The following is a 57,671-nucleotide window of genomic DNA, read 5'->3' on the forward strand; positions in this document are numbered from 1 at the left end:
CACTTTGGCGTCGACTTTATACGCCTCTCCAAACTGCTAACCACGGCAGAGCTACTGGCTATTGCCGAGGCAACACACTGCCAGGATTTTGCCTACATCCATTTTGAAAACCCGAAGAAAAAGAAGTTTTACCACAATCATAACTCGCTGCTTCGCGCGATCCGCAATCTGTATCATCAAGAAAAGTTGGCTCGACCAACCATTGTCAGCCAGTTAGTGGCACGACAAGAGAGCCTGAAAGAGAGAGTCAAAAAAGCGAAAAAGTAGCACCCAAAGGCTGCGAGAATACAGCCCTACAAGGGTGACACGACTAAACCTTGATAAAGATTTTTTTCCGATAAAGCTGCCAAGCCAGCAGTGAAAACAGCAGAATATGTGCGACGGCGAATGCCAGTGACGCCAGATAAACATCGCCTATCGGTGTTACGAAAGCTTGATAGATAAAGTCATAGGCTGGCTGACCGGCAATACTGAACTTATAATAAGTCGCCGTCCAGGCCCACGAAACCACATACAAAATTAACGCGTTGGCGCCAAACCAGACAAAGCAACGCCCCCAGGCCTGCTTGCCATAAATATCGACAATAAGCACTAAAACCGCCAAGACCAGCACCGCCCAAGCGCCTGTTACCAGGACATAGCTTGCTGTCCACAGGCTTTTATTGATCGGTAACCACAGGCTAAGTACATACCCTGCCAGCATCAGCCCAAGCGCAGCCATTGTTAATGTCTTTACCGCTTGTTGACGGTTTTTTTCGGCACTGAGATAAGCCGTCGCCTCATACCCCAGCAACACCGTGACCACACAGGGAATGGTACTTAACAAACCCTCTGGGTCGAAGGCAATACCATCGATGGACCACATATGAGCAGCGCCGAGCAACTGGCGATCAATCACGCCGACAACATTGGCGGCCAGACCAAAGGGCTCGTCGACAGAGAATAGTAACAGTGTATATACAGCCAATATAACAATACTGATCAGTACACGCTGGCGCCGCCGACAACTGAGCACTATCAACCCAGCGATAAAGTAGGCGATACCAATACGCTGTAACACTCCCATCAGCCGCAGGTTTTCCCAACTGAAATTAGCTGCATAGAAATGCAACGCCAAACCGAGAAAAAATATTTTAAGACTGCGACTGCTTAAGCGCTGAAATTTTACCGGGTAAGCACTACGATCTCGACCCAGTGACAGGCTCATGGCAGAGCCGACAATAAATAGAAAAAACGGAAATATTAAATCTGTAGGCGTATAACCATGCCATTCGGCATGAGCCAATGGCGGATAGATATATTGCCAAGAGCCCGGGGTGTTCACCAAGATCATGGCGACAACCGTCATGCCCCGCATGATATCAATTGAAAGGTAACGCATAACTTTCTCTATTTAAGTTCTTTTGAAAAACATGATGAAACCCGGCAGGGCAACGGCGACCACCATGATCAGCGCAGCCATAGTATATAAACCCATCAGCAGATAGCCGGTGGTGAAAAGTACACCGTAAATAAACAACAACGACAGCAAAGTCATCATGAGTCCGTGTTGAATCTCAGGTTTCTTGGAGTTTATTTTGGTTTGAAAGCTTGCCAAACACTGCGGTTCACAGGCTGGAGTTAACAGCGTCACCAACACCCAAATAGCAGTGGAAAAAGCCACGGTTAATAATAATTTCTGCCAATCCAGCAGCGCCTCAAAAGGACCAAACTGTAGAATCATGGTAATCACAAACGAGGCGATCATCGCTGCTAATTCGCTGTAGGCATTAATACGCAACCAAAACCAGCGCATCATAAATAACAGACCGGTACCTGCACCGATAGACAATAGTATTTGAAAGGCCTGCATTGCGCTCTCTAAAAACAACGCAATAATGCCGGCGGCAATCATCAGCAACACACTACTGATTCGGCCGATCAGAACCTGCCGGTGGCTATTCGCCTCAGGGTTGACAAAACGTAGGTAGAAGTCATTCACCACATAGGATGCCCCCCAGTTTAAACTGGTTGATATTGTGGATATATAAGCGGCAACAATAGAAGCGACTACCAGCCCTAGAATACCGGCAGGCAAGAAGGACAGCATGGCTGAGTACGCTAAATCCTGCTGCACCAAATGCTCCGGCACATGGGGGAAGGCCACCCTTAAACTCTCCAGGTCAGGAAAGACCAATAACGATGCCATCGCCACCAAAATCCAAGGCCAGGGTCTGACGGCATAATGGCATAAATTGAAAAATGCCGAGGCAGCCACCGCATGACGTTCATTTTTGGCCGCCAGCATGCGTTGGGCAATATAACCACCGCCGCCAGGCTCGGATCCGGGGTACCAGACACTCCACCACTGCAAAACCAAGGGAATTAATAGCAGTGGCACATACTGATTAGGGTCGCTAAAATCCGGTAAAAAATGCCATTTTTCACTGAGTTCAGGGGCGCTGACCAATGCCTGAAGCCCCCCTACCTGCGGATGATTGACGGCAAAGTATGCAGCAATCATCGCCCCAGCCATGGCGAGAAAAAACAGCAGTGCATCGGTTAAGAGTACCGCCAAAAAGCCACCAACGGTTGAGAACACAACCGCAAATAAGCCAGCGATAACCACCACAACAATGGCATCGACCCCAAGCAACACCGTGCCGATCTTAATCGCGGCCAGCGTGACACTGGCCATAATCATCACATTGAAGAAGACACCGAGGTAGATTGCCCTAAAACCCCGCAGTAACTTTGCGATTTTACCGGAATAGCGCACCTCATAAAACTCAACATCGGTCACCACACCTAAGCGCCGCCATAACTTGGCGTAGATGAACGTGGTTAACAGACCGGTGATTAGAAAGCTCCACCACAGCCAGTTACCGGCAATACCGTACTGCCTTACCAGGCCGGTGACCAAGTTAGGCGTATCGGCTGCAAAGGTTGTTGCCACCATCGACAGCCCTAACAACCACCAGGGCATATTGCGACCGGCAAGGAAAAAGCCCTCTTTATCATCACTGTTTTTCTTGGCAGCATAAAAACCGCCAAACAATATGACAACCAACACCGCCGCCACGATTAACCAATCGATTATTATCATTCTTTCGCCTTTTTTCTTAGTCTTCTAAGCGATCCCACCAGAACTTTTTCAACAACAACGTACAGAAAGCAAAGACGGCGATACTGATAGTTAGGCTGCTGTAACTGCGGATGACGAGGAACATAGGAATAACGACCAGCGTCATCTGCCAGGCAATACCAACAAATATGTTAAACATATCGCGACCGAAATCATTGTTCTTTTTGAAGCTTGGATCTTCGGCTATCACCTTGTCATGGATTGGCCCCCAGAAACCCCAGGGGCGCGTCTGCTTATAGAAGTTTTTCAACACCTCTTCATCGTCGGGTGCGGTTAATAAACAGCCTAATAATGACCCGATTAAAGCGAAGGCGAATAGAATGGGGAATTGTTCGATGGCCAGTAACTCGAGGTCTAAGGCTGACATCAACCCTGGCATCAAGGCAACACCCAGCATGCCAGAGGCCATACCGAAGAAGAAACCATAGCCATTAAAGCGCCACCAGATCCACTTAAAGACGTTTGAGGCGACGTAACTGCCATAGAGCAGACCAACAATCCAGTCAGTACGTGCCTGAATATTGCCACCAACCAGGCCAAAGGCAATACCGATCAGCACAAGGGCACCGGTGACGTAGTAGCTCAAACGCACATAGCGCTTATCCGGCGCCGCATCATTAATATATTTACGATAGATATCGTTCACTACATAGGCAGAGCCGGCGTTAATAAAGGCGGCGAAGGTCGACATAAAGGCTGCTAACAAACCAGCCAACAACAAGCCCTTGAAGCCTGGGCCGACATATTCACTGATGGCAAAGGGAAGTACTCGTTCAAAATCGAGTCGGCCATCGGACATCACCAATTGGTCGGCATCCATATATACCAAGGCCAACACCGTAATACCGGCAATCATAAAATAGCGTGGGAAAGACAGTACCATTGGAGTTAGGCCAAACATCTTAGCCGCCTCACTGGGCGATTTAGTACCTAATATACGCTGCATATCATAGCTAGGAACGGGGCCGGCGAGGCTGGCAAATACCCCTTTAAAAAGCATCAACATGAACAAAAAACCGAACATTTCATAGCCATCATCACTGATACGCTGATCGGCCGCCGGCAGTTTATCACTCCAGTCGAGACCGATTTCCCAGCCAAACCATAGGCTATCCCAGCCCAGTGGTACCGCCGCTTGAATCTGGTCGGCGCTGGTAGAGAAAAAGGCGATAAAGCCGACAATAAGACAGGCTACTGTCATGATTAAGAATTGAATAACTTCGGTGCCAACGACACTATAAAAACCACCCTTGAGGGTATACAGCGTTGTCAGTGCGATAATAATAAGCGCATAACTATCTTCGTTACTGAGGGTAAAACCGGCGATGGTTACCGATAAGTCCCAGGGCAGAAACTCTGTTGAAAATTTGCCAATACCCTCGACAAAGTAAGCCATAAATGCAATCACAATAACGATGGCAAAGACGACCGTGGCGATGTGCGAAATCTTACCACCCAGGCCATCTCCAAAACGGAAGGTTATCCATTCGGCACCAGTGAGCACATTCGATCGGCGCATCCAAATAGCCAGGAAGACCATCATAAATATCTGATTCCACACCGGCCATAACCACGGTATCCAAGCACTTTTAATGCCGTAAACAAACAGCCAGGCTACGGCAATCATAGTACCAGAAACATCAAACATACCTGAAGCGTTAGACAAGCCGAGGTAGTACCAAGGAATATCATTGCCCGCTAAAAAATAACTTTGCATATTGCGGGTGGCGAGCTTTGATAACCACAGACCCACGCCTACGGTGATTAACAAAAACACCCCGATGATGACTAAATCAATTGTTGCCAGCTTCATAATTTGACCACTTTATTATTGTTTGCTGTGTATTGAATACGTGTATTTTTTTGTAACGCAAGACTGAATCAGTGAACCACGATTTCATCTATATGGATGGTCATCGGGATCTCACGCTTATCTTCAGCACTGAAATCGATATTGTCGTTCTCTGCCCGCACACGAATATAACGTGTTTTCAAAGCATCCCATGATAAGGTTGCGACCTTATCCAGCGCATCGATTTCCGCCTGGTCGAGCACGGCTATCGACTGCCACTGCTGCTGATCATCAGAAATTAATATTTCAATATTTGTTGGTTTATAAAGTCTGCGATGCGACCCCGCATCGAAGCCTAGCCGCGCTGTTGATATCAGTGTTGACTGTCCAAGATCGATGACTGCGTCCATACCCTTGCTATCAAAGCCGCCCCACTCGTGATACTGAAAAATGCGATCTGTCGACAGCATACCATTGACCAGCAACTGACCCTCTAGTGGGTTGCCTGTTACCTCAGGGTTATGTAAATAGCTGACCGGTTTTAACATCGCCTTGTGCGGTTCTACGGTAATGATCTCATGACCATAGTGCTTGGCCTCTTCCGGGTGACGAGCGTTTTTATCGACACCGGTGGCATGTAGCGTTGTCTTCTCTGATACGGTAATTGGTTGCTGATAACGTTTAAAGCCTGAGTCATCCGTCCAATAGTAGATATCATGATGCGGGCTATCGATCGATAACGACAGGGTAATCGTGCCGTCCATATTAGCCTGCATGCTGGCAGCCGGCTTAAATCGAGCCTGTGAAATATGATATTTTCGGTTCTCTAAACGCTGCAAAAATCGTGGCAGCCGACGACTAAAATCATCCCATGACTTGTTCTCTGCCTGGCTCCACATTGCCTCAGCCAAGGCCGTCATCCGCGGCAGTACCGCCAGTTCAACAGCCTCTTCAGTGGGTAAATATTCTGTCCAGACATTACCCTGACCGCCGAGGATAAAGCTCGCCTCTTCGTCAGTGAGCTCGGCCGGTGTCAGATCAAACTGATAGACCTTGCTCAGTGGGGTATAGCCGTGAATTGCCTGCGGGGTATCGAGAGAGGTCGACTGATAAAAATCAAAGTAGACATGGCTGACCGGGGTCATGATCACATCGTGCCCCGCCTTGGCTGCAGTGATGCCTCCGGCCATGCCCTGCCAGGACATAATAGTGGTAGAACGATCAACATCGCCTTCTAACACTTCATCCCAACCGATAATTTTTTTATCGTACTTTGCCGCTGTAATAGCTATTCGCTTAACAAAATAACCCTGAATCTGCCGTAGGTTTGCTAATTTTTCATCCTGCATTAACTGCTGACAAGCCGGGCAATCTCGCCAGTGATCGGTTTTTACTTCGTCACCGCCAATATGTAGATATTCACCGGGAAACAAGCCGGCAACCTCTTCCACAATAGTATCGACCATGGCCATGGTTGCCTCTGTCGGGCACAGCACATCAACAAAAATACCAAAGCGTGTCTGCACCTTATAATCTTTCTTGAGGCAACCAAACTCCGGGTATGCCTCGAGCAGCGCAGAGGTATGGCCCGGCAGATCTATCTCCGGCACCACCATAATATTTTTTTGCTCAGCATAGGCCACAACGTCTCGAATTTGCTGCTGGGTATAAAAGCCGCCGTGGGGGATGCCATCGTAGTGAGGATTGCGGTCAGAGGTGTGACCAACAACGGTTTGGTCACGAAAGCCACCGATACTGGTCAGCTTAGGGTAAGCCTTTATTTCAATTCGCCAGCCCTGATCATCGGTTAGGTGCCAGTGAAATACGTTCATCTTGTGCAGCGCCAATAAATCCAAATAACGTTTTATAAATTCAACATCATAGAAATGGCGACTGACATCCAGCATCATGCCGCGCCAGCGGTAACGGGGCTGATCGGTAAGGGAAAGAAACGGCACGGCGACAGTCTGTTCCGAGCTGTTTACCGACAATTGGCGCAGACTCTGATAGGCGTAATAAAAGCCTGCCGCTGTCGACGCCTTGATATAAGCACCGGATTCATTGACACGGATACTGTAGGCCTCTGCCGCCATCGATTGATCGATGGCCACGGCAATCATGTTATCGCTGACTGCATCGTGCTGACTTTGGCGCAGCAGTAAGCCATGCTTAACCAGCAGCCACTCTCGTACTTCCTGCGGCAGCACCGCCAGTACATCGGTATTCGCCACCAAGGCTGTCTGACTGTTGAAATGAAAAAAACCATCGCCGAGAGTGATGGTTGATGGTGCCGGTATCAATGTATTATTTGAGTGAGTCATCGCTATTGTCTTGGTCGGTAAATACACCAGCAACATCGCAAACATAAGAGTCACTATCAACTGACTAACGTGCTGAACTGGCGATTTTTCGGCCTTACCTCGTCTGTGTGTTTTCATCGTAAAAAAATTCGCTGAGTCAATATTATGATATACGATTGTGACAAATTTCCGCTTCTTTTTTCGCGAAATAAACACCGCCAAATTCTGGCTGAGCAGCAGGATCAACTATCTTATCCTGCACATCGGCAGACAACAGTGGTCTTATTTTTTCAGCCACACCGCCGATCAAGGCCAAGGACTGCGGATTTTTTTCCAGTAAACGCTTGGCCAGGGCATCGATATAAGCGACACCGTCTTCAATAATGGCGCGAGCAACAGGGTCACCAGCATCGGCAGCATTAAACACCGCCGGTGCCAACTTGGCATAAACCGATGATGGCTTGGCCGCCGCCATCTCTACCAGCGAGATAATCTTGCCGTTAAGGCCATAAAATTCGTCAACCAAATCGGTCAGCAAGGTTTGCGGGCCGAGGCGGTCATGCGCTAAAAGAACCGATTTAATCGCCTGCAAGCCAATCCAAGCACCGCTGCCTTTATCGCCATAGGGGAAACCATGGCCGCCGTACATCGAGTTTTCATCGTTGACCGAGACAAAGCCACAGGAGCCGGTGCCGACAATAATCACTGCCCCATCTTGACCGTTATGCGCACCCAAGCAAGCAATATGAAGATCAGTGGTTAGGTGCATGGCTTTGAATGGATGGGCCCAGTTGCTCATCATGTCGTAATACGAGGGGACATTAACGCCGGCCAAACCGACACCGGCTACCAACTCACCCATCATCTCTGGTTTCAGGTGTGCAGCGGCCAGAGCCTTTAGTGTGGCATCTTGAATAGAGTAAACTGTTTGGTCGAAGCCATGAACAGGGTTTGCCGGGCCTGAAACACCTTCGCCTAGCATTTGGTTATCGGCGGTTAAAATACGTGCGCGACACTTGCTGCCGCCGCCATCGATACCAAGAAATAGCGTCTTATTATTATCAAAGGGCTGTTCAGCCATTATCAATCCCTCAGTCAATACCATCTCTATAACCACTTATTTATCGTTTAGTGATTTTCATTATAGGGACTAAGCAAACAAATGACAACGCTGTCATTGTGTTTTTTTGAATAAAAAAAGGCGGGGGAAACCACAGCGATAAGATTGAGTACAACGAGAGAAATCACTACCCGCCAAGGGGTGTTGGAGAAAACACTGAAGTTTAGAGTCCACCCGAGGGCGGACTTGCCAGTTATACCAACCTGGCGTCAAACACAATCGAGGAAGACGGTACTCCTCCTCGACTGCGTAAGCCTTTAGAAGCGAGCGTTAACACCCATGGTGTAATACGCTTCGCCTTGGTAGGTCCAAGTCGGATAGTTGTTCTTAAACTCAGGCTCTACAGCAGCGCTGTTAGGCGAGACACCGGTTTGAACACTGTCCTCTTCCAATACGTTGACCGCATCGAAGGTAATACCGATATTTTCAGTGACCTGATAGCCGAAGCTAAGATCCAGGGTGCCGAAGTCATCGTGCATACGGTTGCCGTAGAAGCCACTTTCACGAATCATATACTCTGAGCGCCAGTTATAGGCAGCACGGGCAGAGAAATCATTCATTTCATAGTAACCAACAAGGTTCACAGTATTTTCAGAGCTATCCGAGAACACACCAACTTCATCGACGAAGTTTTCTTTGTCGACATTAGAATCGGCATAGGTGTAGTTAGCCAAGACACCGAAACCATTGTCGAAGGCATGCTGAATCTGTAATTCAAGACCGGCAATCGTACCGCCGTCGCCGTTAACCTTCTGCGTTACGTTCCAGCTATCAAGACCGGTCACCGGATCTGTTACGCCAATGGCAACATCATCGGTAATGGTATAAGTGGTAAAGTTAGTAATATCCTTATAGAACAAAGTAGCCGACATCAGATTACCTGAGCCGTAATACCATTCGATGGCCAGATCAGCCTGATTCGCCTTGAATGGGTCTAGAGCGACATCACCCAGTTGCGCAGAGCGGATAGCAGTGTAGTTACCATCGGCATCCTCGTCTGTATTACCGAGGTTCGACAAGTTTTCGCGGGCAAACAAATCATCGTAGTTTGGACGCGCCATTACCTGAGCAACAGAACCACGAAGAATCGTATCCTCAGTCAAGTCATAGGCAATGTTAAAGCTTGGCAAGAACTCAGAATAGCTGGCACTATCAGTACTCTTATCGAAGGAGCGACCGGTGTTAATGCCATCAGGATCAACATAATTAACGTCTGTACCGTAGTAATCAGAAGATACATCAGTCGTGACATAACGGACACCGAAGTTACCGCGGATACGATCCATCTCGAAGGTAGCCATTACGTAGGCTGCAAGGTTTTCTTCTTCAACCGTACCGTAAGCCTGGCGATTATCAACATAGCGCGCCTGGTTTTCAGTATCGTTAATCATTGCACTGAGATCACCAGCAGGAATCTCGAAGTCATCCATACCGGCTTTAGAGGTGCCACTGAACAGATAGTTTGGATCCGCCGCAACAACAGCATTATCAAAAACGCCATTCTGCTTCTCTGCAACAACCTCGTGATCAGACCAACGCAAACCAGTCTTAATCGCACTAACCGGGCCAAACTCTACATCAAACTCAACGTCAGCCTGGAAATAAGTTTCCTCATCACTGTTTGGACCCTTTGTCGCTGCCCAGCCCGCCGATGCTAGACCAGGGTCTACAAAATCGTTAGCGGTATAGTTAGGGTTCGCTAGGTCCATCTTGATCTGGTCGCCAGTAGAATCATAGGTACCGTATACCTGCGACACATCACCGATCAAACCGCCATAGTTAGCCGTACTATCTGTACCACCTTCGGCTTTGGTATGACCCGCACGAGCAGTGGCCAAGAAGCTATCACCCTCATAGGCAAAGTCAAAATCGAAGGTTTCCGAGGTCATCGACGCCTTACGAGCAAAGGTCTGAGCCCAGGCTGGGTTGGCGTTCGGGTTAGCGGCATCGGTTGTTTCCAACACACACTGACCACCGGCATTCACCTGATCACAGTTGGCCGGATCGGCGCTACGGAAGATAAACAAACTGTTGTTGGTGTTATCCGCCTTCATATCAAGATTGATATAGTGCGCACCTAACTGAATACGATCGGTTGGACGCCACTGAGCCGCCAGATCAAACGCCTGCTGCTCACGCTCCTGCTCAAATGAGTTAACCGAGACCGAATCATTCCACGCTGTGTACGCCTCGTTACCGCGACGAATATAGTTGGTATCGTTGCGAGAATAACCGGCCAAAATACCGAAAGTTTCAGCATCGTTCTTCCAGCTGTACAAACCAGACACTGCCGGATCTGTTTCTTCAGAGATAGTACCGTAAGTAGCTTCTGCCGATAAGAAAACAGTATTCGCATCCAGATCTAACGGCTTGCGTGTCTTAACGTTAATCGTACCACCGATACCACCTTCGACCAGATCGGCCTGTGAAGATTTATACACATCCATACCGGCAATCATTTCAGGCGGCAACAATGAGTAGTTAAAGCTACGGTCAATGGCCTGTTGATCATACCAGCCGGTAGATGCCACGTTTTGTCCGTTAAGCGTCGTCAATGTTAGCTGGTTAGAGGCACCACGAATAGACACCTGTTGACCTTGACCAAACTGGCGATTAACAGAAATACCTGGCACGCGTGCCAAGGCCTCTGCAACATCGCTGTCGGGGAATTTACCGATATCTTCGGCACTGACCGCATCAACAACAGCATCTGAATTACGCTTAGTCGCCACAGCATTGGCTAAACCACCGCGAATACCGGTAACAACAACCTCTTCCAAGGCTCCTGATTCTTCAGCCGCAGCCTCTGCACCTGTCTGCGCCATTACACCACTGGTCATAGACATGAGTGCGCACATGGCAACTGATTTTGATAACAATCCATGGCGGTTCACGATGCGAACCATACTTCTTATTTTATTAGACACGACAAGCCCCTGTTTTGTCTGATTTTTTTGTTTTAGGTAGCGGTGTCGCCTACCACTTTTGCAACCGAGATTGCGCCCTTAAAATGACACCGCTGTCATAAAAACTTAACAAATTTCTGACAGCGCTGTCAAACTTATCCGTAAAAATACCTAGAAGAAAAAATAAGCGACTGTTTTGCATGACTTTTTAAAAAACCGTATATCATGCTTTTATTATTTTTTTTTACTTTGATATAAAAAAAGGAGCCAAGGCTCCCTTACTCATTCACACACTAACACATTGACTAAAGCTCTGAGGATAGCTCACCGATACGCTTATCCTTATCCTGCCAGGTTTGATTCAACCACTGCTGAAATTGAACCCGGAACTGCTTGTCATTACCGTAATCCCCCTCACACAACCAAGCCGGTATTTCACGCTCAGTGATATCGACAATGACTCGGTCCACGCGTCCACACATTAAGTCGACAAACGTGGGAGTGTCGCCCTCGGGGTAGACCAGGGTCACATCGAGAATAGCGCTAAACTGCCCACCCATGGCCGACAACACAAAGGCCACGCCACCTGATTTTGGCTTTAATAAATGCTGATACGGGGATTGACTGGCCAGCTTTTTTTGCTCTGTACAACGGGTGCCCTCGACAAAGTTCATCACCGACACCGGTATTTTTTGAAACTTATCACAGGCCTGACGAGTCAATTCCATATCCTTACCCTTGAGGTGAGGGTTTTTCTTCAAAAAGTCTTTGCTGTAGCGGCGAACAAAGGGGTAATCCAGCGCCCACCATGCCATGCCAAGTAGCGGCACCCAAATAAGCTCGCGCTTCAAAAAAAATTTAAAAAAGGGAATTTTACGAGTAAAGGTTTGCAGCAAGGCCGGAATATCGACCCAGGACTGATGGTTCGCTAACACCAAATATGAGCGGTGTTGATCGACATTCTCCAGCCCCCGAATGTCCCACACCGTGGGCGTCGTCATGGCAAAGATTGCCTTATTGACCATCGACCAAGTTTCAGCAATCCAAGTCAACACACCGGTACAACCTTGCTGGAAAGGAGCAATGGGGACGACAACCTTGACCAGCGACACACACATCAGCGGCAAGACAAAACAAACGGTATTAATCGCCAAAAGAATAAAAGTAAGCCAGCCTGTGAGTAATGCCTTCATGAAACATCCAATTTATAGTCTGCGTGACCGACACTGCGGTCAATCGCTAATTCATCATTTTACAATTTTTTTTCATACATAAAAAAGCCACATTTAAGTGGCTTCTATCAACACGCGTCTGTTATCACACCCGTGTTAAGCGATTACGATCGGTATGATCATATTCCTTATCATAGATACTCAGCATCGTTGACTCGCTGTACACCAACTTATCACCTTCGACGGTAATATGGTGGGTAAACGCCGTGGTCTTGGCGTTTTGTTCCATAAATGGCTGCTGCAATATACCGAAGTCAAGCGCGCCAGCGGTGGCAGTGACATCGATCACCACATTGGCAGCATCATACTCGGTCACTTTACCGCCAGCTAATAATACCACACCGCGTGGAATAGACAGCGACTGCATGACGGTATCGGTATCGGGGTCCCACATTAAATAGCCGGTCTCATTGTGGAAAACCTCATCGTTAGACTTGCGACTAACAACTTGATGGTAACGCAACACTGACAGCGTTTGCTTCTTGGCATTGGTCACATCACCAATCGCCTCATAAGTAATTGTTTCGTAATAGAGGTTTTTCTCTTCGTCGTCACCGGGTTCGGGCGCCTTATCGACCCCTTTATCACCAGCCCAATTACCCACTAAAGCAGCCAAAGGCCCGTAGTTGACGCCATCAATAGTTGTTGCTTCGCTCATTACTCTCTCCCTTATTTAGCCCTTAACGGTGTCGCTTCGTACGCAACACTCTTAAACCCATTAGATAAGCCAATTATAGCCAGAATATAGTAAGTTATATTGTTCAAAAATCAAATTATTTGCACTTACTTACACAGCTTCTGCCACTGACAAATGCCGGCTTTCACCCCAACGTACAATCAGCAGAGCCGCAAGACAACAAATGCCCAACGAGGCCACAAAGGCCGTCAGAGTACCATCGAAGCTCTGCCCTACCCCGATGCCAATTGGTATCGAGATATAGGTACCCACAGAGCCAACGATACCGGCCCCGATACCAGCAATATGCCCCAGCGGCTGCATCGCAATTGCATTGACATTGCCGAATAACAAACCAATGGCAAAGAAACTGAATAAGAAATAGACCATTGCCATCCACAGCGGCGGGATTCCGTTAAACCACAGGCAGACCCCAAAGAAGCATAACGACAGCAACGTAATAAACAGCATGGCGCCGTGGGATAAAACCTTCATGCCAAAACGCATGACCAGCTTGGCGTTGGTTAATGAGGCCAGACCAACAGAGATTGCCAGTACGGCGAAATACAGCGGAAACTGTTCACCGAGCTGGTAGATATCTTGGAATATCTGTTGCGAGGAACTGAGATAACCTAAGAAGGCACCAGTAAAAAGGCCCGTGGCCACGGTATACGATAAAGCAATGGGATGACGAAGGATTTCAACGGTATGCTTCAGCATTAGTGGCAGAGACATCGGGTGTCGGTTTTCTACCGCCAAGGTCTCCGGCAGCCTGATGGCAAACCACAGACAGACCAATACGGCAATGGCAATATATACCGCAAAAATTAACCGCCAGCTGCCCAGTAATAGTATCAACTGGCCAATACTCGGTGCCACCACCGGCACCAAGATAAAAATGGTCATAATCAACGACATCACCCGAGCCATTTTAACCCCCTCGTACTGGTCGCGTACCAACGCAATAGTGAGTATCCGTGGGGCAGCAGCACCCAGGCCTTGGAGTACACGGGCGATCAACAGGGTATTGAAGTCGGTGGCCAGATAAGCCATCAGGCTGGCGCCAATAAAGACAATGAAACCAATATAGACCACCGGTTTTCGACCCCAACTATCCGACAGCGGCCCATAAATCAGCGTTCCCGTGGCCAAGCCAATAAAGAGGCTCGATATGATGAGTTGAGTATCGTTGCCGTTAACAACACCGAGATCATGCCCCATGGCTGGCAGCGCCGGTAACATCGCATCGATTGACATGGCAACAATCGAGATCATCCACGCCATGAGAATGACAAATTCGCCAAAGCCCATATGACGCTGTGAAGGGTTTGCCTGAGACATAAATACCGCCTTATACACCACCGAAGAGCACGACGGCAAAGATTCCAAAGCAGCATAGTATGGAGACTCGTCTCTAACTACAAGGGTAAGCCGGCGATATATTTTCGCCGCCAGACAATATCCTGCACAATATTCCCTTGCTGTCGGATCGTGCCCCGCAGACATTTTCTGTTACAGTAGATTTTTTACTGATTTAGAGGGTTTTATGGACAGAGCACGTTTATGGACGAGCAGTTTTCTTTCACTCAGTATTATCTGTCTATCCGCGGCATTAGCCTATTTCAGCTATACCGTCATAAGAACCTTAGAAGCAGCGCCTCAGCTCATCCATCAGGCGCAAGATGCCGCCAAGGTAATAGACCCGATACTGTCGGAAGTGACAACAGTCACCACGTTAATACCCCAAATCATCGAAGAGGTCGCCTTGGTACGCGCGCAAATTCCCCCTATATTGCAACAAGTGGAGGCCATACAGCGGCAAATCCCCGAGATTCTCACCGAGATCGAAAAAACCCGTGCCGTCATCCCCTCTATTCTCGCCGAGACTGAGCAGGTCCGATTGACCATCCCGCCGATACTGTCTGAAGTCGCCGGTGTTAGAAAACAAATCCCCAGCATGATTAATGAGTCGGCTGGTTATCGGGCCTTGATTCCTCATATATTGGCAGAGGTTGAAGCCACCCGCGAGATGGTACCGGTCACACTGAACAAGACCGAGTACTTGATTGCTGAGGCAAGAGTCGCTGGGCAAGAAGCCAGCGAGGGCGCAGTGACGGGTTTTTTCACCGGCATTATCAAGGCCCCATTTAAAATGGTCTCTGGCGCCAGTAGTAAAATGATGGCGATTTCTAAAAACCTCAACGACGAGGATGTCGCCCTGCTGACCGGCACGGTAGAAGACTTAATCAACCAGGGAAACATTGGCCAATCAAAGACCTGGAGCAACAAAAAGTCCGGCGTTTCAGGCACTACGACGCTGGCGCGTCAATACAAAAAAGATGGCAAGCAGTGCCGCGTGATCACTCTGACCGCCGCCAAAGCGAACAAACAGCTTGAGAACACCGAGCGTACCATCTGTGTCGATCAAACCGGAGAGTGGAAGATTATTGAAAGCTGACGACGATCCCCCGCAGCCTGACAGTAGTCTGCCAGCGCCCGGATTCACTGCCGGGGGCCAGCGCAAGCACTCAGTGCTCGACGGGATCTGCGATACCGGCATCATTCGACGGCAGGCTATCTCCGTCACCGGGCAACAACGCCTCAGCCGATGCATCAAGAGGGGTTTCGCCCCCCTGGGGCTCCACAGAAAAAGGCCGAGCCGGTTCAGCAGCCTCCTGACTATTGGTGAGCGCCTTATGATCAATCACTGGGCTGGGCTCACTGACATCCTCCTTTGGCGCCTGAATACCGACGTGGTAGGCAGCAAAACCTGGCTGCACCACCTGATTCAATGCCAGGCCTAAAATTCGGCCTCGGTGCTGCGAGCGTATTTGCGTGCTGACATTGGTAATCGGGTCGGTGACCACCCCCAACACCTGCCCCTTATTCACCCGCGAACCCAGCTTTACATTACTGAATAAAATGCCGCCCTGCTCAGCCCGCTCCCAAACAGAGGTATAGTAAACTGGCTCTGGATCACCCCACAAACTAAATTGTTTCAACATACCCAGCTTATTCAGCAGGGTGCGAATCGCCTTGACGCCATGATCAACGGCATCCTTGTCGAGCATCATCGGGCCTCCAGCCTCAAGAGTCACCGCAGGAATGCCAGCCTGCACGGCCGCATAACGCAACGTTCCCTTAGAACCCTCACCGTGCAACACCACGGTTGAGCCAAAGCCCTTGGTAAGTTCAACCACCTGTGGGTTGGTTAGATCCGCACGTAGTTGCGGTAGGTTGGTGCGATAAAAGGAGCCGGTATGTAGATCAACCACCGCATCGCAGTGCAGAATAACCTCGTGGAAAAAAGAGTGGGCAATACGATCCGCGGAACTGCCACTGGTATTGCCAGGGAAGTAGCGGTTCAAATCACGCCGGTCAGTCAGGTAACGTGTGCCCCGATGAAAACCTTGTAAATTAACAATTGGGACACCGACAACTGTGCCGTTCAATTTCTCAATATCGAGGGTGTACATGATTTGTCTTACCATCTCGATACCGTTTAACTCATCACCATGCACTGCCGCTGTCAGACATAAGGTTGGCCCCTTATGTTTGCCATTAACCACCAGCACGGGTGTCGGGCTATACAAGCCAGCAAAGCCTTGACTGGGCTGCCACATTAACCGAGTAGACGTCGCCGGCGGCACCTCCTTACCCAATAAAACAAAGGCTCGACCATCTTCCTCGCTAACCTGAGCAACACTCTCAACAACCGTCACTTCAGCGGCTTGTTCAGTCTCTGTAGCTGGCGATTGCGGTGCTTTTTTGCTGTCAGTAATCGATGCTGGCGCCGGACTCTCAACCGCCATAGGCTTGCCCAAATCGACACTTTCAGCCTGAGGCAACTGCTCAATCACCTGATCGCGCAATGCCTGTACCGTACTGGCCGGATAAGTTGTTTCCGTGGCCAGCTCGGTCGTGATTTCATTAGCAACAGTACTCATACCGGCGGAACCAGCAGTATCATCATTACTTTGCGGTTCAGCCTGGGGGATTTCAATCGCTATCGTACCGCTGGCATTCTCGACAATAATACTGGAAGGCTCAGTGTCACTGCTGCTTTTCTCAGCGGCGGGCATTTCGTTAGCCCTGACACTCAAGGTCAACAATGCCATGATAAAAAGTGGTGTTAGTTTTGCCTTGCCGGACAAAAACGACAAAAACATAGGGGCTCCCAATAACAATGCGTTGAATTGTTGTTCAGCCGCTTTATAAAGCAGCTAAACTTGCGCTGAAGACAGCAGTCCCCTGATTAAAATTAATCATCGGTTACCGATTACACTGCCACGCCGCTATGGGATAATAGCAAAATAAATGTGTGAATTTAGCGACAGAGAATCAACTTGCAACTATTTAACCTCGATTTTTATGGTAAACCACTGATGTTAGAAGCCTCAATGGCTGGCTGGCAACAGCTTAGTTGGGGCGATACGATTATCAGTCAAATCAAAACCCCCAGCGCTGCAACCAACAGCGGCACTATACATCACCGCTTTACCCTGCAACAATTTGGCCAGCAACACCATATCGCAGAAGACGGCCAACACCCCTCGCAGCAACTCGAATGTGAACTGCTGGTTGACTATCAGTGGCAACCGATACTGTTCAAATATCAGCTAAAGGTCGACGGCAACCCCGTTCAGCAGGGCGAGGTGGATCAGCAACAATTGGCGGTGATTCCAGCGCAGCCCCACAATATACCTCGGCCCAAAATGGGTATTATCGGCCTGGCCTCACTGGGATTTAAACTACTCAAGAGCGCCAAAATGATCAAGGTAGTCCTGGCTGGCGCCAGTTTGGCGGCTTACTCTTGGCTGTTTTCGCTGCAATTCGCCGTCGCTTTAATCGCCTGCTTAGTCTTCCATGAATACGGCCATATTCGCGCGATGAAATATTTTGGCATGAGGACTAAGGGCATCTACCTTGTCCCCTTTCTTGGTGGCCTCGCCGTCAGCGATGAGAAAATCAGCAGCCGCTGGCAAGATGTTACCATCTCATTAATGGGGCCTGTTTTTGGTCTCTTGATGGCATTTATCTGCCTGCTGGTTTATTGGCTAACAGATAACATTTTCTTTGCTGGCCTATCAGCTTTTAGCGCCCTGCTTAACCTGTTTAACCTGTTGCCAATACTGCCCCTGGATGGCGGTCATGTGTTGAAGAGCATCAGCTTTTCCATGCACAGCAAAATGGGGTTGGGACTTTGTATTGCCGCCGCCCTCATCGGTGTTTATATCAGCTACGCTCTTAGCCTCAGCTTACTTGGTTTTTTGCTGATTATCGGCACGTTTGAAATTCTCTCTGAGTGGAAACACCGTTATCACACCCACCTCATCCCCCTCGACCGCTATGGGCAAATATTTTCAGCACTGTGGTATTTTCTGACCGTTGCTGGCCTCGTCGCCATCATCCTCTATTTTGCTGGCAGCGGTGATGCTATTCTTGGTCTCCCCCTGCAAGTGTTGCAGAGCTAAATAATGGACAATTGGAGCCAGAATCGATGTCGACTGTTTTTCACCTAAACAACGAAAACATTTCCGTTAGGCGACCACATCGGCAACTGCCCAAAAACCCTCACTTTGCCCTTGTTGCCGAGGGTGGTGGTCAACGAGGAATTTTTACCGCCGGCATTCTCGATGCTTTTTTGGCCCGCGATTTCTCCCCCTTCGACACCCTCGTCGGCACCTCTGCCGGAGCCCAGAATGTCACCAGTTATTTTCTTAAGCAGGCGGGTTTCGCACGAAAAAGCATCTATGAACTCAGCACCCATAAGGAGTTTTTCAAGCCGCGAAACATTTTTAGCGACGACCACAGCATGGACTTAGATTGGTTTTTTGATAACGCCCAACAAGAGTCGAAGAATAGTTTAGGGCTGCCAATTAAACAGCTCAACAACATCCGGCCCGGCCAATTACTAATTGTCGCCTCCGATATCGACAACAAAGAAACTCTGACCTTATGCCCCACTGAACGCAATATATTCCACCTGCTTAAAGCGTCCAGTGCCATTCCATTTCTCTATAAAAGCGGCGTGAAGTATCAGGGCCGAACACTGGTTGATGGCGGTTTGACTGCCCCTATTCCCCTGCAGCAAGCCTTCGACCGGCACGCCAATATTGTGGTGGTTATCCGCACTGTGCCAAGCAATAAAGAAAGCGAATCGTTATGGAAGCAGAAGGCCAGTGATAGCATCAAAGATTTGCTGCCTGAGAATCTAGGCGATAGCTTTAGCAATGCCGTCAGTGAGCATCTACACCTACTGCCAAATATCATCAAAGAAAAAATCGACAGCGCCAAGATGATTAACCCGGTACAGGCGTTTTATGATCGCAACCCACAATACAAGGCGATGTATGATCTGATGAAATTGCACGACAGTCGTTACGACGAGACACTGGCTCTGATTAATCAACCACCAGAGGGTAAGATTGTCATTGAGATTGCCCCTGCCGAGGCATTAGACAGTCGATCTTTAGCCAGTTCGACCAAGGCGTTGGAACAGGATTATCAACTCGGATTAGAAACAGGGCATTATTTTCTCGACAACTTTGCCCATTTTTTTCGCTGAATCCACTCTCGATCAGGACAGGAAAAATAATTCACAGGCAATCAGGGCAACGATGACAACCAGCCCAAACCTGATCAAATTTGTCGACGATTTTTTAGTAATCATAAAACGACTAGTCCTCTCCGCTTCTGTGCTATCGCCAACATCGACGACTTCAGAAACCATTATTGTTATATCTTTAACGGTACAGAAGTCAGCATAGTGTATCTATATTGATTTAAAATTTACCGTTTCGTTAACTTAGCCACAGAGCAACCATGAAACCGCTACTTCGGTTCAAAATCACTCTACAAGAACCATTAACCGGTTAGTCAGTACTTATGCGACTAAAAATACCACTTTATGACAATATATTTAGACTGCTAAAAAGAAGTGAATAACAAAAGCAAATCGGGCTATTCTGTCTGTCATCCAGATGCAGCATCTGTAAAACAACACAATAATAACAACACAAGGAGTTAACCATGGGCCCGCAAAATAATCCCGGTGAAATCACCCAATGGCCAATGCTAAAAATCGCCTATCGTACCGATGCCGATAAAATTGCCGCTTTACTCCCCCCCGGTATCGAGCCGGGCGCAGAGCCAAACGTCTATATCACTATTTATAACTTCCCTGTACAGGGTGAGCCAGAATACGGTTATGTGATCAATGTCGAGGCCAACTACAACGGCATTGCCGGTGAGTATACTTTGGCAATTGGTATTGATCAGGAAAACGCCGTTCACATCAGCCAAGAGCGCTGGGGCCAACCTAAGTTTGTTGCTGCCACACAATTTTATCGTCTAGGCGATATGGTCAAGGCAAAGCTGACCCACCAGGGTTATACCTTCCTAGAGTTTACCGGTCAGGTGACCGATGTCCTGCCAAACGGCGAAGAGTTTGAGCAGAACGAATGGTGGATTAAATCGTCACGCGCCGTCGATCTCTCTCCTGAAAAGTACGATTTCCCTCCCCATGTTGTTCGTGTCTATAGCAAATATGGCACTCAGTTCCAAGAAGCTATTGCCGGCGAATTGAAACTCAGCGACAGCCCTTGGGACCCGATAGCACAACTATTACCCATGCGAGAGCAGCTATCGGCCAAACTGTGGAGCCCAATCTTCCTCGATCGTCGAATTACTCTTGAGGGTGAACTCGACGGCAAAGCCTTCTGGCCACATGCAGACACTATCGGTGGCTCTCGTTGGCCCGGCAGCGAAGGCGGCCCGAAACAAGGCTAAGCCAAAGGCAACGGTGCCGCTCTGAATGCAGCACCGTATTGAACAAGTTACCGGAGCGCCCCTTACGCCTCCGGTGGCTTCTTATCTTTTATCCCTGCTTACAGAACTGCTACACTGCCCTCCTTGCTCCACTCCAGACCGCTGCGATGAACCGACTAAGTGCTAACACTCAATAATGGCTGACGAATACAATCCCCTGTCTCGCTATCAGCGCCTGCGCGCCATCGATGCTGAGTTTTACCATCGCTGCTATTACTGTGGCGACATTGCCAATACTGAAGACTATATTCCGCCGTTAGCCCGCGCCCGCACCCCCGGCAGCTACCCCAATGCACAGTTTTTCATCAGCCCAAGCTGCAGCGAATGCAAGACACTGGGGGGAATAAACCCCCATGTGTCCATTGAACAGCGCGCCAAATATATTCGCCAAGCATTGAAGAAAAAGTACGCTGCCACCTACAAAAAAACCATGTTGTGGAGCCGTGAAGAGGTTGAAACGATGATTGCCGATGACGGCATGACCAATATAACCCGCTCTCTCAAGGCCGTCATCGACATGGAGGAGGACTTACACGGGCGACTACACTTTACTGGTTTCCCCTTAGAAGTTAACGGCAGCCGATACTACAACCCGGCCGAGAGCCCCGGTGACATTACTGTCTTTGGCCAACGTTTCAGCAGCCGAAAGCTGGCCCTTCACAGCCTGGCACAACAATACAGCTGCAAGGTAGAGAAACTGCTGAGTTTGGTTGAAGACTATAAGGGGGACTTCGAGGCGGCGGTACAAGACTTACTCAAACAACAGCAACAATCAATCCAGCAACGGCAAATACGCCAACAAGCCGAACACCTTCACCAGCGTTACAATCAACCCACGCAGTGGCTACAGCGTAGCCTCAGCAGCCTCTGGCAACAACATCCGGAACACAGCATCGAACAAATTAGCCAGCAGCTCGTCGAACGGTACATCAATCGTTAGCTGTTGCAGTAAAAAGCGAGGCCCGTGTTATAGTTAGCGCTTTAGCGTCTGTCTTTTTCTGAGCTACTCTTTGTTTTATTCAACCAATGTTTAAACACTATGTCTTTTATTAAGAATTACAAAGCGTCGATCTTATTGGCTATCGCCATGCTGCCTCTGATCGCTCTGCCGATACTGTATCTGACCTCGGATGACGTGTTGAAATCGCTGGCTAAATACGCCGTTTACCACTCCAATATATCGCGGTGCAGTAACAATAACTTTGTCAATCAGCATTACCGTCAGTCATTAACAAAGGCCACAGGTGGGCGCGAGGCCAGCTGGGGAGATTACCGCCAGAGCATCAGTATTTATTTGCCCAGTACCACCCGGGCAATTCGTTTATATCTCAACGAAAATATCCACCAATATGGCGCATCAACAGTTGTCGATATTGATCCGGATGAAATGATTTGTCGGCTGAGCAACATCTACGATGACAGCATTGGCTTCGATGGCATCGACAGCAAGGGTTTTACCAATAACCTGCCACTGCACCGTCAGTTTGTCAGCCTCACCAACCTCTTCTCCACTCAAACAGGCAGCGAATTTAATTATCGCATTAATCTTAACTGCCCAACCGGCGGTCGAGATTTCAACCAAAATGTCTGGGCCATTGGTCAGATTAATCGCCGCAGTAACCACTGGCAATTTTGGTATGAGTTAGCACCGCTGTTTAATAACAAGCACCCGGATATCAACAAGCAGGCATTGGACAAAGCGTTTCTTGAGTTTGAACCCATCACCAACAGCCCCCGTCAAATTGCCGACCTGACCTGTCTGCTCAGCACACTCTAAGTCGGCTCAACCGTGGTGAATTGATGGTTATATTTAAACGGGCTCTCACCGTTCTATCAGGCTACTCGTCCTGACCAAAAATCACGGCACCGGTCGGCACACCAACACCGCTGGACACTAACACGTGATTAATCGGCTTACTCGGCTGGTTGGTCGACTGACCGCGAATTAACCGCGCCCCCTCGGCGAGATTGTTAACACCGTGAATATACGCTTCTGACAACAAACCGCCGTGGGTATTATTTGGCAAACAGCCCTGACTCGTCAGCGCCCCGCCTTTAATAAAGTCTTTTGCCTCGCCACGACCACAGAAACCAAAGGACTCCAACTGCATTAACACCTCGACGGTAAAGGCATCATAAAGGCAGGTGGCGTCGATATCCTTTGGCGTCAAACCCGACATCTCATAGACCCGCTTAGCCGCCAACTCCATCTCAGGCAGTGACAGTAAGTCATCACGATAGAAGCTGGTCATCTGTTCTTGCCCCCGGGTAGAAGCCTGGCTTACCGCACGAATAATGACCGGCTTTTGCTTTAAGTCCCGTGCTCGCTCCGGCGTGGTGATGAGGAGCGCCACACCACCATCGGTCTCTTGGCAGCAGTCAAAGACCCGCAGCGGGTCGGACACCATTTTCGAATTCATATAATCATCGAGGGTAATCGGCTTGCCATAGCCGGCGGCCACCGGGTTATTGAGGGCATGATTTCGCTGGGCAATAGCAATGGCGGCTAAATCTTCACTGCTGGCGCCATACTCGGCCATGTAGTGACTGCCAATCAGCGCCACCCAGGAAGCCGGCGTTAACATGCCCTGGGACATATACCACGACCAGTGAATCAGGTCGCTGCTGATAATATCCCCCGATACACCCTGCCCCATACGCTGGCCTGAACGACCATTCATCGCCCGCCAAACTACCACATTCTTAGCAGCACCGGTGGCCACAGCCATACAAGCCTGCTGCACCAAACCGACAGCGGCACCGCCACCGTAGTTAATCTTGGCAAACATAGTGAGATCGCCAAGACCGACGGAGCGGGCCAGCTCGACCTCATCGGTTGAGTCGAGGGTAAAAGTGGCCAGACCATCGACCTCGCTGGGGTCTAAACCGGCATCGTCTAAGCAGTTCCTCACCGCCTCGGATGCCAGCGCCAACTCAGAGACACCAGAGTTTTTACTGAAGGTTGTCTGACCAATACCGGCAATTGCCGCTTCATTATTCAGTGTGATAGGCATTACTTATCTCCTTTCACCGGGCAAAATACCGGTATCTTGAAGCCGTCATCGTCCTGCTGAAAGCAGACGCTTATTGGCATGCCGCGACGGATCTCATCGGGATCACAATCAATAATTTCGGCAATATAACGGGTCCCCTCAGCCAACTGGCCCAATACCACGGGTAATGGGTAGCGGTAACCTGGGAACTGTGGGTGGCGTAATACGGTGAAACTGACCACTGTCGCCGCACCGCTGGCCTCGATAAAATCCCACTCCATCGAGCGACATTTATCACACATTGGCCTAGGTGGATGGCGCAATACCTGGCAACCACCACAGCGCTGGATGACCAGTTTATCTTCGGCGGCTTGCTGCCACCACCAGGCATTATCGTGCCCCATAGGGGGTTTAATTCTTCCGGGCTTGCTCATTATCATGACCTCAAAAATACTTGCCCGCACTGTAGCAAGTCACCAATAAGTAAGCGACATTCTTTTGGGGGATAAACACACTTTAAATGTGATCACACCCATATGTCATCACAGACAACCTGCGACGACGACCAGCTCGACAATGAGATACCTACCAGCGAAAGGTCGGTGACGACAAAAACGTAGAAACAATTACCACACAAGCCATTGAAAAAATATCCTAGAGAAATCAAAAATATAAAAACTCAAAAATACTTAACAGCATACTTAGCGAAGAATAAACTGATAAAATAAACAGTTATTAACTACAAAAAACAGTGAAATCACATCAACACCTTTAACAGACTAAAACAAAATATAAAAACCCATGACAAAGCCATCAGACAATGACTTGCATTTTCCTCACCGAAGAAAAATTTAATAACGCCGCTTAGATCCTCAGTACCGTACCGTGGTAGCAATGGCTGAAATTTACCCGCTGTTAACGACCACGTTTACCACAACCATCCCCTAGTGGCCTCATCTCGCAGCTGCTATAGTCACTGCTTTACACCGAACGGTTGCCGACATGAATCCAGCACTCTATATGATCACAGTTCTTATCTGGGGTTCGACCTGGCTGGCGATATACTTTCAGCTCGGCGAAGTCGCCGTCGTGGTATCGGTGTTTTATCGCTTTGCCTTGGCCGCCCTGCTATTAATGACTACCATGGCGCTGCTGGGCAAACTACAAAAGACCACCCCCCGCGACCATGCCTTTATGGTGCTGCAGGGGGGCTGTTTATTCTCGTTTAACTTTCTGTGTTTTTACAATGCCACCGAATCGATTGCCAGCGGTTTATTATCGGTGGTTTTTTCGCTGGCCACAGTGTTCAATGCCATCAACGGCAGGCTGATCTGGGGCGATGCTATACCGCGCCGAGTCATCGTTGCCGGCACGGTCGGCTTTGTTGGTTTACTGCTGTTATTTTGGCCGGAGTTTGCCGGTCAACAAATCGATGCCGCCGTTATCCGCGGCATTGGGCTGGCGACACTGGGCACCTACTTTTTCTCACTCGGCAATATGATTTCACGTCGCCATGGCAGCAAGGGCCTTCATCCGCTCACTACGAACAGCTATGCCATGTGTTATGGCGCGATGATTTTAGCCTTGATTGTCTGGCTCAGCGGAGAGAGCCTCAGCCTGCCGACAACAGCCTCCTATTATTGGGCGTTAATTTATCTCAGCGTTTTCGGCTCTGTCGTCGCCTTTACCACCTATCTGATGCTGATCGACCGTCTAGGCGCTAACAAGGCCGCCTATACCACGGTGATTTTCCCACTGATTGCGCTGGTACTCTCGTCGATTTATGAGGGCTATCAATGGCAATGGATGGCCGTGCTCGGACTGAGCTTGGCTATCCTGGGGAATATTATTATTGTGACCAACAGGGAGAGTCTGAGCCGTTTTCAGCAGGCCCTTAACAGACTAACGAGCTAACTATTTAGTCTTTACCTGTACTGTATTATTGCGATCTCGATTCTGGCGAATGACATCGTCACCGACCACCGTCTGCTGGTTCTTTGCTAATCGGTCGTAGAGTAGAACATTGACCGTGGCCGCCATATTCATACAGCCAACCGTCGGAATATACACCACCGCATCGGCCTTATCGATAATCGGCTGTTTAATAGTGCTGTCCTCGGGGCCAAAGATATAGATCGCCTTATCGGGGTGTTCAAAAGCAGGCAGCGGCGTCGCGCCGACCACCAATTCAACACAGACAATACTGATGTCATCGGCCAAATCGTCGAGCAGCGATTGCTGCTTGATCAACGGTATTTTCGCACCGGCCTTTTGGGTATCGGTCTGATGCTTGGCGGCATTGTCATAGCGGTCGCCGGTATAGCGGATTTCATCGGCACGGTAGCAGCCACAGGCGCGCATCACTGCACCGACGTTGGTGACACTCTTGGGGTTGGTCAAACCAATAATTACTTTTTCATCACTCATTACAAAAACATCTCAACATTTATAACAGCCCTGCGGGCAGGGCTAACTTTCGATCTCTAACCGGTATTGCGCAAGCCTGCGGCAATGCCGGCAATCGTCGCCATAATCGCCCGCTCCAGCTGCGGGTCGGGGTGGGCGCGATTGCGTCGTAACAACTCTGCCTGCAACAGGTTTAACGGGTCGACATAGGTATTGCGAAACTGCACCGAGTCACGCACCATCGGCAAGTCTTCCATCAGACTGCCGTCGTTAGTAATCGATAACACCGTATCGATATTTTGTAGCAGCTGCTGCCGAAGTTGATCACCAAGGTATTGCAGGTCCGCGTCGACTAACACGCTGTCATAGTGTGATGAAAGCTCGATATCTGCCTTGGCAAACACCATTTCTAACATCGAGACACGGGTTGAAAAGAACGGCCAGTCTCGGCACATTTCCTCTAACAGTTTCTGTTGGCCATTGTCGATCGCCTTGCCAAGCGCCTGGCCTGCACCCAGCCACGCGGGTAGCATTAGGCGATTTTGACTCCAGGCAAAAATCCACGGTATCGCCCGTAACGACTCGATGCCACCGTTGTTGCTGCGTCGAGAAGGACGAGAACCCAAGGGGAGCTTACCCAGCTCTTGCTCCGGCGTTGCCTGACGAAAATAACGCACAAAGTTTTCATCGTCACGAACGAAGCTGCGATAGGCGGCACAGGAGTCATCGGCCAACTGTTCAATCAATGCCCGCCACTGGGCTTTTGGCGCCGGCGGTTTATCGATATTAGCCTGTAATATTGCGCTGGTATAAAGCGCGAAACTCTTGATCGCTATCGGGCTGAGACCGAGCTTGGCGCGAATCATCTCGCCCTGCTCGGTTACTCTTAAGCCGCTTCGCAATGAACCCGGCGGCTGCGATAACAGTGCGGCATGCGTCGGCGCACCGCCGCGACCAATGGTGCCACCACGACCATGGAATAACATCAGCGACACCTTGGCCTTATCGCAGACTTCGAGCAATAACTCCTGTGCTCGATACTGCGCCCAGCCGGCGGCTAATACGCCAGCATCCTTGGCTGAATCAGAATAACCGATCATCACCATTTGGTAGCCATCGATATACCCCTTATACCAAGGGATATTGAGTAACTGCTCAATCACATCGGCGGCGTTATTTAAATCTTCCAGGGTTTCGAATAAGGGCGCCACCGGCATGACATATTGACAGCCAGACTCCTTCAATAGCAGGTGCACGGCTAATACGTCAGACGGGACCTTGGCCATCGAGATCACATAGCCACCAAAACGGTCGATCGAGTTTTCTGCCACCACGCGGCAAGTCTCCAACACCTCGGCCACCTCGGCCGAAGGCTGCCACTGGCGGGGAAATAACGGACGCTTGCTTTGTAGCTCAGCCAGTAAAAAAGTCTGTCTATCCCCCTCACTCCATTCGTTATAATCACCCAGACCAAGGTAACGGGTTAATTCTGCAAAACAAGCACTGTGTCGGCTGCTCTCTTGGCGAATATCCAGCTTCACTAAATTTGTGCCGAAGCAGCGAACACGCCGCAGCAAGTCTAACAATTTACCATTGGCGATAATTGACATACCGCTGTCCAGCAACGACTGATAACAGCGGTGCAGTGGTAGCCAAAGCTGATCGATGTGCTCTAAGGTCTCGCCACCCTCGTAGCTATGTCCACGCAACAACGCATCGGTTTTTTGCAGCGTGTTATTGAGGATACGACGCAGCGATTTCATCACCGCGCGATAGGGTTCACTGCTATTATCGGTCATCGCAGCCAATGCTTCACTACAGGCTGACATCGATAACTCGTCGACTAAATCAACAATATCATTGAGGTATAAATCGGCCATTTTCCAGCGGTAGATCAACAACACCTTGCGAGTAATATCCGCCGTGACATTCGGGTTACCATCACGGTCGCCGCCCATCCATGAGACAAAGGAGATCGGCGCCGCTGTTATCGGTAAATCGATGTCGTAGGCTTCTTTAGCCGTGCTCTGTAACCGACGAATATAATCGGGCACCGCCTGCCATAATGAGTTTTCCAACACCGCCATACCCCACTTAGCCTCATCCAGTGGGCTGGGTTTATCCTGGCGGAATTCATCGGTATGCCAAATCTGTGCAATTAATTCTTCCAACCGTTGTGCTCGCGCGCTCTGCTCTCTGTCGGTGTAACCAGTGAGTTCGATATCGCCTAGGCAAGTATCAAGTTCAGTGTATTTATGAATCAGGCTACGGCGGGTGATCTCTGTTGGGTGAGCGGTTAATACCAGTTCGATATTGAGGTTTTCTATTTGTTTAGCGACCTCATTCGCACTGACGCCCTGTTGTTTTAAATCTGAAAATAAAGACTTTAACGTTTCTGTCGATGATAGTTCATCGGCCATCTCCCGGGATATTGCGTGATGCTGATCGGAAATATTGACCAAATTCAAGAACTGACTAAAGGCCCGGGCCACCGGTAACAATTCTTCATTATCGAGCTGCTGCAAAACCGACAACAGCTCGTGACGGTCAGCGTCGTTATCTGCACGCGCCGTCTTCGCAAGATTACGAATCGTTTCAATCTTGCTTAACAAGGCTTCGCCGTGACTATTACTCACCGCCTGCCCTAGCATGCGCCCTAAGTTATCAACATTATGGCTAAGTGCTTGGCTGATTGTTTCTGAGTTTTTATTGATCGTCATCGTCATACTCTCTTTCACATTACTCAATCGGTATACGTTATCGCCTTGTGGAATACGACAACTTAACGGTTATTCATTGAGGCTCTTATCGAGGCAACTATCTCTCGTACACAGGTCATTCTCGGGTAGTTGGGACGAACAACCAGGGCTATCTCACGCATCGGTTCAGGCTGTTTAAAGGCTCGATAGTCAATCAACCCCGACTGGTCCTGTGCCGCCAACTGCGGCATCAAAGTAATCCCCAAACCATTGCCGACCATATAGCGTAGCGTCTCAAGGCTGGTCGCACGGAAGCGGCTATCTTCCTCGGCGCCGGCACTGAAACAAAAACCCATCGCCTGATCACGCAAACAGTGCCCATCTTCAAGCGTTAACACCTGCTCGCCATTTAAATCACTCAACTCTACGATCTGTTTACTGCTCAGAGGGTGGGTGGGCGGCATTGCCAACACCAGTGCTTCCTCGAATAAATCATAGCGCTCAAACCCTTCCATCTCATTGAGCCAGGGCAGAATCAACACATCCATTCTCCCCTCGTCCAGCTCTTTCAACAACACATTGGTGTGCTCCTCGTGCAGAAAGAAATTGACCTCCGGCAGACGTTGACTGAGATCGGACATAATAAAAGGGAGTAAATATGGGGCCAGCGTTGGGATGAGCCCAACATGCAGATCACCGGATAATGGGTTGCAGAGGGCCTTGGCCTGCTGCTCGAAATCGCTGGCCGCCTGCAATACAACCTTGGCCTGTATTACCAACTCCTCGCCCGCCGGTGTTAACATCACATTGCGGCGATGGCGCTCAACCAGCGTAATACCAATTTGCTCTTCCAGTTTCATCAACTGGCCACTCAGCGTTGGCTGGCTGACAAAACACGATTCCGCCGCCTGGCCGAAGTGCCGGTATTGATCAATGGCGATCAGATACTCTAAATCTCTCAGTTTAATCATTGTCTCTGCTCTTATTGTCGAGTCTACGCGACAGCCATTGGCAGACGTTCATGCGTGGTGTCACAGCACAGCATGCCATAATTCTTTAATAGTCAAAACCTATTATATTAATAAGAACTATCAATTATACCTATATCAATGTTTTACCTATTATAACCCCAACAGCAACAAATGCTGCTTTCAAAATCAGTTACTGCCGATCCAAGGGGAATTACATGTACAAGTCAATTATCAACTCTACTGTTCAGCCATTCAGCGCCACCGCCTTCCACAACGGCGACTTTATCGATGTCTCTGATGCCGACCTTAAAGGCAAATGGGCCGTCGTTATGTTCTATCCCGCCGATTTCACCTTTGTCTGCCCCACCGAGCTCGGTGATATGGCCGACCACTATGAGCAGCTTCAGGGCATGGGCGTAGAGGTATACTCGGTCTCTACCGACACGCACTTCACTCACAAAGCATGGCACGACAGCTCAGACACGATTAACAAGATCAACTTTCCAATGATTGGCGACCCTACCGGTGCCATCTCTCGTAATTTTGGCGTTCTGATTGAAGAAGAAGGCTTAGCGCTTCGAGGCACCTTCGTCATCAACCCAGAAGGTGAGATCAAAGTCGCTGAAATTCATGACCTCGGTATTGGTCGCTCAGCGAAAGAGCTTGTTCGCAAAGTACAGGCTGCACAGTATGTCGCCGAACACGATGGAGAGGTTTGTCCTGCGGCATGGCAGCCCGGTGAGGAAACCTTGGCACCATCGCTGGATTTGGTTGGCAAAATTTAAGCCAGAACAGGCTGACACTTTAGCCCTGGTGATTGGCTCTGCCTGTCATTGGGGCTTTTTCGTATGTGACAAATATCGCATGACTGCCGACGGCAACTTGCACACGCAACCGCTGTGTTCGAGCGACTGATATAACTGGCAGTTAAATGTTTAAACACTCCACAGAGGTTTTAGTCGTTATTGCTAGTGCAGCCGTCAGTTTATCCCACCCATGGCACACCCCGTTAGGGGAGAAATGTTGTCGCCAGCTTTGCGCTATGCTTTAACAAAATAAATACATAACAGGACTACCCATGGATATTATTAACGCCGACGCGTCTCATATCGAGCAATTGGCACCGCTGTTCGACCTCTACCGCCAATTCTATCAATGCCCTGCCGATGCCGAGCTGGCAAAACAATTTATCAGTGATCGCATCAACAATAATGAGTCGCGAATTTTTGTCGCCGACGACGGCGGGATACTGCAGGGCTTTGTCCAGCTTTACCCCTCTTTTTGCTCCGTCGACGCCATCAAAATCTACATACTCTATGATTTATATGTCGCCAAGAGTGGCCGCGGCAAGGGTGTTGGTGAGGCTCTGATGAACAGGGCAAAGGCTTTTGCGACGGAAAATGGCGCCGGTCGCATCGACCTGGAAACCGCATTCGACAACAACGTGGGGCAACGCCTTTACGAGAAATTAGGCTATAAGAGAGTGTTGGAAGATTTTCACACTTATTCACTCCCCCTCGACCGCTGAAATCGGTGGGGGCATTGGTACCAGTTGTTACGACGCCAGTGGCTCCGCCCCACCATCGAGACAACATTCATCCTGCAAGAAACACATCACCTGCTCCAGTTGCTCAAAGCCTGCAACACAAAACAGCACCCGGCCCTCTCGACGCTGACTGACCAAACCTGCCGACACCAAACCCGAAATATGATGCGACAACGTTGAACCAGGAATGCCTAGTTGCTGCTGTATATCACCCACTGGCAAACCCTGGTAGCCCGACCTAACCAGCTGCTTAAAAATCGCTAAGCGGGTCGGATGCCCCAGCTCCTTTAACGCCTTGGCTGCGCTGTCAATATCCATTTCAACCCTCCTCTTTACTGATATTTCGATAATACCAGAACTATCTTTTGATCGGTAGTTTTGCGATTGACAGTATCCACAGACTGCGCACTTTTTTAGCTTTCGCGATAGCCCTCTGACGGTGTTATAATTCACTATACCCCTCCAATAAGCCTCTGCAGCCGTTAACAGGAAGTACCATGACCGATATCGCACTCCAACAAAATAATCCTCTTCACGGAGTAAAGTTGGACGATTTACTGGCTGACTTAGTCGAATACTATGGCTGGGATGTACTGGCCGACGCCGTCAACATCAACTGCTTTAAGAGCAACCCCAGTATTGATTCGAGCCTGAAGTTTCTGCGTAAGACCGTCTGGGCAAGAGAAAAACTGGAGAGCTTTTATCTCTACCGCTTTAAAAACCTCCCACTGGCGCCAGAGTCTGATTTAGAGATCCCCCCCCGTGACCGCATCATCCCCTTTGAACAACAACCTGGTGAACCTGCCGTCGTTATCCCTCGCCAGCGCAAGCCTAAGGTTGAGCCTGTCGATGACAACCCTTGGCAGGGTTCTGACCAGGCGGAGCCAGGCGTCGATACCTGGGCCCAGTTTCGCAAGAAGTGACCTAAACAACCAATTTAGCTATCGCCAAAACCTATCGAAACAATAAATAATAACGATTTAAGCTATTAACAAGGTCGCTCTACACTGGCTGCAATTCATCAAACAGCAGCCAGTAAGGACGATTCCTATGTTATCTCCCGCACTCAATAGCCAACTCACAGAACAGCTCGCCAACTACCTACAACACTTGAAAACACCGGTCGAGTTAATTGCCTTCACCGATAACAGCGAAAAATCACTTGAGCTTAACAGCCTGGTTAACGAGATTGCCGCACTATCCAGCCTGGTCAACATCGTCACCGCCGACAGCGACGGCGAACGACTACCCAGCATGATGGTACGTTCGGCAGCCACCGGCTCCGAAATTCGTTTTGCCGGCCTGCCCATGGGGCATGAATTTACCTCTTTAGTGCTGGCACTATTGCACTGCGGCGGCCACCCGATGAAGATTGAGCCCGAGCTGATCGAACAGGTTCGCAATCTTGACGGTGAATTCCATTTCGAAAGCTATATCTCTCTGAGCTGTCAGAATTGCCCCGACGTGATTCAGGCGCTCAACATGATGGCGGCGATCAACCCACAGATCACCCATGTGATGATCGATGGGGCGCTGTTTCAACAGGAAGTCGACAAACGCAACATCATGGCTGTGCCCAGCGTGTTTCTCAACGATCAATCCTTTTCTCAGGGGCGTATCAGTCTCGCTGAAATCGTCGCAAAAATTGACCGTGGCGCCGGTGCCAAGCAAGCTGCTGACATCGACCAAAAAGAAGCCTTCGATATGCTTGTCGTCGGTGCAGGCCCGGCCGGCGCATCGGCAGCTATCTATAGCGCACGCAAGGGTATTCGTACCGGCATTATCGCCGACCGCTTTGGCGGTCAGGTCATGGACACCGTCGGCATCGAGAACTTCATCTCGGTCAAGGCGACAGCAGGCCCCAAGTTGGTCGCCAGCCTGGAAGAGCATGTGCGCGATTATAATGTCGACATTATGAGCAACCAAACCGTCAGCAATATAGTGGCGGCAAAAGAGGTGGGCGGCCTGATCGAAATTGAATTGCAAAGCGGTGCCAAGCTGAGCAGTCACTCGGTGATTATGGCCACCGGTGCGCGCTGGCGCGAGCTCAATGTGCCCGGCGAACAGCAGTACCGCGGCAGCGGCGTCGGGTTTTGCGTGCACTGTGACGGCCCGCTGTTTCAAGGGAAGTCAGTCGCCGTCGTGGGTGGTGGCAACTCCGGCATCGAAGCCGCCATCGATTTAGCTGGTATTGTCGAGCATGTCACGGTACTTGAGTTCAGCGATAAGCTGTTGGCCGATGATGTCCTCATCCAGCGAGCAAACAACACAGCCAATATCGATATCGTCTTGCAGGCAGAAACCACCGAAGTGGTTGGCGACGGCAGCAAGGTGACTGGCCTACGCTATCTCGACCGCGACAGTGGTGTGCAGCAGCATATAGCTCTGGCCGGGGTCTTTGTGCAAATTGGCTTAGTCCCTAATACGGATTTTATTCAGGGCACTATTGAATTGACCCGCCGCGGTGAGATCATCGTCGATGAGCGAGGTGAAACGTCAATGGCTGGAGTTTTTGCCGCCGGCGATGTGACGACAGCACCCTATAAGCAGATTATTATCGCCATGGGTTCTGGTGCCACCGCCGCACTCGGCGCCTTCGACTATATGATGAGAAACCCGCTGCTTAAGACGACAGCGACAGAAAGTCGTGCCGCTTAGGGAAAACGCCTGATTTTCGCCAATCCATCCCGAACAGTCCGCCGCAACCCACGTTGACGGCGGTTTTTTCTCGAAGCCGCCATAAAAAAAAGATATAAACAAACAATATCAACACGTTAAGCAAACAGAAAAGGACTTTCTTGATAGATTTTTTTGTCCTAAAAACGTCTTTTCAAGCTGCTGAGAACCAACATTCAAGATTATTTATCAAGGAAAGTGAGAAAAGCATAATAATCTGTCCAAACTATTGGTATAATCCCCGCGATTTTTTCCGACTGCAATCTATAGAGTATAACCATGGCAGATTTATCGAAATACAGAAATATTGGTATCTTCGCCCACGTTGATGCCGGTAAGACGACAACAACTGAGCGAATCCTGAAACTTACCGGTAAAATTCACAAGACCGGTGAAGTACATGACGGTGAATCTACCACCGACTTCATGGAACAGGAAGCTGAGCGAGGCATTACTATCCAGTCAGCAGCGACTACCTGTTTCTGGAAAGATCACCGCATGAACATCATCGATACTCCAGGCCACGTTGACTTCACCGTTGAAGTTTATCGCTCGCTTAAAGTATTGGATGGCGGCGTCGGTGTATTCTGTGGTTCAGGCGGTGTTGAGCCTCAGTCAGAGACTAACTGGCGCTACGCGAACGACTCAGAAGTCGCTCGTATTATCTTCGTTAACAAGCTAGACCGCATGGGTGCAGACTTCCTACGCGTTGTTGGCCAGGTAGAGAAAGTATTGGGTGCAAACCCAATGGTTATGACTCTGCCTATCGGTATCGAAGAAGACTTTAAAGGCCTTGTAGACATTCTATCTCGCACAGCCTACGTGTGGGATGACTCAGGTCAGCCTGAAAACTTCGAAACCATCGACATTCCAGCCGACATGGTTGACCAAGTCGAAGAGTATCGTGAGAAGCTGATCGAAATGGCCGTTGAACAAGACGACGACCTAATGATGATGTACATGGACGGCGAAGAGCCCTCCATGGAAGACATCAAGCGCTGTATCCGTAAGGGTACCCGCACCATGGACTTCTTCCCGACTTACTGTGGCTCTGCGTTCAAGAACAAAGGTGTACAGCTGATTCTTGATGCTGTTATCGACTATCTTCCGTCGCCAACTGAGGTTGACCCTCAGCCATTAACCGACGAAGAAGGCACACCAAACGGTGAGGTTGCATTGGTTACACCAGACGCACCCTTCCGCGCACTGGCGTTTAAGATCATGGATGACCGTTTCGGCGCCCTGACCTTTATCCGTATATACTCTGGCGTACTGAACAAGGGTGACACCATCCTTAACTCGTTCACCGGTAAGACTGAGCGTATTGGCCGTATGGTTGAGATGCACGCCGATGAACGTACCGAATTGAGCAGCGCTCAGGCCGGCGACATCATCGCCATCGTTGGCATGAAGAATGTACAGACTGGTCACACACTGTGTGATCCTAAGCACGAATGTACACTTGAGCCTATGGTCTTCCCTGAGCCAGTCATCTCTATCTCTGTCACGCCTAAAGACAAAACTGGCATCGACAAGATGGGTATTGCCATCGGTAAGATGGTTGCAGAAGATCCTACTTTCTTGGTTCACACCGACGAAGAGTCTGGTCAAACCATCCTACGCGGCATGGGTGAACTTCACCTAGACATCAAGGTTGATATCTTGAAGCGTACTTACGGCGTTGATCTAGAAGTTGGCGAGCCAATGGTTGCCTACCGCGAGACCATCACCCAAGAAGTTGACGACAGCTACACTCACAAGAAGCAGTCTGGTGGTTCTGGTCAGTACGGTAAGATCGACTATATCATCAAGCCCGGCGAGCCAGGCACTGGCTTCACTTTCAGCTCTAAGGTTGTTGGTGGTAACGTACCGAAGGAATTCTTCCCAGCTGTTGAGAAGGGTTTCAATAGCATGATGGACACTGGTCCTCTTGCTGGCTTCCCAGTACTCGATGTTGAAGTCGTACTTTACGATGGTGGCATGCACGCGGTTGACTCCTCGGCTATCGCTTTCGAAATCGCTGCTAAAGGCGCTTTCCGTCAGTCTATGCCTAAGGCCGGTCCTCAGTTGATCGAACCTATCATGGCTGTTGACGTGTTCACACCTGATGACAACGTGGGTGATGTTATCGGCGACCTTAACCGTCGTCGCGGCATGATCAAAGACCAAGAAGCGGGTGTTTCTGGCGTTCGTATCAAGGCAGACGTTCCACTATCGGAAATGTTTGGCTACATCGGACACCTACGTACCATCACTTCAGGCCGTGGTCAGTTCTCTATGGAGTTCTCACACTACAGCTCTTGCCCTCAAAACGTAGCTGAAAAAGTTATCGCTGAAGAGAAAGAGCGTCAGGAAGCTAAGAACAAGAAGTAACTCTCTGCTCCCTCGACAAAAAAGCCCGAGCCTAAACCCTCGGGCTTTTTTGTGGCCGTCAGAAAGCAAAAAAAATCGACAAAAGCCCCGCGACAACGCCCATCACAGCTGGGCTATGGTAGTATTTAGCCATTGCAAATAATTAGGTTTACCGATGAAGTCCACCGACGATGTACGTATCAACGAATTAAAAGAATTAATCTCACCTGAACAGCTGATCGAACAACTACCGGTCAGCGAACCAGCCGGCAGCGTAGTCAATCAGGCCCGCAATACCATTCACAATATTTTGCACGGCAAGGATGATCGCCTGCTAGCCATTGTTGGCCCCTGCTCTATTCATGACCCTGGCGCCGCAATCGAATACGGCAAGCAGCTCAAAGCCCTGCATGATGAGTTGATTGACGACGTCTTCATTGTGATGCGCGTCTACTTTGAAAAGCCCCGTACCACTGTCGGCTGGAAAGGCCTGATCAACGATCCCGATTTAGACGACAGCTTCCAAATCAATAAAGGTCTGCAGATTGCCCGCAAGTTATTACTCGACTTAGGTAATATGGGCTTGGCCGCCGGCAGCGAATACCTCGATTTAATCAGTCCACAGTATATTGCCGACTTGATTTCCTGGGGCGCCATCGGTGCTCGTACCACCGAGAGCCAAACACACCGCGAACTAGCCTCTGGTCTATCCTGCCCCGTCGGCTTCAAAAACGCCACCGATGGCGATATTCAGGTTGCCATCGATGCCATTAACTCAGCCTCACAACCACACAATTTTTTGTCGGTAACCAAGGGCGGCCGCTCAGCCATTTTTAACACCACCGGCAATGAAGACTGCCACGTCATCCTACGCGGTGGCAAACACCCTAACTACGACATGTTCTCAGTCGACGACACCTCTTCGATGCTGACCAAATCCGGCCTGGCACCACGCATTATGATCGACGCCAGCCATGCCAATAGTCGCAAAATACCTGCTCGCCAGATCGATGTCAGCAACGATATCGCCAATCAGGTAGCCAAAGGCAACGACGCAATCTTTGGCGTCATGATCGAGAGCAATATTGTTGAAGGCCGCCAAAACGTCGTTGATGGACAACCACTTACCTATGGCCAATCCATTACCGACCCCTGCATCAACATCGATGATACCGCCGCGGCGCTGCGCAACCTCGCCCAGGCTGTGCAGGAACGTCGCGGCTGATACCGCATAGCATTCGATCAATCAAAAGGCGCTTAGGCGCCTTTTTTGTCGGCAGCTATTTCAATGGCCATGCTTGACTTATTAATACTAAGGTATTAACTTGTAAGCACCCCAGCCACAATAAGACAGCACTATGGACCAGTCAACCACCAACAATCTCATCAATCGCCTGATTGATGCCATCGAAATCGGTGACTCGGAACAGGGAGACTCCTCCCCTCTGATCGACAGCAGTATCTTTGTGGATAACGCTGTCTTCAACGCAGAAAAACAGCATTTCTTTCATAACACGCCGCAGGTTGTCGGCTTCGCTTCAGAAGTGAGCAAGCCGGGCAGCTATTTTACCACCGACGTGCTTGGCATTCCCATCGTCATTACCCGCGATGAAGACCATCAACTGCACGCTTTCATCAATGCCTGCGCCCACCGCGGCGCCAAGGTCGCCAACGGCAGCGGAGAGCGCAAACGCCTGACCTGCTCGTTCCACGGCTGGACTTACGATTTAAACGGGCAACTCTACGGCCGACCTAAAAAGCAGTGCTTCGACCAAGCTGGACCTGAGTGCAACCTCTCTAAGTTGCCTGTCAGCGATAAATACGGTGTGCTGGTTGTTGGCCCCCATCGGGGCATCAGCCAACCACAGGTCGACCAAGCGCTCGATGACATTGGCGATCAACTCGTTGGTTTTGAGCTACAACACAGCCAACCGCTCGACTGTCGCCGCATCGACGTCAAAGCCAATTGGAAACTGATCGCAGGACTCAGCCACGAGAGCTATCACTTCAACATACTGCATCGCAACTCTGTCGGTCAGCTGCTCGACCCCAATTCTGTCTTCGACACCTTCAAGCGTCATAGCCGTTGGGCCTATGCCGTCAAAGGCATCGAAAACCTCAAAAAACAACCCGAACAGCAATGGCCACGCTTTCTGCTTGGCGGCTGTAACCATACCCTTTTCCCTGGCACACTCTTAATCACCAATCAGAGCGACGCCCAGATGATTAGGCTGGAGCCAGGCAATAAGCCCAATGAGTCAATTATCTATTTCTCAGGGATATTCCGCGATACTAACAAGAGAGAGGATTCTCAGTCAGCCTTCGATTTCGGCTTCGATGTATTTACCACGGAAGATCTGCCCGCCGCCGAAGAATGCCAGCGCGGCTTCGAGGCCGGCATGCCAACCATGATTATCGGTAAAAACGAACCGGTCATGGCCTTTTGGCACCAACTTTGGCAGCAAGAGCTGGCAAAGGTGGCTACTTAAGTTTCTTCAACAGCTGCTTTACTTCTCGCTGCAACTCACTGTCACCGGTTTGAGCAGCAGCGACATCGGCAGCCTGCAGCTTCGGCAGCGCCAGCTCCGGCTGGCCCTGCTCAATACTCAGCACTGCCGAGGCGTAGTTGATCGAGGCGATGAAATCTTGATTCTCGATGGCCTCAGCAAAATCGAGGGCTTTTTGATAGTACTGCTGAGCCAACTCCGCATCCTCAGTAAAATCAGCCAGCGTCTCCCACTGTACCGGATGGTCTTTACGCTCTACGCCCTCATGCTCCAGGCAAAGCTGCTTCAGCTCATCGTAACAAAGGTCAAAGGTCTTTTGGTTGGATTTCGCAACAGCCTCAACCATGGTCTCAGCCAGAGTGTGTACCCGCTTATACAGTTTGGTATTCATTATGTCACTCCACAGAATAGAGCGAGAGTATAAACCATTGGCAGCAAAATCAGCAGCGGGTTAATGCCTGAAAAGAAATAAAGTAGGCCTAGATAATACCTTGCTTTAACGCCTTTACAATGGCGTGCGTTCTGCTCTGAGTGTCGAGCTTATGGAAAATATTATTGAAGTGAAACTTCACCGTTCTCTCTGAGATTGAGCAAATCATCGCGATATCCCAGGTTGACTTACCCTCGGCGGCCCAAGACAGCACCTCCAACTCACGTGCGGTTAATACTGCCCGCTCACACACAGACTTCGACAATGAGTTAACCACACTTGAGCCAATCAACTCTAACACCGCCAAGTGTTCACGGTTAAGTTCGCGGCCAGACACCGACAGAACGTGCAAATCGTTGCAAACACCGCGACGCTCAAAATGACCAATACTGGCACCTTTGCTAAGACCAGCACCCTCTGCAACCGCCATATAATGCCGTTGACGCTCGCTGAGATCCAATGACCGGCATAGCACAGGCCAATTAAACGCTTTTCTACCCTGGGCGGAATAAGCTATCACCGGATCAACCTCATGATAGTCATTCTCTTCATACTGCTTTGACCACTCGGAGTTTACACCGCTGCTGACAAAGTCTTTGGTAACATAATTTTCAATCTTGCGTTCACTACCCGCATCACAACGCAACTTAAGCAGGGCAACACCTTCGATATCTAACAGGTTTTGCAAGTCTGAGGTCGCAGTAATAACATCATCAAAGGAATCGGCGCCGTTGAACGACTGAAACACATCGACGACCGTCGTCAGCTGTAATGCGCTATTAAAAGAACTCATAATCAATAAATCCATTTGAAGCTGTATATGAGCACAACGGCATCGGCCCACTAGCATTTTTATCCTAATCGAAACATCAACGGTAAATCTTCACTGTTAGAGTGATCTACCCAGTACTAGCAAACAAAGTCTATAGCTTAACAAAATAATAGCAACGCTCTATATAGTTCATCTGTCAAAATTAATACTTGGTAGTGATATTTTTTTAATTACAGCATTAAACTTGTTAAAAACACCGACAAAAATGTGAGACCCGGCACAAAAAAGGCTTAATTTATTCCTGCTACCTGCCAGAAAGTGCAGGTAACCTGACGCCCGACACAAGATAGTATTTTGCTAGTAATCGAGATATAAAGCTGACTCATTGGGCTTATATGCCAGACATCACATAAAACGCCTGTTAGACTAACTCCTTAATTTAGCTATGTCGCTAACGCACCACATTCAGTGTCGATGAAAACAACAGGCTTAATTACCATTCACCGCCTTATTAAACAGAAAAATTACATGAAAATCCTATACGTTGACGACGAGCCCAAGGAATTAAAATATTTTAAGCGTGCACTTAATCACAGTTTTGACATTGTCCTCGCTGACAGTGTGGATGAGGGGATTCTTCTTTTAGACCAACCTGACAGTAACATTTCAGTGGTTATCACCGACCAAAGAATGCCCAACAAGCTAGGCACTGAGCTATTAAGCTATGCCCAACAGAACCATCCCAGTATAACCAGAATGCTGACTACAGCCTATTGCGATATTGAAAGCGCCATATCAGCCATCAATGATGTTGAAGTTTTTCGCTACATACCCAAGCCCTGGGATATAGAAAGCCTGGGCAAAGAGCTTGAACTGGCTGTCGAAAAAAATTATGCCACCAGCCAAGTCAAAACTGACTTTGAAAGTCAGATTATGGCTGAGGCTAATGAAGACTGCCAACAATGGTTGGAGTATGCCGAGAGAGCCTACGCTGATGAAAAAGTATATCGACATGGAATAGAAGCGTTCGCCAGCAAGTATTACCTGCGAGTAAGGGAACAATACGACGACAATGAAACAAGAAGAATCTGCCAAAAGATAGACCTCCTCATCGATGAGATATTTCTAGACGAAAGCATTACAGGACGCTTTGGGCATTAGACGATGACAAACCTTGAGAAGATATTCGCATATCTAGTTCGATCAAAGACACAGCTAAATAGTATTTCAAAAGCAGAATTTTCAACAAAAAGCAAAGAGAGCTTATATTTTTTAAAAAAATTAAAAGAATTGTTTGACGATTATGAAAGCGAATCATCAAAGAAAAACAATAAAACCCATGAGAGCAGTAGTGAATTAACTGAAATACTTAGCGAATCTACTTTTTTTGAACGTTCTCTTAAAAAACCACTGGGGTACCCTGGCGACTACCTCATGGTGAAAATGATTTTTGACAATGAAATATCTGAAAAAAGCAACTTTGCCACACTGCTAAACAAGTTCTTTTTATCCAGCGACACCGCAGAAGGACATAGAAATAGAATAAAAATCATTCAGAATATAATTTTCAACACAATATCTGGTGCAAAATCTGATATAAGAATACTGAGTATTGGCTGCGGCCCTGCTATTGAAATTTTCACCGCATTAGAGTTGTTGACGCCAAATAAAACGGTGACTATTGATCTTGTAGATTCAAACCAAGAAACAATCGATTACCTCGACACTGTCATCAGCAGTCTCGACGCCAAAAATGCCATAATCAACACGCACAGAAAATCCGCAAACAATATAATTCGAGGGAATTTCTCCAACAATGGTTACGATTTATGCTATTGCGCAGGGTTACTCGACTATCTTGATGACAGAACCTCTCAGCTATTATTAAAGTCCCTCGAAGGAAAAGCAAAAAAGGGAGGGAAGGTTATTGCCACCAACGTCTCCAAGGCCAACCCAATTTACTATCTGATGAGAAACATTGCAGACTGGGACCTGATACAAAGAAACAAGAACCACCTGCAAAACCTGACATCAAAGCATTCGACTGTATATTCTGACAGCACCCAAACAAATTCCTTTATAGAAATACACAATGAGTAGAAACAAACTATTAGAATCTTACGACAAATCTAAGAATGCCTCCAAAGAAAAAGAAATTAAAACGACCTATCTCGTGTCGATTCTTTTGATGCCTGCTGGATACAGCATGGACTATATTATTTATCCCGATTACTTCTGGCAGTTAGCAATTATTCGGGCTGTTACAATCGTTATTCTTGTTATTGCTTACCTCATCTTTTGTCATCGAATAAAAAACAAAAAAAATGATCACTTAAGCTTCTTTGAATTCTACTGCCCTACTATGGTGATATCGTCTTTAGCCGCCATGATTTATATAACCAATGGCGTCGAGTCCCCCTACTACGCAGCCATAAACTTAGTCATCATGGGTACCAACTTACTCTTACCACTTACATTGACGAAAGCAATAATAAACTCAGCCTCGTCTATAGCGATCTATTTAGCAGCCATTACACTACACAATGTGGGTAAAGACGGGTTCGACCTAGTAACACTTTACAACAACCTTTATTTTCTCACCTTAACATCAATAATTGGCTGCATTGCATGCTATGCAACTGAAAAGAAACGTTTTTTTGAGTTCTCACTACAATATGAGCTCAACATAAAGAACAAAGAATTAGCCAGGGCAAACCAATCAAAAACAGAATTTTTTGCCAACATTAGTCACGAGCTGCGCACGCCATTGACCCTGATAATATCTCCTCTCGAAGATTTAGAGCGGGGGGACTCATTGTCTCGTAATGAAAGAATTGAGTTGACTTCTATTATTAAGAAGAACAGCTACCGTCTTCTTAAACTGGTTAACGATTTACTAACCTCAATAAAAATCGATGCCCACCAAATCGGAGAGCGTCAAGACATTCATATTCTATCGCTAATATCTGAAACAGCCGAAACCATGCGGGTTATCGCAAACAAACAAAAATTATCTATCCGCATAGCCAAAATGAAAGATATTAGCAATATGTTTATCGATGGCAATAAAGATGCCCTCGATAAAATTTTCATTAACGTTATTAATAACGCGATTAAATTCACCCCCCCTGGTGGAAAAATTACAATATCGTTTGAATATATCAATGGTCAACTGACCACACATATTTCTGACACCGGCATAGGCATCAACCATAATGATCTGCCTCATGTCTTCGAGCCATTTCGCCAAGGCGACAGCTCCGCAACACGAAATTACCAGGGAACAGGCCTCGGTCTTTCTTTGGTCAAACAGTTAGTTGAAGAGCTAGATGGTAGTATCTACATTGATAGCATCATCAACCAAGGGACGACTGTTTCGATAACCTTCCCGACAAAGGATTGCAACGACGATGTCATCGACACCTCAAAACCGATGCAGCTTTCACCGCTTGAGAAAATGCATAAAAAGGCCGACTTTTTTATGCATCTCAACATTCCTGTAGAGAGCCATACCCTGCACCATGACGAGTCAAACCTCATAACACCACAACAATCAGGTAACACCACTCACCCCTCAAGCATATTAGTTGTTGAAGATGAGCCGGACTTACGTGGCTACCTTGAGAATATTCTCTCCCCCCATTATCACGTTATTACCGCCAGTGATGGCGAACAAGGGTTAATACAATATCAAAAGCACAAACCCAGCCTTGCGCTTGTTGATCTAATGCTTCCTAAGATCGATGGCATTGATTTATGCCGTCAAATTAAATCAGTGGACAATCACCACTGTAAAATCATTATGCTAACTGCACGGACAGATGAAAAATCGAAGATACAGGCCCTGACTAATGGTGCTGATGACTTCCTCAACAAACCATTTTCGGCCACTGAGCTTAAGACAAGACTGTCCAACATCAGCGATGTTCAAGCATTTCAGAAAGGCCTCGAGCTTTCTAACAATGAACTCAAAGCCACTATTTCTAACCTGAAGGCTACCAAGGGTCAACTGATCCAAAGCGAAAAACTCAACTCTATTGGCAGCCTCGCAGCCGGTTTATTGCATGAGGTCAATAACCCGCTAAATTACGCCTTCACTGCAGTACAAATTCTTCAGCGTGAGCCCAATATTATTAATGATGCCGACAGTTTGGAAATGGTCGACGATATTCATGAAGGCATGGAACGTATCAAACAAATTGTCAGTGACTTACATAATTTTGCCCACCCAGGCAGTGTCGACGAGCACAGCGACTTTCTACTCTATAACACCGTGGATACGGCTATTCGCTTTACCTCTGCCGACACCAAGCAGATATCAATTCTGATCACTAACAATGTCGATCGCAACATCGAGGTTAAGGCTTCGAACAGTCACATATTGCAGGTATTTATCAACCTCATTAATAACGCCACCGCCGCCATGAAAAATGGCAAAGAACGAAATATCTCGATCAACTCTAAGATAGTTAATGGCAGAGTGCTTATCTCATTCAAAGACAGCGGTTGCGGCATAGGTAAAGAGAAAATTGACAGAATCTTCGAACCATTCTATACCACTCGAGATGTTGGTAAGGGTATCGGCATGGGTCTAAGCATTTGCCATACCATCATACAGAGTCACCACGGCAGCTTAACAGTCAACAGCGAGGAGGGTGTCTTCACCGAATTTCAATTTGACCTCACACTTGCTAGCAATACTGCGTAGCATAATGGCCGCCGATTACCGAGGTAAACGGCGGCCAAACCAAGATTACTTGCGGTCAAATCTGACCTGCATCTGACTAAAGCCTCTGACATTTCCGGAGTGCACCCGAACAAGAGAAGCCTCATCCACTTGAAATCCCTTGTAGACCTTAAAGAGTTCCTCCATACACACCCTGCCCTCCAGCCTGGCCAATGCCGCCCCTAGGCAAAAATGCACACCCTTACCAAAGGCGACATTTTGGCTTAAATCCCGGTCAATATCGTAGATATCAGGCTGTTCAAATCGACGCGGATCACGGTTGGCAGCGCCCACTAGCAATGCGACTTTGACGCCCTTGGGAATAGTCACCCCATGCAGTGTCACCTCCTCCATGGTTATGCGATAGAGTATTTGAGAGGAGTTATCGTAGCGTGTGGTCTCCTCGATCCAGCGTGGTATATTGGCATGGTCCTCCTGCACCTTAGCGAACTGTTCAGGATGCTTTTGCCCCCAGTACAGGGCATTCGCCAACAACTTCGTCGTTGTTTCATTGCCGGCAACACTCATTAAGAATAAAAAACTTACCACCTCCTCATCACTTAAGCGCTCACCATCGAGTTGCGCTGCCAGCATTTGAGCGGTTAAGTCATCACTAGTACCTGCCTGGCGACGTTCGGCAACCATGGCACCAAAGTATCCCAGTAAGCCAATGGAAGCCTCTATCGCTATATCGGGAATATCAGGGCTACCATCGACTCGCTCAATCAGGTTGTTAGCCCAGTTGCGGACCCTATCGCGGTCTTGCTTCGGCACACCGATCATCTCGCTGATCACATCCATCGGTATTTTACCGGCAAACTGTTCGATAAAATCAACCTCGCCATTGTCTGCAAAGTCGGCAATATATTCCTGACAAAGCCGTTGTAAAACAGGCTCTAATTCAATAATCCGGCGAGGAGTAAATACCTTGCGCACAATACCGCGAACAGCCTGCTGCCTAGGCGGATCCATGCCCAAAATAGAAAAAACCTTGCTGACATCGTCACTGACATTCTCCAGCGCCACACCTGCACTGTTAGAATACACTGGCCAATTCTTAAAGGCCTGGACGACATCGTCGTAGCGGGACAGTGCGTAGAAGTTCAGCTCCTCATTATAGTAAACTGGGTAGTGTTCTCGCAGCTGTTCATAAACGGGAAAAGGATTCTCATGAAACGACCAATCATAAGGGTTAAATAGTGCCTGTTTAGGCAGTGTTAGCTCTGACATAATAGGGTCTCATTACACGTTAAATTCTTTACTTAAACCCATCAACGCCATGCGTAATCTAGCCGCTTTTGGGTAGCCGACATATTGGGTCATAAATCTGACAGCTTCTTCCAGTTGTGAATAGCTCAACTCGCCACGTTTCATGGCGCAGCGAGCCTGGATAGTAAACATCATCTCCTCACCCTGGGCTAAAATGGCGCCCAGCAATAGTAATCGTTTCTGCTCAATGGTCAGTTGAGCATCGGCCCACAGCTCACCAAATAAATTCTCTAGCATCGAATCGAAAAATTTATCCTCACCTGCCGCCGGCGGCTCAGGCAGCTCGTTACAATACACTTCCCGGTACATTGCCACCCCTATTTCACGCTTCTCCACAGTTATTACTCCCTGCTATTATTTATTTTTTAAAGCCGCATCAACTGACCGCCGTCGACATTCATAATATGTCCGGTAATCCACGACGCCTCATCAGACAAAAGAAACAGCACGCTGGAGGCCAAATCTTCCGGCGTGCCCAAGCGTGCTATCGGCATGGTTTTAGCGATTTCATCAGCATAATCGCCGGCATTATTTCTCAACGCCTGGGTTTCTGTCGGCCCGGGTGCAATGGCATTAATACGAATTTTTCGCCAGCCAAGCTCTCGCGCTAATGAGCAGGTAATACCATTCATCGTTAACTTGGCAACACCATAAAAACCCATATTCATCCAAGCGGCTGTAGAGGATTGGTTAACGATGGCACCGCCACCACGCTGCTCCATATATGGCACCACGGCCCGCGTCATAATGAGACAGCCATGGGCGTTGACCCGCATAAATTTTTCCAAATAATCGAGGTCTACATCCAGATAGCCCTGTATTTTCATCTCGCCGAAGATGGCCGCATTATTGATCAAATAATCAATGCCGCCAAAGCGCTCAACAGCAAGATCGGCGCACTGTTTAGCCGATACCTCATCGGCGATATCGGTGGCAACAAACAACGCTTTGCCGCCTGCTTGTTGATTAATTTCATTGGCTACTCGTTGTCCCTGCTCTGCATCAAGCTCGGCAATCACTACCTGCATGCCTTGTTGTGCGCAGGCCTTGGCATAGCCCTCTCCTATACCACCACCAGCACCGGTTACAATGACTACTTTGCTTGAAAAATCCATACAACAACCTCGGTTATTATTGTTTTTAAAAAACGACTTTATCAATTTTGTGATGCGGTCTAATCTCCAGCAAATCGATGGCCAATCCTGGTGGGCACGACAGGCAATACACCACAGCATCAGCCACATGTTCCGGTTCCATACCGTCGTAGGTATGCGGTCCTAAATCCTGCCAGGCCTTCAGCGCATCTCCCAGCCGATCAAAATCGAGCCCGGCTGAGAAGTCGGTTGCCATCGAAGCACCCGGCCGAATAATACTGACACCAATGGCATCCCCCTCTAACTCTCGGCGTAAGTCGCGGGAGAAGCGTTCTACCGCCGATTTTGTTGCCGCATAGACGGCCATGTGAACCATCTCATCATGGTGATATGCCGTCGCCGATGAGATATTGATAATACGACCATTATCAACCTCACGCAGATACCGTATTGCCATGCGACAGCAGTACACCACACCCAACAAGTTAGTATTTATCTGCAGCTTAATTTCCTCATCTACCATATTTTCGGTACTGGCTACCCGGGCGAGCCCGGCATTATTCACCAGCCCATCGAGGCGACCAAAGCGCTGCACAATATTATCGAAGGCCTGTTCAACCTGGCCGCTGTCGGCAACATCGGCAAGTTCACCACAGACCCGGTCACGGTAATCGTCGTGCTCTGCAGTCAATATCTCAATCGCCTGCTGCATAGAGTCTTTACTGCGGCCGGTAATACCAACGCTGGCACCGGCAGCCAGTAACGCCTTCGCCATGGACAGACCAAAGCCCCGGGAACCACCGGTGACGATGTAAACCTTGTTGCTTAATGAATAATGCATCCCTGCTACCTTGTTATGCGCCTATGGCGATTGTTTTTGTTTCTAAATACTCAGCAAATCCCTCTGCCCCCATTTCGCGGCCGATGCCACTTTGTTTGTAGCCGCCAAAAGGCACATCGGGCGCTAAGAAATTCCCTCCATTGACATTGATCACGCCGGCACGGATACGCTTTGCCACCGCCATCGCAGCGGTTTCATCACCACTGTTAATCACCGCGCCAAGGCCATAGTCACTGCTATTGGCCAGGGTAATTGCGTGTTCAACATCTCGATAGGGGATAATCGTCAGCACCGGGCCGAAGATTTCTTGCTGAGCAACACAACTATTTCCCTGCTCATCAACAAGTATCGTCGGCTCGATATAAAAGCCCTGTTGCAGGCCTTCGGGGATACCGCCGCCTTTAATCAATCGCGCGCCCTCAGCAACCCCCTGTTCTATCATCGATAACACCCGCTGGCGCTGATGCCGATTAATCAACGGTCCCATAATCGCGCCAGCCGCCTCGGGGTCGCCAAGGGTAATAAAATCGAAATAACCACTGACCGTGGTTTCCACCTCTGCCAATCTGTCGGCTGGTACCAATAAACGAGTCGCGAGCACGCAGCCTTGACCTGCGTGATAGCACACCGCCAAACAGTTCAATAAGGCCGCACCAAAATCCGCATCGGGCAGAATAATATGAGGTGATTTTCCGCCTAATTCTAAAAATACCTTTTTCACTGTCTGCGCTGCTGCTGCCATCACCTCTCTACCCACACGGGTCGAACCGGTAAACGACACCATGTCCACCCGCGGGTCTGTTGACAGAAATTGACCAATATCTGCCGGCTGGCTGGCCGTCAATATATTCAACACACCCTTGGGCAACGCCTTGCTTTGCTGGGCAATACGCCCCAATAAAGCTGCTGTCCAAGGCGTGTCCGGCGCCGCCTTTAACACCACGGTACAGCCGGCAGCCAGAGCCGGGATGATTTTGGCCAAGATAATCTGCAGCGGAAAATTCCATGGCGTAATAGCGGCCACCACACCAACAGCCTCCCGACATAACACGCGACGACTGGTGGTGCCAAAAGCCGTCAGGGTGTATTCCCCCAAGTCCCGCTGCCATTCGAACTGCTCGAGATAGTCAATCACCCAATCGGTCATCGCAATAGGCCCGTTAACCTGCGCGGTCTCTGCGTTGTGTCGCGTTGACCCGGCCTCCGCAACCATCGCATCCTGTAGGCTTTTGATCTCTGCTCGCATCGCCTCGACAAATTTCTTCAGCGCGGTTATTCGGCCCTGATGATCCATTGACCAGGCCGTGCGATCAAAAGCCTGTCTGGCTGCGGTCAGCGCTTTATCGGCGTCGGCGATTGACGCATCGGCAGCGCGGCCAATCAATTTTGCTGTGGCTGGCGCAATATTGTCATACTCCCGCCGCCCTTCTGCTGCACATAATTCGCCATCGATATACAGCCTGGCCTCCCCGTAATCTGGCTGTTGCATTCTCGTTACCCCCTGTCCTGCGAAGCAGTATTTTTTAAAAACGTGGTACGGATATGCCGGCGAACAATTTTGCTGGTATCCAGTGACAGCGACAGCTGATCCGCCAAGACCAGGGCATGATCGAGATCTTTTTCCGCCAGCCCAACAAAGGGCCCCATCAAGGTGTTCATATCTTCTGAGCTACAGCCTGCGGCTAACATTTCCCGGTTGCTGATAAAGGTTTTCATTTGAGCAGAAACGACACCATTAGCCTCGCCAATCTGATACACAGTCTCAGGGTTCAGCCCCGAGGCGGTCACCAATGCCACCGCCTCAGAGATGGCGGCGAATTGGGCGTAAGTCATCATATTATTGGCCAGCTTGAAAACCACACCGCTGCCGACATCACCGGTGTGGATAACCTGTTTTGCACTGATGCTGTAACCCTCAGCAACACGGCGAAATAATGCCTGATCCGCACCAACCATCATGCATAATGTACCGTTTTTCGCTCCCTGAGCTCCACCAGTGATCGGGGCATCGAGTAGATGAATATCGCAATCTTTCGCCTGTTGATGCCAACGCAGCACGTTGTCTCGGGTCACGGTACTGTGCACGGCGACAATGGCGTCAGCGGCTAAGACATCAAACAGGCCTGCCGTGATCAAATCATCAACATCGTCATCGCCGCGCACACAGAGCCCAACAATTTGACAGTCGGCCAAGTCGGCGAGATCGCGACAGCCTATAGCCCCTTGCTCAACCAACTCCGCCACGGCAGTGTGATTGATGTCATATACCTTGAGCACTATCGATTGCTGCTTCAGCGCCGCCAGCAATGTCGATGCCATCGGCTTGCCAATGTTACCCAGGCCGACAAACCCCATCGTGGTGAGTGTCATCACTTCATCCTTGTTGTTATTTTTTATCAACAGTTAAACAGTGACTGGCAATCTGGTCAATAAACATTTATTGTCTAAATAAGCCTTTCCTCCTCTCATCAACGTCACTCATCACAGACATAAAACCGCTAATGATTATTGATCAAGACAATTTGCTGCAGTTACAACAACGCTATCAGCACAACTTTATGCGGCCACTACTGGCACTCTCTCATTACTTTCGCGCGGAGCTCATGCACTACCTGCAAAATGAGTGCGGCCATACGGCTCTAAAAATCACCTGGGAACCGCTACTCAATATACCCGGCAGCAAGGGGATACAAATTGGTCAATTAGCCAAGCTGATGGCCGTGTCCAAACAAAACTGTGACCAACAACTAAAAGCCGTTGAGCAGGCTGGGTATCTGCATCGGATTAGCGACCCCAGCGATGGCCGCGCCAAGTTAGTCGCTCTTACCGAGCGCGGACAGCAACTGCTTCAACAGGGCAAGGCGAGGCTGGATGATCTGCAGCATCAATTCGATCAGCAGCTCAGTCAACATGAGCTGTCCCAACTACAAAGTGTTTTAAGCACGCTGACCAAGCCCCGCCCCGTCACCACACCCCCGATCTGCATCGCCTCTCTTATCGAGCTTGCGGCACTGTTCCAGCGTCGCTTGATGGCCCTGACCATCGCCAGCGGCCACCCCGGCCTACAGATGTCCTATGAACAGGTACTCAACCATATCGGCATGCAAGGGGCGACGATCGCCCAGCTTGCGCAAATCAACAATGCCAGCAAACAGGCGATTACCCGCATTATCAATGCCCTGGAAGATGACGACTATGTCAAACGGATCACCCAGCCATCGATGGCCAAGCGCATCGTATTCACCCATCGCGGACTCACTCTGATCGACAGCGCATGCGATGCAATAGCGTCCCTCAAAGAACAGGCCGGCCGAGAGATTGGCGACCAGAGATTCAAGCACTTCGAGCATCTTTTATGGCAATTGCACAGCCATTTTGTCACCACCCCCTCATCGCCAACCGTTGCAGCCGGCACGATCAACATCGACGACTACAACGCCGACGACAAACCTCAGCCATCACCTGAAACACTGTTGCTTGCACTGGCAACAGCGCTGGACCCGACGCTGACAGAGACCGATGCGGCGGGCAATATACGGTTAACGAAAGACAGCCTACAGCGCTTAGAAAAAAGTCAGATTAATAGCAATCAAAAGCCACTGGAACACTATTGGGGGCAGCGCCGAGGGCGTGCGCTGTGCAAACAACTGGCCGGGCGACCAACAAAGTCTTGAGCACCTCAGTGCCGACAGAGGCTTGCCAATAATCGGAGCCACGATTACACTCGTTAGACACCTTTGCTGTGACTAAAATAATGAGAATAATATAATGAAGAGACGGATTCTTACCCCCCTTAGCGCGACGCTATTTAGCCTGTTCATCAGTACCAGTTTAATAGCGGCCAGCCCCGCCCAGAATACTGACTCGACGATAAAGATCGAAGCGGAGTACATGAGTGAACAACAAAGCCTGGCGGACTATCGGCAGTTTTATATCCAGCCCTTTGATCTAACTGACACCAAAATCATCCCGGCGCCCTGGCTCGATCAGAAAAATTTCCGCTGGGATATTCCAAAGAAAAATATCAAACAGCTGCAAACTATGTTTAAGCAATCGATCAAAGCTGGCATCGAGGCGAACAGTGATTACGCTGTCGTCGATGACGAACAAGCTGGGGTCTTGGTGATCAACGTAAGCATTATCAGCTTCACCCCCTATGCAGACCGAAAGGACACCGAGCTGCTCACCAAGGGGAGCGGCGAGATTAGACTGCTACTGCAGTTACGCGATGGCGCCACCGGCAAGCTTATCTACTTACTTGAGGGCACCGAAGAAACCGGCGAAGACTATCAACCGAATACCGATGTGGCCCGACTGCAAGATGCCGACAAGCTATTCCATATCTGGGGCAAACACCTGCGTCAGTTGCTGGATTCGGCCCAGCAATAGCAGTGAATGGCCGCGCCAGCCCGGTGCGGCCAACAGCAAGAGCTAATCCTCTAACGACGAGTCATCCAGCGTCGGCAACCAAAGAATATAGCCGGTGACACAACTGGCAATCACCAACAATAAAATCTTAACCGCCACAATGGGGATAAAGAAATAGGCCGATAGCGAAATCGTCAGCCACATGGTAATGATCGCTTTGATTTTAATCCTTAACGGAATACCAAGCCCAGATTGATAGTGCTGAATAGTCTTGCCAAACCATGGATGGTTGATCAGCCATCGGTGGGCTGTAGGTGACCCCTTTGAGAAACAGGCAGCCGTTAACAATAAGAAGGGCGTTGTCGGTAGCACCGGCAAGAAAATACCCAACACACCCAAAACCAAGCTAATCCATCCCACAGCCAGCAAAAAATACTTCATACAACGTCTTCGTTAAATACCGGTATTCAGCATATCACGACGACGCCATTCGGTCAGCCAACTATAACAGGCCGCAGCGGCAGCGTCTGTCTGACGCCAGCGGTTGAGCCTTACTGAAAACGCTATTTTTTGACTGCAAATAGGTGCAATAACTCAAGTCCAATTGAGGCACCGGCAAGCGAGGTGATTTCCGCCTGGTCATAACAGGGCGCCACCTCAACCACATCGGCGGCGACAATATTGAGCGACTGCAGGCCGCGGATAATCTTCATCGCCTTATCACTGGTCAATCCACCCACAACCGGCGTACCAGTGCCCGGCGCATAGGCGGGGTCCAGACAGTCAATATCGAAGGTCACGTAGACCGGTAGATTACCCACTCGCTGGCGCACCTGCTCGACAATCTGCTCGACACTTTGATCGTTGGCCTGGGCCGCGTCGATTACCTTAAAGGGGTGATCGTCATAGCCATACTCGGTACGAATACCAATCTGCACTGAATGAGCGGGGTCAATCAGCCCTAACTGGGGCGCACGGTAAAACATTGTACCGTGATCAAACTCGCCGCCCTCGCTGTAGGTATCAGTATGCGCATCAAAATGTATCAGTGCCATTTTACCGTGGGTCTTATGCACAGCCTGCAACAACGGCAGAGTGACAAAGTGATCGCCACCAAAACTGAGTAATTTCTTGCCGCTGGCGATGATTGCATCCGCGTCGGCGACAACCTGGTCCATCATGTGCTGGCTGTTACCCGGCTCAAAATCGACATCACCATAGTCGATGACGTTGAGCTGTTCGAACAACCTAAAGCGCCACGGCCAACGTGCCTCCTCCCAGCGCAGAGTAACACTGGCCTGGCGCACACCGTTGGGCCCGAAGCGGGTACCCGGACGGCCTGTTGTTGCCATATCATAGGGCACACCGAGCACGACGGCATCGACATCATCGGCTAACTCACGGCTGAGTTTGCGCCCCATATAAGAAAAATTATTCGCATACAGCGAGATATCATTAACAAAGGGATGATCTGACATGGCCGTTTTTGCCTCGGTATTGTTGTTAAGTCATTGAATAATAATGACAGAATAATCACATTGAACACTAGTATCGAGCAATCGTCACCTGCTTTACATACCTCTTTAGTGATATTGCTTAATCGCCCGGAAAGCTTAATCTAACTAACCTATATCCTAGTGACTGAATAATAAAAGCACACTGTGGCTCAACGCAGTAACGACAAAAGGAAAACCAATGACCAGCAAAAGCAAAGCCCAATGGCAACAGATGGCCGCCGACCTACAAATTGAAAGCCGTGCCTTTATTAACGGTCAGTACGTCGATGCTCTATCCGGCAATACTCGCCAGACCATCAACCCATCGAATGGTGATGTGCTCGCCGATGTCGCCAACTGTGGCGCCGAAGACGCCGATATCGCCGTTGCCGGTGCCCGTGCCGCCTATGAATCCGGCGTTTGGAGTGATCAATCACCCGATGCCCGCCGCGCTGTCATGGTGAAATGGGCGCAGCTGATCGAAGACAATGCCGATGAACTGGCGTTGCTCGAGACCCTCGATGTCGGTAAGCCGATCAGCGATACCACTGGCTCTGACGTCCCCGGCGCCATTCGCACCATCCGCTGGAGCGGTGAAGCCGTCGACAAAATCTATGAGCAAATCGCGCCCACCGACAAAGACTCGCTCGGCTTAGTGACTCGCCTTCCCCTGGGTGTGGTCGCCGCCATTGTGCCGTGGAACTTCCCGCTGTCGACCACCGCCTGGAAACTCGGCCCTTCGATTGCCAGCGGCAACTCGGTCATTCTTAAGCCCGCCTCCAATACCCCGCTCACCGCGATTCGTATCGCTGGCTTGGCCAAGGAAGCCGGCCTACCCGACGGCGTACTACAGGTATTGCCTGGGCCCGGTGGCAGCATGGGCGCCCACCTCGCCACCCACATGGACATCGATGGCCTGACCTTTACCGGCTCAACACCTATCGGTAAGAAATTGCTAGAATACTCTGGTCAATCGAACCTCAAACGCGTGTTCAACGAACTCGGTGGTAAAAGCCCTAACATCGTCTTCGCCGATGCCGATCTCGACAAGGCAGCCTCGGCGGCAGCACTGGCCTGCTTTTATAATGGCGGCCAGACCTGTACCGCGGGCACCCGCTTGATCGTTGAAGAAAGCATTCACGATGAGTTCGTCGCCAAGGTGATCGAGGCCACCAAGGCCTGGCAGGTGGGCGACGTGCTCGACCCCGCCACCACTCTTGGCCCCATGGTCGACAAATCTCAATTCAATACTGTCAGTGAATACATTGCCATTGGCGACGGCGAAGGCTGCACCCGTCACGGCGGCGACAGCAATGTCTTCCCTGACAGTGGCGGCCACTATCTTAACCCCGTCATCTTTACCGGTGTAACCAACGATATGCGTATCGCTCAGGAAGAGGTGTTCGGTCCCGTATTAGCGGTGATGACGTTCAAGACCAAGGAGGAGGCAATTGCCATTGCCAACGATTCCATCTATGGCCTTGCCGGTGCAGTTTGGAGTCGCGATATTGGCACCGCCCTGTCGGTGGCGGAGAAAATTCGTGCCGGTACCGTCGGCGTCAACAACTACTTTGGTGGTGATATCACCGTCCCCTTTGGTGGCTTCAAGCAGTCGGGCAACGGCCGCGATAAATCCATTCATGCCTTCGATGATTACACCGAGCTGAAGACAACATGGATTAACCTCGAGTAGGCAACCCGATGAGTACGATGGCCCCAGGCCATCGTATTCTCTGCCATCAAGCAACAAATAATATATAGGATAAATGCGTCCCAATACCGCACAACCGTACCAGTCAATCACTGATAAATTTCACTTTCTGTATTAATACCCGACGCAAATATCAAAAATAACAAAAACTGCTTTCGCTCTTATTTTAACGTTTCTATAATCTTTTAATTCTAACGATTACACTATATCAACGAATATTAAAGGATTAACCGTGTATAGAAATCTGCTACTTGCCAGCCTTATGTTACTCTCCGCCTGTACCAGCCAACCACCACAGCAACAATCTTTAGCAACCACAGAAAAAAACACCACACTAACCGCACCGCCAGCCGATATGGCGCAGATTGTTTTCGTTCGCCCCTCCCAGGGTGTGCTGCAGCAGAGTGATGTCGAGCTATATCGAATCAGCCGCGAAAGAATTCCGGTGGCCCCTATCGAATCCGGCAGCAAGTTCAGCCTCGACATCACCCCCGGTCATTATTATTTTATGGCTTACCAGAACAAAACTGCCAACTTTATCGAGGCCAACGTCATCGCCGGCCGGCGTTATTTTGTACTTATTGATGCAGCCAATAGCAAGAGCAGTCAGTTAATGCCCCTGAGCCAACAGCGCTACAGCGCCCTCAACTATCAACAGCTGCCTCTGACCACAACGGCAGAAATCGAGCAGCCACAGTGGTTCAAGAAAAACCAGGGCAAGGTTAAGAAGTCTCAGATCGTCTATTGGCAGCAGTGGCAAATGCTCGATAGCAACAGTCGCAAGGCTCTGAAGGTGTCAAAAAATAGCGGCATTGCCTTTTAGACAGCAAGGCCGATCACTAACGAGGTGACTAAACCTGCTTGTCGGCAAAGGCTTTGCGCACCTCGTCAGCAATAATATCAACCCCCTGCTTTACCACCGAGGCGCTCTGCGCATAGGACACCCGAATACATTCGTTCTTATGCTGCCACTGTTCATCGAGGCCGGGGAAGAAGTTATGGCCGGGGACAATCAACACACCCCGCTGTTTCAATCGCTGGTAAAGCGCCTGACTGCTGATCGGCAAGCCTTCAAACCACAGCCACAGAAAGATAGCGCCCTCTGGTTTATGGATACGGAATGGCAAACCCTTTAGCGCGGTGCGGAACCAGTCGACGGTTTGCAATGCCTGTTGTTGGTAGAACGGTTTTACCACCGTCTGGCTAAGGCTTAATACCTCACCGCTCTCGAACAACTCGCCGGCGATTGCTGGCCCGAGATTGCCGCAGGCCAAGCTCAACACAGTATTTGCGTTAGCGTAGGCCTTAACAATCTCTTCCTTGGCGACAATAATACCGGTTCTCACGCCGGGCAAACCTAACTTGGATAAGCTCAGCACCACAATGGTGTTGTCATTCCAGTGTGGCTTGGCCTCGGTAAACAGAATATTAGGAAACGGTAAACCGTAGGCGCCATCGATAATCAGTGGAATATCCTGATCCTTGGCAATCCGGTCCAGCTGCTCAATTTCATTATCGGTCAGCACATTACCCGTGGGGTTGGTTGGCCGTGAGACACAGAGTGCCGCCACACCATCATCGATATGCAGTTCATTGAAATCGACCCGATACTTAAATAAATCATCGTCGAGCAGGTCGATTTTCGGCCGCGTCGCCGAGAAGAAATTCTCCGACAGACCAATTTCTGAATAACCAATATACTCAGGCGCCAAGGGCAGGTGGATGGTCTTGTGACTGCCGTCGGGCATCTCACCGGCAAACATGTTGTAGAGCACAAAAAATGCCGACTGACTACCATTTGAGATGGCGATATTATCGGAATTGATTGGCCAGC

Annotated in this window: 49 protein-coding genes (2 of these 49 cut by a window edge); 22 read left to right on the plus strand and 27 right to left on the minus strand. The window is 49.3% G+C overall.

Features of this window, described 5'->3' with window-relative positions:
• A protein-coding gene (locus L9P87_RS05080) for a hypothetical protein (protein ID WP_237443586.1) crosses the window boundary here: on the plus strand, nt 1-267 show its 3' portion. Its footprint begins 15 nt before the window's first position; the window shows 267 of its 282 coding nt (coding positions 16-282); the start codon falls outside the window, past its left edge; its stop codon occupies nt 265-267.
• Nucleotides 268-310: 43 nt separating this feature from the next.
• On the opposite strand, the gene L9P87_RS05085 is transcribed toward L9P87_RS05080, so the two are convergent.
• From L9P87_RS05085 to L9P87_RS05125, 9 genes are all read right to left on the minus strand, one after another.
• Nucleotides 311-1,381, minus strand: coding sequence for an acyltransferase family protein (locus L9P87_RS05085; protein ID WP_237443587.1), 1,071 nt, complete (start codon nt 1,379-1,381; stop codon nt 311-313).
• 12 nt (nt 1,382-1,393) lie between these two features.
• Nucleotides 1,394-3,085 (minus strand): sodium:solute symporter family protein, encoded by a 1,692-nt coding sequence (locus tag L9P87_RS05090; RefSeq protein WP_237443588.1) that lies wholly within the window; start codon nt 3,083-3,085, stop codon nt 1,394-1,396.
• 16 nt (nt 3,086-3,101) lie between these two features.
• Nucleotides 3,102-4,937, minus strand: coding sequence for a sodium:solute symporter family protein (locus tag L9P87_RS05095; protein WP_237443589.1), 1,836 nt, complete (start codon nt 4,935-4,937; stop codon nt 3,102-3,104).
• A gap of 68 nt (nt 4,938-5,005) precedes the next feature.
• Nucleotides 5,006-7,354, minus strand: a complete 2,349-nt coding sequence (locus L9P87_RS05100) for a beta-N-acetylhexosaminidase (protein WP_237443590.1) — start codon at nt 7,352-7,354, stop codon at nt 5,006-5,008.
• Between the two features lie 25 nt (nt 7,355-7,379).
• A complete protein-coding gene (gene nagK / locus L9P87_RS05105; RefSeq protein ID WP_237443591.1) occupies nt 7,380-8,297 on the minus strand; it encodes an N-acetylglucosamine kinase in 918 nt (305 codons plus the stop codon).
• 296 nt (nt 8,298-8,593) lie between these two features.
• A complete protein-coding gene (locus L9P87_RS05110; RefSeq protein ID WP_237443592.1) occupies nt 8,594-11,182 on the minus strand; it encodes a TonB-dependent receptor in 2,589 nt (862 codons plus the stop codon).
• A 365-nt stretch (nt 11,183-11,547) separates the two neighbouring features.
• On the minus strand, nt 11,548-12,435 hold the full coding sequence (yihG, locus tag L9P87_RS05115) for a 1-acylglycerol-3-phosphate O-acyltransferase, YihG family (protein ID WP_237443593.1): 888 nt from the start codon (nt 12,433-12,435) through the stop codon (nt 11,548-11,550).
• Between the two features lie 124 nt (nt 12,436-12,559).
• Nucleotides 12,560-13,132: a heme-binding beta-barrel domain-containing protein gene (locus L9P87_RS05120; protein WP_237443594.1), complete on the minus strand. Its 573-nt coding sequence runs from the start codon at nt 13,130-13,132 to the stop codon at nt 12,560-12,562.
• A 129-nt stretch (nt 13,133-13,261) separates the two neighbouring features.
• Nucleotides 13,262-14,491 carry a multidrug effflux MFS transporter gene (locus tag L9P87_RS05125; RefSeq protein WP_237443595.1) on the minus strand — a complete coding sequence of 410 codons (1,230 nt, stop codon included), beginning with the start codon at nt 14,489-14,491 and terminating at the stop codon, nt 13,262-13,264.
• Between the two features lie 205 nt (nt 14,492-14,696).
• On the opposite strand from L9P87_RS05125, the gene L9P87_RS05130 reads away from it, so the two are divergent.
• Nucleotides 14,697-15,608, plus strand: coding sequence for an RT0821/Lpp0805 family surface protein (locus L9P87_RS05130; protein WP_237443596.1), 912 nt, complete (start codon nt 14,697-14,699; stop codon nt 15,606-15,608).
• 70 nt (nt 15,609-15,678) lie between these two features.
• Here the strand turns inward: L9P87_RS05130 and L9P87_RS05135 are convergent, their stop codons facing one another.
• Entirely contained in the window at nt 15,679-17,319 is a 1,641-nt protein-coding gene (locus tag L9P87_RS05135) for a succinylglutamate desuccinylase/aspartoacylase family protein (RefSeq protein WP_237443597.1), read from the minus strand.
• A 177-nt stretch (nt 17,320-17,496) separates the two neighbouring features.
• On the opposite strand from L9P87_RS05135, the gene L9P87_RS05140 reads away from it, so the two are divergent.
• The 5 genes from L9P87_RS05140 (at nt 17,497) to L9P87_RS05160 (ending at nt 22,757) form a co-directional block, all read left to right on the plus strand.
• The gene (locus L9P87_RS05140; protein WP_237443598.1) at nt 17,497-18,624 is read left to right on the plus strand and encodes a site-2 protease family protein; all 1,128 of its coding nucleotides are present in this window, start codon (nt 17,497-17,499) and stop codon (nt 18,622-18,624) included.
• Nucleotides 18,625-18,650: 26 nt separating this feature from the next.
• A complete protein-coding gene (locus L9P87_RS05145; protein WP_237443599.1) occupies nt 18,651-19,718 on the plus strand; it encodes a patatin-like phospholipase family protein in 1,068 nt (355 codons plus the stop codon).
• Between the two features lie 464 nt (nt 19,719-20,182).
• The gene (locus tag L9P87_RS05150) at nt 20,183-20,941 is read left to right on the plus strand and encodes an acetoacetate decarboxylase family protein (RefSeq protein WP_237443600.1); all 759 of its coding nucleotides are present in this window, start codon (nt 20,183-20,185) and stop codon (nt 20,939-20,941) included.
• A gap of 175 nt (nt 20,942-21,116) precedes the next feature.
• Nucleotides 21,117-21,920 (plus strand): hypothetical protein, encoded by an 804-nt coding sequence (locus L9P87_RS05155; protein WP_237443601.1) that lies wholly within the window; start codon nt 21,117-21,119, stop codon nt 21,918-21,920.
• Between the two features lie 99 nt (nt 21,921-22,019).
• Nucleotides 22,020-22,757 (plus strand): hypothetical protein, encoded by a 738-nt coding sequence (locus L9P87_RS05160; protein ID WP_237443602.1) that lies wholly within the window; start codon nt 22,020-22,022, stop codon nt 22,755-22,757.
• Between the two features lie 61 nt (nt 22,758-22,818).
• On the opposite strand, the gene L9P87_RS05165 is transcribed toward L9P87_RS05160, so the two are convergent.
• Both L9P87_RS05165 and L9P87_RS05170 read right to left on the minus strand, forming a co-directional pair.
• Nucleotides 22,819-23,994 carry a lipid-transfer protein gene (locus L9P87_RS05165; RefSeq protein ID WP_237443603.1) on the minus strand — a complete coding sequence of 392 codons (1,176 nt, stop codon included), beginning with the start codon at nt 23,992-23,994 and terminating at the stop codon, nt 22,819-22,821.
• Complete coding sequence (locus L9P87_RS05170) at nt 23,994-24,407, minus strand: Zn-ribbon domain-containing OB-fold protein (RefSeq protein WP_237443604.1); 414 nt, start codon at nt 24,405-24,407, stop codon at nt 23,994-23,996. The genes L9P87_RS05165 and L9P87_RS05170 overlap by 1 nt, the downstream gene beginning before the upstream one ends.
• Before the next feature lie 568 nt (nt 24,408-24,975).
• Between L9P87_RS05170 and L9P87_RS05175 the strand changes: the two genes are divergently transcribed.
• A complete protein-coding gene (locus L9P87_RS05175; RefSeq protein WP_237443605.1) occupies nt 24,976-25,887 on the plus strand; it encodes a DMT family transporter in 912 nt (303 codons plus the stop codon).
• On the opposite strand, the gene L9P87_RS05180 is transcribed toward L9P87_RS05175, so the two are convergent.
• The 3 genes from L9P87_RS05180 to oxyR all read right to left on the minus strand — a co-directional run bounded on the left by L9P87_RS05180 (nt 25,888) and on the right by oxyR (nt 30,049).
• On the minus strand, nt 25,888-26,400 hold the full coding sequence (locus L9P87_RS05180; protein ID WP_237443606.1) for an RNA methyltransferase: 513 nt from the start codon (nt 26,398-26,400) through the stop codon (nt 25,888-25,890). It lies immediately after the preceding gene.
• Nucleotides 26,401-26,456: 56 nt separating this feature from the next.
• On the minus strand, nt 26,457-29,099 hold the full coding sequence (ppc, locus tag L9P87_RS05185) for a phosphoenolpyruvate carboxylase (RefSeq protein WP_237443607.1): 2,643 nt from the start codon (nt 29,097-29,099) through the stop codon (nt 26,457-26,459).
• 62 nt (nt 29,100-29,161) lie between these two features.
• Nucleotides 29,162-30,049, minus strand: coding sequence for a DNA-binding transcriptional regulator OxyR (gene oxyR, locus L9P87_RS05190; protein WP_237443608.1), 888 nt, complete (start codon nt 30,047-30,049; stop codon nt 29,162-29,164).
• A gap of 215 nt (nt 30,050-30,264) precedes the next feature.
• Here oxyR and ahpC point away from each other — a divergent pair, with 215 nt between their 5' ends.
• The gene (gene ahpC, locus L9P87_RS05195; protein WP_237443609.1) at nt 30,265-30,834 is read left to right on the plus strand and encodes an alkyl hydroperoxide reductase subunit C; all 570 of its coding nucleotides are present in this window, start codon (nt 30,265-30,267) and stop codon (nt 30,832-30,834) included.
• A gap of 293 nt (nt 30,835-31,127) precedes the next feature.
• Nucleotides 31,128-31,577: a GNAT family N-acetyltransferase gene (locus tag L9P87_RS05200; protein ID WP_237443610.1), complete on the plus strand. Its 450-nt coding sequence runs from the start codon at nt 31,128-31,130 to the stop codon at nt 31,575-31,577.
• Between the two features lie 27 nt (nt 31,578-31,604).
• Here the strand turns inward: L9P87_RS05200 and L9P87_RS05205 are convergent, their stop codons facing one another.
• Nucleotides 31,605-31,913, minus strand: a complete 309-nt coding sequence (locus L9P87_RS05205; RefSeq protein ID WP_237443611.1) for an ArsR/SmtB family transcription factor — start codon at nt 31,911-31,913, stop codon at nt 31,605-31,607.
• Between the two features lie 179 nt (nt 31,914-32,092).
• Here L9P87_RS05205 and L9P87_RS17935 point away from each other — a divergent pair, with 179 nt between their 5' ends.
• From L9P87_RS17935 to L9P87_RS05230, 5 genes are all read left to right on the plus strand, one after another.
• The gene (locus L9P87_RS17935; protein ID WP_237443612.1) at nt 32,093-32,518 is read left to right on the plus strand and encodes a VF530 family protein; all 426 of its coding nucleotides are present in this window, start codon (nt 32,093-32,095) and stop codon (nt 32,516-32,518) included.
• Nucleotides 32,519-32,645: 127 nt separating this feature from the next.
• Nucleotides 32,646-34,253, plus strand: a complete 1,608-nt coding sequence (gene ahpF / locus L9P87_RS05215; RefSeq protein ID WP_237443613.1) for an alkyl hydroperoxide reductase subunit F — start codon at nt 32,646-32,648, stop codon at nt 34,251-34,253.
• Between the two features lie 297 nt (nt 34,254-34,550).
• Nucleotides 34,551-36,644: an elongation factor G gene (gene fusA, locus L9P87_RS05220; RefSeq protein ID WP_237443614.1), complete on the plus strand. Its 2,094-nt coding sequence runs from the start codon at nt 34,551-34,553 to the stop codon at nt 36,642-36,644.
• 154 nt (nt 36,645-36,798) lie between these two features.
• Nucleotides 36,799-37,848 carry a 3-deoxy-7-phosphoheptulonate synthase gene (locus tag L9P87_RS05225; protein WP_237443615.1) on the plus strand — a complete coding sequence of 350 codons (1,050 nt, stop codon included), beginning with the start codon at nt 36,799-36,801 and terminating at the stop codon, nt 37,846-37,848.
• A 133-nt stretch (nt 37,849-37,981) separates the two neighbouring features.
• Nucleotides 37,982-39,112, plus strand: coding sequence for an aromatic ring-hydroxylating oxygenase subunit alpha (locus L9P87_RS05230; RefSeq protein ID WP_237443616.1), 1,131 nt, complete (start codon nt 37,982-37,984; stop codon nt 39,110-39,112).
• On the opposite strand, the gene L9P87_RS05235 is transcribed toward L9P87_RS05230, so the two are convergent.
• Nucleotides 39,105-39,521, minus strand: a complete 417-nt coding sequence (locus tag L9P87_RS05235) for a hypothetical protein (protein WP_237443617.1) — start codon at nt 39,519-39,521, stop codon at nt 39,105-39,107. The two genes, L9P87_RS05230 and L9P87_RS05235, sit on opposite strands and share 8 nt — an antisense overlap.
• 88 nt (nt 39,522-39,609) lie before the next feature.
• Nucleotides 39,610-40,353 (minus strand): helix-turn-helix transcriptional regulator, encoded by a 744-nt coding sequence (locus L9P87_RS05240; RefSeq protein ID WP_237443618.1) that lies wholly within the window; start codon nt 40,351-40,353, stop codon nt 39,610-39,612.
• A 507-nt stretch (nt 40,354-40,860) separates the two neighbouring features.
• Between L9P87_RS05240 and L9P87_RS05245 the strand changes: the two genes are divergently transcribed.
• Genes L9P87_RS05245 through L9P87_RS05255 form a run of 3 tightly spaced genes read left to right on the plus strand, consistent with a single transcriptional unit; the run spans nt 40,861 to nt 45,040 of the window.
• On the plus strand, nt 40,861-41,493 hold the full coding sequence (locus L9P87_RS05245; protein WP_237443619.1) for a response regulator: 633 nt from the start codon (nt 40,861-40,863) through the stop codon (nt 41,491-41,493).
• 3 nt (nt 41,494-41,496) lie between these two features.
• Nucleotides 41,497-42,432, plus strand: a complete 936-nt coding sequence (locus L9P87_RS05250) for a class I SAM-dependent methyltransferase (protein ID WP_237443620.1) — start codon at nt 41,497-41,499, stop codon at nt 42,430-42,432.
• Entirely contained in the window at nt 42,425-45,040 is a 2,616-nt protein-coding gene (locus L9P87_RS05255; protein ID WP_237443621.1) for an ATP-binding response regulator, read from the plus strand. The genes L9P87_RS05250 and L9P87_RS05255 overlap by 8 nt, the downstream gene beginning before the upstream one ends.
• Before the next feature lie 45 nt (nt 45,041-45,085).
• Here L9P87_RS05255 and L9P87_RS05260 read toward each other — a convergent pair whose 3' ends face one another.
• From L9P87_RS05260 to L9P87_RS05285, 6 genes are read right to left on the minus strand one after another with little or no spacing between them, the layout of a single operon-like run.
• Complete coding sequence (locus L9P87_RS05260; protein ID WP_237443622.1) at nt 45,086-46,288, minus strand: cytochrome P450; 1,203 nt, start codon at nt 46,286-46,288, stop codon at nt 45,086-45,088.
• Between the two features lie 12 nt (nt 46,289-46,300).
• Nucleotides 46,301-46,663, minus strand: coding sequence for a carboxymuconolactone decarboxylase family protein (locus tag L9P87_RS05265; protein WP_237443623.1), 363 nt, complete (start codon nt 46,661-46,663; stop codon nt 46,301-46,303).
• Between the two features lie 29 nt (nt 46,664-46,692).
• Nucleotides 46,693-47,442, minus strand: coding sequence for an SDR family oxidoreductase (locus tag L9P87_RS05270; protein ID WP_237443624.1), 750 nt, complete (start codon nt 47,440-47,442; stop codon nt 46,693-46,695).
• Between the two features lie 25 nt (nt 47,443-47,467).
• The gene (locus tag L9P87_RS05275; protein WP_237443625.1) at nt 47,468-48,262 is read right to left on the minus strand and encodes an SDR family oxidoreductase; all 795 of its coding nucleotides are present in this window, start codon (nt 48,260-48,262) and stop codon (nt 47,468-47,470) included.
• A gap of 13 nt (nt 48,263-48,275) precedes the next feature.
• Nucleotides 48,276-49,751: an aldehyde dehydrogenase family protein gene (locus L9P87_RS05280; RefSeq protein ID WP_237443626.1), complete on the minus strand. Its 1,476-nt coding sequence runs from the start codon at nt 49,749-49,751 to the stop codon at nt 48,276-48,278.
• 5 nt (nt 49,752-49,756) lie between these two features.
• Nucleotides 49,757-50,632, minus strand: a complete 876-nt coding sequence (locus L9P87_RS05285) for an NAD(P)-dependent oxidoreductase (protein ID WP_237443627.1) — start codon at nt 50,630-50,632, stop codon at nt 49,757-49,759.
• A 131-nt stretch (nt 50,633-50,763) separates the two neighbouring features.
• Between L9P87_RS05285 and L9P87_RS05290 the strand changes: the two genes are divergently transcribed.
• The gene (locus L9P87_RS05290; RefSeq protein ID WP_237443628.1) at nt 50,764-51,936 is read left to right on the plus strand and encodes a MarR family winged helix-turn-helix transcriptional regulator; all 1,173 of its coding nucleotides are present in this window, start codon (nt 50,764-50,766) and stop codon (nt 51,934-51,936) included.
• A gap of 94 nt (nt 51,937-52,030) precedes the next feature.
• A complete protein-coding gene (locus L9P87_RS05295; protein ID WP_237443629.1) occupies nt 52,031-52,651 on the plus strand; it encodes a DUF3313 family protein in 621 nt (206 codons plus the stop codon).
• Between the two features lie 42 nt (nt 52,652-52,693).
• Here the strand turns inward: L9P87_RS05295 and L9P87_RS05300 are convergent, their stop codons facing one another.
• A complete protein-coding gene (locus tag L9P87_RS05300) occupies nt 52,694-53,071 on the minus strand; it encodes a YbaN family protein (protein ID WP_237443630.1) in 378 nt (125 codons plus the stop codon).
• Between the two features lie 122 nt (nt 53,072-53,193).
• Complete coding sequence (gene speB, locus L9P87_RS05305) at nt 53,194-54,108, minus strand: agmatinase (protein WP_237443631.1); 915 nt, start codon at nt 54,106-54,108, stop codon at nt 53,194-53,196.
• 217 nt (nt 54,109-54,325) lie between these two features.
• Between speB and L9P87_RS05310 the strand changes: the two genes are divergently transcribed.
• Together L9P87_RS05310 and L9P87_RS05315 are read left to right on the plus strand one after the other, a co-directional pair.
• Nucleotides 54,326-55,819: an aldehyde dehydrogenase gene (locus L9P87_RS05310; RefSeq protein ID WP_237443632.1), complete on the plus strand. Its 1,494-nt coding sequence runs from the start codon at nt 54,326-54,328 to the stop codon at nt 55,817-55,819.
• A gap of 250 nt (nt 55,820-56,069) precedes the next feature.
• Nucleotides 56,070-56,660 (plus strand): hypothetical protein, encoded by a 591-nt coding sequence (locus L9P87_RS05315; RefSeq protein ID WP_237443633.1) that lies wholly within the window; start codon nt 56,070-56,072, stop codon nt 56,658-56,660.
• A 28-nt stretch (nt 56,661-56,688) separates the two neighbouring features.
• Here L9P87_RS05315 and L9P87_RS05320 read toward each other — a convergent pair whose 3' ends face one another.
• Nucleotides 56,689-57,671: the 3' portion of a valine--pyruvate transaminase gene (locus L9P87_RS05320; protein WP_237443634.1), read on the minus strand. It continues 280 nt past the right edge of the window; 983 of the gene's 1,263 nt are visible here — the last part of the coding sequence; its start codon lies off the right edge, out of view; its stop codon occupies nt 56,689-56,691.

Source organism: Sinobacterium norvegicum (genome assembly GCF_923077115.1).
GTDB classification, from domain to species: Bacteria; Pseudomonadota; Gammaproteobacteria; order Pseudomonadales; family Sinobacteriaceae; genus Sinobacterium; species Sinobacterium norvegicum.

Bases quoted from the DNA above. Each gene is read 5' to 3' on its own strand.
- L9P87_RS05085 (WP_237443587.1), bottom strand. From the start codon at position 1,381: ATGCGTTACCTTTCAATTGATATCATGCGGGGCATGACGGTTGTCGCC.
- L9P87_RS05090 (WP_237443588.1), bottom strand. From the start codon at position 3,085: ATGATAATAATCGATTGGTTAATCGTGGCGGCGGTGTTGGTTGTCATA.
- L9P87_RS05095 (WP_237443589.1), bottom strand. From the start codon at position 4,937: ATGAAGCTGGCAACAATTGATTTAGTCATCATCGGGGTGTTTTTGTTA.
- L9P87_RS05100 (WP_237443590.1), bottom strand. From the start codon at position 7,354: ATGAAAACACACAGACGAGGTAAGGCCGAAAAATCGCCAGTTCAGCAC.
- nagK (WP_237443591.1), bottom strand. From the start codon at position 8,297: ATGGCTGAACAGCCCTTTGATAATAATAAGACGCTATTTCTTGGTATC.
- L9P87_RS05110 (WP_237443592.1), bottom strand. From the start codon at position 11,182: ATGTCTATGACCAGTGGTGTAATGGCGCAGACAGGTGCAGAGGCTGCG.
- yihG (WP_237443593.1), bottom strand. From the start codon at position 12,435: ATGAAGGCATTACTCACAGGCTGGCTTACTTTTATTCTTTTGGCGATT.
- L9P87_RS05120 (WP_237443594.1), bottom strand. From the start codon at position 13,132: ATGAGCGAAGCAACAACTATTGATGGCGTCAACTACGGGCCTTTGGCT.
- L9P87_RS05125 (WP_237443595.1), bottom strand. From the start codon at position 14,491: ATGTCTCAGGCAAACCCTTCACAGCGTCATATGGGCTTTGGCGAATTT.
- L9P87_RS05130 (WP_237443596.1), top strand. From the start codon at position 14,697: ATGGACAGAGCACGTTTATGGACGAGCAGTTTTCTTTCACTCAGTATT.
- L9P87_RS05135 (WP_237443597.1), bottom strand. From the start codon at position 17,319: ATGTTTTTGTCGTTTTTGTCCGGCAAGGCAAAACTAACACCACTTTTT.
- L9P87_RS05145 (WP_237443599.1), top strand. From the start codon at position 18,651: ATGTCGACTGTTTTTCACCTAAACAACGAAAACATTTCCGTTAGGCGA.
- L9P87_RS05150 (WP_237443600.1), top strand. From the start codon at position 20,183: ATGGGCCCGCAAAATAATCCCGGTGAAATCACCCAATGGCCAATGCTA.
- L9P87_RS05155 (WP_237443601.1), top strand. From the start codon at position 21,117: ATGGCTGACGAATACAATCCCCTGTCTCGCTATCAGCGCCTGCGCGCC.
- L9P87_RS05160 (WP_237443602.1), top strand. From the start codon at position 22,020: ATGTCTTTTATTAAGAATTACAAAGCGTCGATCTTATTGGCTATCGCC.
- L9P87_RS05165 (WP_237443603.1), bottom strand. From the start codon at position 23,994: ATGCCTATCACACTGAATAATGAAGCGGCAATTGCCGGTATTGGTCAG.
- L9P87_RS05170 (WP_237443604.1), bottom strand. From the start codon at position 24,407: ATGAGCAAGCCCGGAAGAATTAAACCCCCTATGGGGCACGATAATGCC.
- L9P87_RS05175 (WP_237443605.1), top strand. From the start codon at position 24,976: ATGAATCCAGCACTCTATATGATCACAGTTCTTATCTGGGGTTCGACC.
- L9P87_RS05180 (WP_237443606.1), bottom strand. From the start codon at position 26,400: ATGAGTGATGAAAAAGTAATTATTGGTTTGACCAACCCCAAGAGTGTC.
- ppc (WP_237443607.1), bottom strand. From the start codon at position 29,099: ATGACGATCAATAAAAACTCAGAAACAATCAGCCAAGCACTTAGCCAT.
- oxyR (WP_237443608.1), bottom strand. From the start codon at position 30,049: ATGATTAAACTGAGAGATTTAGAGTATCTGATCGCCATTGATCAATAC.
- ahpC (WP_237443609.1), top strand. From the start codon at position 30,265: ATGTACAAGTCAATTATCAACTCTACTGTTCAGCCATTCAGCGCCACC.
- L9P87_RS05200 (WP_237443610.1), top strand. From the start codon at position 31,128: ATGGATATTATTAACGCCGACGCGTCTCATATCGAGCAATTGGCACCG.
- L9P87_RS05205 (WP_237443611.1), bottom strand. From the start codon at position 31,913: ATGGATATTGACAGCGCAGCCAAGGCGTTAAAGGAGCTGGGGCATCCG.
- L9P87_RS17935 (WP_237443612.1), top strand. From the start codon at position 32,093: ATGACCGATATCGCACTCCAACAAAATAATCCTCTTCACGGAGTAAAG.
- ahpF (WP_237443613.1), top strand. From the start codon at position 32,646: ATGTTATCTCCCGCACTCAATAGCCAACTCACAGAACAGCTCGCCAAC.
- fusA (WP_237443614.1), top strand. From the start codon at position 34,551: ATGGCAGATTTATCGAAATACAGAAATATTGGTATCTTCGCCCACGTT.
- L9P87_RS05225 (WP_237443615.1), top strand. From the start codon at position 36,799: ATGAAGTCCACCGACGATGTACGTATCAACGAATTAAAAGAATTAATC.
- L9P87_RS05230 (WP_237443616.1), top strand. From the start codon at position 37,982: ATGGACCAGTCAACCACCAACAATCTCATCAATCGCCTGATTGATGCC.
- L9P87_RS05235 (WP_237443617.1), bottom strand. From the start codon at position 39,521: ATGAATACCAAACTGTATAAGCGGGTACACACTCTGGCTGAGACCATG.
- L9P87_RS05240 (WP_237443618.1), bottom strand. From the start codon at position 40,353: ATGAGTTCTTTTAATAGCGCATTACAGCTGACGACGGTCGTCGATGTG.
- L9P87_RS05245 (WP_237443619.1), top strand. From the start codon at position 40,861: ATGAAAATCCTATACGTTGACGACGAGCCCAAGGAATTAAAATATTTT.
- L9P87_RS05250 (WP_237443620.1), top strand. From the start codon at position 41,497: ATGACAAACCTTGAGAAGATATTCGCATATCTAGTTCGATCAAAGACA.
- L9P87_RS05255 (WP_237443621.1), top strand. From the start codon at position 42,425: ATGAGTAGAAACAAACTATTAGAATCTTACGACAAATCTAAGAATGCC.
- L9P87_RS05260 (WP_237443622.1), bottom strand. From the start codon at position 46,288: ATGTCAGAGCTAACACTGCCTAAACAGGCACTATTTAACCCTTATGAT.
- L9P87_RS05270 (WP_237443624.1), bottom strand. From the start codon at position 47,442: ATGGATTTTTCAAGCAAAGTAGTCATTGTAACCGGTGCTGGTGGTGGT.
- L9P87_RS05275 (WP_237443625.1), bottom strand. From the start codon at position 48,262: ATGCATTATTCATTAAGCAACAAGGTTTACATCGTCACCGGTGGTTCC.
- L9P87_RS05280 (WP_237443626.1), bottom strand. From the start codon at position 49,751: ATGCAACAGCCAGATTACGGGGAGGCCAGGCTGTATATCGATGGCGAA.
- L9P87_RS05285 (WP_237443627.1), bottom strand. From the start codon at position 50,632: ATGACACTCACCACGATGGGGTTTGTCGGCCTGGGTAACATTGGCAAG.
- L9P87_RS05290 (WP_237443628.1), top strand. From the start codon at position 50,764: ATGATTATTGATCAAGACAATTTGCTGCAGTTACAACAACGCTATCAG.
- L9P87_RS05295 (WP_237443629.1), top strand. From the start codon at position 52,031: ATGAAGAGACGGATTCTTACCCCCCTTAGCGCGACGCTATTTAGCCTG.
- L9P87_RS05300 (WP_237443630.1), bottom strand. From the start codon at position 53,071: ATGAAGTATTTTTTGCTGGCTGTGGGATGGATTAGCTTGGTTTTGGGT.
- speB (WP_237443631.1), bottom strand. From the start codon at position 54,108: ATGTCAGATCATCCCTTTGTTAATGATATCTCGCTGTATGCGAATAAT.
- L9P87_RS05310 (WP_237443632.1), top strand. From the start codon at position 54,326: ATGACCAGCAAAAGCAAAGCCCAATGGCAACAGATGGCCGCCGACCTA.